The organism is Parasediminibacterium sp. HNIBRBA5674 (genome assembly GCF_056745525.1).
Genome location: NZ_JBQWIE010000019.1, coordinates 1 through 57,671 on the forward strand (window position 1 = coordinate 1; position 57,671 = coordinate 57,671).

A 57,671-nucleotide genomic window follows, 5' to 3' on the forward strand; every position below is an offset into this window, starting at 1 on the left:
ATAAATGTTTTCTATCCAAAACGTTCGCCTTTACTTAATAAGTATGCAAAAAATAAATTTAGATGCGTTTGCCCTGCTTTAGGGCTTAGAGCTACTAAATAATTCCGCTGCACATAAGTAACGCCAATCAAAATTATGAGCGCTATGTGCAGCTTGCGGTTGAGTAGCTTGTTTTAAAACAGATGGCTGTAGTACATTTTTTTCTACCAGTATTTTTTTGCTGTCTCGTATCATTCCTTGTAAGGTTTTGTCTTGCATCCATTGTTGTTGCGGTGGCTCATAGCCTATTTTATTGGTGCGCCATACAATGTTCTCTGGTAATTTATTTACCATGCTTTGCCTTAAAATCCATTTGGTAAAGCCATTTTGTATTTTGTATTGTGATGGCAGCGAAAAAATAAATTCAATCAATTGGTGCGATAAAAATGGTAGGCGCACTTCTCTGCTATGAGCCATTGAGTTTCTATCAGCATAGCGCAGTAATTCTTCTAAGCCTATTGTGAATGTGTTGTAGCGCAACATATCTTCTAATTTATGTACAACAGGCTTTTGCAGTGTATCGTCGTTGTAATATTTGGTATAAAAATCTTGGTTTAAATGCGCATGGTGCAATTGTTGGTTAATGGCTTTTTGTTGTAATTTCTTGGCTGTTTTTTCTGGTAAATAAGCTGCTGCATAGTTTTTAATACCCCAACTTTCTAAAAAATGGTTCTGTTGTAGCAACTGTTTTTCACGCTTAAAATGGCTGTAATCTTTTTTTAGCAAGGCTTGCAAAAACCAATGCGTGTATTTTTTATAGCCACTCAATATTTCATCTGCGCCTTGCCCATCAAGTAGTACGGTTACACCTTTCTCTTTGGCTAATTTATACACCATAAACTGTGTAAACACGCTACTACTTTGCAGTGGCTCTTCTTGGTGGTACATCAATGTTTGCCAATGTTCTATCCAATCGTTTTCTGTAGGTGTAGTGGTGTGTTGTTGTAAACGAAATTGGTCTACAACGGCTTTGCTATAAGCACTTTCATCTTTTTCAAAACCAGGAAAAATGGCAGAAAAAGTTTGAAGTTTTGGATTTGAAGTTTTTAGTTGCATAATAGCTGCTACAATGCTAGAACTGTCAAGGCCGCCGCTAAGGCTAGTCCCTACTGTAACATCGCTGCGTAAGCGTCTATTAACTGAAGTTGCAAATAATTCAGAGAATTGTTCAATCGTTTCTTTTTCGCTTTTTGCTATTTGGGACTTACTGCTTTCTGGTTTGTACCATCGTCTCATTTGTACCTTTCCTAAGTTGGGCTGAATAGTTAAATAATTGCCTGGTGGTAATGATAAAATATGGCTATAAAAGGTTTGTGTTTTTTTGATGGGGTTTTGTAAATAGCCAAGTGTAATATAATTTAACGCCATGGTGCCGTTTAAATCTTTAGGTACACCCAAAGCCCAAAGTGCTTTCATTTCGCTGGCAAAAACAAAACGCTCAAACTTGCCACGTTGCTGATATTGTGCATGGTAATACAAAGGCTTTTCGCCAAATCTATCTCGAGCAATAAAGACTTCTTTTGTGTTGTTGTTGTAAAGTGCAAATACAAACATGCCATCGAAATGATTGCAACAATCTTTACCCCAAAAATCGTAAGCGGCAGGAATAACTTCGGTATCTGAACTGGTAGAAAACGAATAGCCGTGTTGTTGCAACTCGTTTTTAAGCTCTATGTAATTATAAATTTCGCCATTAAAGGTGATGGTATAATGCAGATAGTGTAATGGCTGCGCTGCATTGTTAGATAAATCTATTACCGATAATCGTCTATGGCCAAAAGCAACCGTTGCGTCATCGCTCTGCCATTTGCCTTCGCCATTGGGGCCACGGTGTTGCAATTTGTCTATCATTAATTGCACATGCTGTAATGATACGAATGGTGCGTAGGGAGAAATAATACCTGCAATGCCACACATAATTTAACTGAGATAGATGAGGCTGTTAAGGTACAGATAAAATATACAATCTACGCTACGGTAAAAGTTCAATAGCAAACAAAGCGTAGAAGTGTGCGACGCAACGATGCTGAATAGATAATCTACAGTTGGTAACATAAAAAATACGCACTTTTTTAGTAGACTTCTAAATGAGCGTTGAGACAATTATATTTGCACCCTTATGAGCACACAATCTGATAATATTTTCCAAGCGATTATTTCTCATGCCAAAGAATATGGCTTTGTATTTCCATCTAGCGAAATTTACGATGGCCTTAGTGCTGTGTACGATTATGGCCCTAATGGTAGCGAACTGAAAAAGAATATTCGTGACTATTGGTGGAAAAGCATGACCCAAATGCACGATAATATTGTGGGTATAGATGCTGCTATTTTTATGCATCCTACTACGTGGAAAGCGAGTGGCCACGTTGATAATTTTAGCGACCCAATGATTGACAATAAGGATAGCAAAAAACGCTACCGTGTAGATCATTTGATAGAAGCTTACGCTGATACCTTGCCTGAAGCTGAAAAAAATGCCTTGATAGACGAAATGCAACAGCTAGAAGCGGCAACTGACTATGCTGGCTTAAAGAAATTGATAGACGACCATAAGATTAAATGTAGTGTAAGTGGTACTACTAACTGGACAGAGATTCGCCAGTTTAACTTGATGTTTAAAACAGAGTTTGGTGCGGTAGCATCTGACAATCCTGATGACAATATTGTGTACCTAAGACCAGAAACGGCGCAAGGTATTTTTGTGAACTTTTTAAACGTGCAAAAAACTGCACGTATGAAAGTGCCTTTTGGTATTGCACAAACTGGTAAGGCTTTTAGAAACGAGATTGTGGCTAGGCAATTTATTTTCCGTATGCGTGAATTTGAGCAAATGGAAATGCAGTTTTTTGTGCGTCCTGGCACAGAAGGTGAGTGGTATAAATACTGGAAAGAAGCCCGCTTGCAATGGCATTTAGGCCTTGGTATAGATCCTGCAAAATATCGCTATCACGACCATATAAAACTAGCGCATTACGCTAAAGAAGCTTGCGATATTGAGTTTGAATTTCCAATAGGTTTTAAAGAAGTAGAAGGTATTCATAGCCGTAGCGACTTTGACTTAACGCAACACCAACTGTATAGCAAAAAGAAGCAAAACTATTTTGACAACGATATAGACCCTGCTACTGGCAAGCCTTACGGTAACTATATACCTTATGTAATTGAGACTTCTATTGGTTTAGATAGAATGTTTTTGTTGATACTTTCTAACGCTTACGAAGAAGAATTAATACCAAAAGAAGATGGCACTACCGATAGTCGTGTAGTATTGCGCATACCTGCAAAGCTTGCGCCTAACAAACTGGCCATTTTGCCATTAACCAAAAAAGATGGTTTGCCAGAAATTGCAACCAAGCTTATGGACGAATGCAAGCCTTATTTTAAATGCTTCTACGAAGAAAAAGACCAAATTGGTAAGCGTTACCGCCGTCAAGATGCTATTGGTACACCGTTTTGCGTTACGATAGATAATCAAACACCAATAGACCAAACTGTAACCATTCGCTACAGAGATACGATGTTACAAGAGCGTATACCTATTAGCCAAGTAAAAGGCTTGGTATTGGGTAAAGTGATGTAAGTGAATGATAGGAACGATGATTAACTGGATTCTTTTCTTTTGTTAGTCAGCTTCAGTTTTTCATCCGATAGCTATCGGATTGAGCATCGTTGCAAGTTTATACTGAGTTTACGAAGTACCACTTGTACGTTTAGATACATTATTCAGCATAACAAAAGCGCCACTCAAAATGAGTGGCGCTTTTGTTTGTTATTCTTTTGTTTTTATAGTTCCTTTATCAATTTATCTGCCGCTTGTTTTGCTAATGCTGAAATATTTAAATCGTACTGAGAAAGGTATTCTGACGTAGCAGTTTTCCATGATTTAAAAAGCCCCAATTGCTTCTTATCATCAACATAAGCTAATTGAATAACATCATTCTTAACAGACACACCATTCTCAATCACTTTATAAGATAATACAAGGTCTTTATTTTCTGTTTTAATGTAAACATTATCCCAATTAATGGCATAAAAGCCTAAAAATATTGAGTGACCAATATCATCAATAGCGAACTGATTGGGTATTTTTTCTATAGACAATTCAATACGTTTTCCTGCTAACTTGTCTTTTAATCCTTTGTTTAGCGCAACTGTAAATGTTTTTGAAAAGTTACTAATTGGAATTAAAGGATTTAAAACACATGTATTTTTATAATCCCAACGCCAATACACTATCAAAGGCAAAAAGCTTACAGTTTTATTTTCCGATACAGATGTTTTCTCGTCAGTTGTAATTAAGGGTGAATTAATGACTATTGTTTCGCTTGTCTTTTTCTTTTGCAGAGACTGCATTTCAGGAAATTGTTGCTGTACGTATCTATCTAGCTTTTTTCCATTTAAACAACTAGTTAATGATGTGATACTGATAAGCAGTACTAAGTAAAGCAGTTTTTTCATGAATTGATGTAGTTTTTGGATGCAATATTAAATAAAGTAAAAACATTAGTAAAACAACTTTTAATCATTTTACAAATAATATTACGCTTGCAATTAGTACGATTTTTACTTACCACTAATCTTTAAAATCTCTTGATATACGGCCAATTTCTTTTCTAAATCTACCACTTGTTGTTGCAGTTGCATTTCTTTATCAGACAGGGTTTCTATGGGAAAAGCAGTAGATAAATCTGCCAAGAAATTATGGTTAATTACCAATCCAATTTTCCAAAGTAGTGCAGCATGTAAAGTGTGTTGTTTTACGTAGTGCGTTACGCCAATGGCATGAATATCTAACCGCCTTGCAAGCTCAGCTTTTGAAATGCCTTTGTCTTGCAATACTTTTTGTAACAACTTACCTGCGTGAGGCATCTTCTGCTCACTATTTACATGGCTCATTTTGGTTAAAGTGCCCATAACTTCCTGTTTTATTTGCTAAATTATATAAAACCAAGCTATTCTACTAGGTGTTCGATCTAATTTACTAGGGCATCAATCTAATTTATTAGGTTAGCTACCTATTTTATTAGGTATTCATCCTAATTTTATAGTTTACCTTACTATTTCGATAGGAAATCAATCAAGTTTTGTAGCATTTCACGCTAATAAACTAGCGTGTTTGGCTAATGTGTATTACTTTCAAATAGAAAATAACCCTTCAACAACAAAAAATCCGTGTACATCCATCCACCCGATAGCTATCGGGTCTGTGTCATCAGCATTCCTATCATCTTACTTTACTATCACAATCTTCGTCACTATTTTTTCTAAGCCAGTATCGTCTCTTACTATTACCAGGTATACACCACTCGCAATCTTCTCGCCCTTGTAGTTTTTGCCATTCCATACAGCTTGACCACCCAAAGCCCTTGTTTGATACACCAATCTACCATCTAGTTCAGCAATTTTTACCAAAGCATTATCTACCAAGCCTTTTATAGCAATAGTACCATTATAATTAGGCGGTACAGGGTTAGGAAATACTAGCACATTGCTATTGGTTTCACCGCCTTCTGTAGCAGTACTTCTAAAGCTGCAAATGCCCGTTGCAGTAGCAATATAAACGTCACCTGTTTGTGGGTTAACGGCTATGCGTTTAATATCGTTATTCAGCAAAGGGCTATTATCAGCAGTAAAGCGGTAGATAATTTTTGCTCCATCTGCCGATATTAACCACACACCATTTTTAGTGCCTACCCATTTTCTATTTGCACCATCAACAGCTATGGTACGCACTTCCTCATCTTGAAATAAATACCCTGCAAATCTATCTAGCTGTACCACTGGCAATATGGCTTCGCAGTTTTTTGTAAATACTTCTGTAGGGCATTGTACCACAGCAATGCCTTTGGCTGTGCCAATCCATATAAAGCCATCTTTATCTTTTGCTGTGCAATACACGGTATTACTTGGCAGGTTACCATTGCCTACACCAGTTTTAAAAAACTTCCATTGGTCATCATTAATAGCATCAATGTTGCTACCATAATTATTTACCAGTAAGCCATTACCTAGTGGGCTTACAATCCATAATTGATTAGCATCGTCAATAGTGATTTGCCCCACCGCATTATCAGTATGTATAAAAGGAACTGCAAATGATTTAAAGCTGCCATCAGCTTTGCGTACACTAATATTTTGCGCAGCACCATAATTACTTATCCAAAGATTATTCTTGCTATCGAACGCTAAGCCACTTACACGAACATCTTTACTAGTGCCTATTACAGGCTGTAACGATGAGTTATTTGCCTTATAGATTTTAGTACTTGCACCATCAAAATTTACCAAACCACTGCCATAACTGCCAGCCCAAATAGACTGATTGGTTGGGTCAATAGCAACTGTAACAAAGTCTAACACTGAATCAAAAACAGGCTTGCTGTAATAGCCAATATTATCCCATGCATCACCATTAAAAGTGTATAAGCCATTACGGTTTTGCTGCGCTTGCCAGCTTGCATTTACACTACCTGCTGCTGCGTACAAGGTATTGTTTGCTACTAGCATGTCACCATCGGCTGAACCTAAAGGACCATCAGGTATATAACTGCTAAATGTGGTGTTGAATTTAGATAAACCTTCTTTGCTATCAGCAATCCACAAGCTGTCATTATCTACAATTGCTTGCTTTGGTGATGCGATATAAGTACTGTTAGTAAGGCTATTTTCTATCACACCATTTGCATTTAATTGCAACACTCTGCCTACACCAGTCAGCTTGTTTTGCTGACACAGCAATAGCTTACCATTACTACTATTCAAGTTCGTTATCTGCCAATTGGCATCATTATATAACATACTAAAGTTGCTACCATTTTGCACTAGCAAAGTATCATTTTTAAGCACTACCAGTTTGCCACTTACAAGCACCACATTTTGTATAGCACCATTGCTTAAACCATTGCTGCCGCTAAGGTTTTGCCAATTTGTATAGTTAGCCAAGTTAGCCGCATTTACACTAGCTTTCTTCAAGCCTTCGTTGGTAGCTGCATACCAAAAACTACCATCGGTAACAATGCCATTTACCACCACTTGCGCACCACCATTACCTATATACCAAGTATCTTTTACCTCGTATTTCGTCAGGTTCAATACTATTACACCCAAGCCACTACATAGGTAGGCGAAGCCACCATTACAATAAATACTGTTAATCGTTTTATTACCAACACCAGTGCTGCGTTTAATGTCGCCAATGTTCTTTACAGCATCCGCTTTAAGCGCATCTACACTGCTGTTAGTGTAAGCAATTACCAGTTGCTGCGTCGTTTCGTCCCAGCTAATAGCACTCACACCCATCTCGTTCAAGCCTGTTACTTTACTATAGCGCTGTTCATTATTATTCGCATCTACACTAAACACATTATTGGCAGTAGCGCAGTAAATTTTATCGCCTTTAATCACTGCTTGTACGGTGTTATAATTGAGGTGTTCACGCCAGTAGCCAATAGGTACTTGAGCGTTTTGCGCTTGCAGTGAAAAGTGAAAAGTGAAAAGTGAAATAAGTAGAACTAGTATTTGATAACGAGCAGTTGTAATACTATGAGGCTTTCGTTGCAAGTGTATACTGAGTTTACGAAGTACCTGCTTGTGTGCATTGTACGTTATTGAGCTTTGCCTATATAGTAGATACTGCTGCATGATACTACAATAATACTAAGTTTAGAGGAATGGCAGAATGTGTATAGACGAAGACTAGGGAAACTTCCTAAACACTGTAAGCCTTAATACCAATTCTAGCACTACCAATACTAAGCCTGCTAGTAGTAATAGTAGGTATTCATCAGTATATCGGTCGTAAGTGGTTAGTTCTACTTTACTTTTTTCTAGCTGATTGATGCTTGCATAAATGTTTTTCAGCGCTGCCTTATTAGCCGCTTGAAAGTATTGACCACCAGTTTCTGCACTAATTTGTTTTAGTAAGTTTTCGTCAAACGTCATCTTGCGTTTTTCCATTACAGTACCAAGCGCTGAATTCACTTGTACATCCATTTCCACCTCGCTACCTATACCTATGCAATACACTTTTATACCGTAAGTAATGGCGAGTTTTTTGGCTATATCAGGCGGTATTAAGCCTCCATTATCAGCACCATCTGTTAATAGAATAACCACTTTGCTTTTAGCAGTACTATTACGCAACCTATCTACACTTGTAGCAAGCCCAGAACCAATGGCAGTACCATAATCAGTGAGGTAGCCATTTACAATACTGTTAATTTGGGTAAGCACTGTTTTATGGTCTGGCGTTATGGGGCAAAGTGTAAAACTCTGGCTGCTAAAAATAACCACACCTATTCTATCGCCTGGTCTATTTTGTACAAAATCTGAGGCCACATCTTTGGCAGCTTCTAGCCTGTTGGGTTTAAAATCTTGCTCCGTCATACTACCGCTTATGTCAAAGCATAGTACAATATCTATCCCTTCGCCATTGGTTTTGTTTTCGGTAAAATGTTGCTGTGGCCTTACTAATGCAACTATTAGTAAAGCCAATGCTAGGCAACGCAATACAAAAGGTAAATGCCTAAGCCTTGTTTTCCAGTTGTGCGTATGCTGCAAGAAGAAAGTAGTAGTAATGGTGAGCGAGGCCGTTTGCTTTCGGTGACTTCGTACATACCAAAACACCATGTATGGCACTACCAGTAACAGGGGTAATAACCATGGGTAGGCAAAGCTGATATGTTGGTACCAATTATACAGCATTTGCTTTGGGTTGATAGTTAAATGAATGAATAGTGGTTACAAATGTTTTAGCTGCTTGTATGGCTTGCTCACATTCAGTTATAGTGGGTTGATATTTTGCAAACTTTACCGCATCAGATAAGCGCAACAATTGATAATACTGTACTTGTGTGGGTTCGTTACCTACTTTACCTTTTAGTAATACCATGTATTCATCAGTGGTTTTTGTAAGGCTTGTAATACCTAATTGCTTATCAGAGAAATTGCGTGTAATAGTAATTAAACTAGTAAAGAAAAGTTTGTATTGCTGGCTTGCTATTAATGGCTGCAAAGCATCTATTTGCAGCAATACATCATTTACCGATACGGCTATTTTTTTGATAGGTTTATTAACCCTTTTGCTAAAGAAACGCTTGATAACAAAAGCTATCAACAACAGCAATGCTAGTGCGCCTATACCTATTTTGCCCCACAACCACCAATCTGTTTCAGGCTCTACTTCTATAATTTCTTTGATGTCGTTATAGTCTTGCATGTTGCTTATGTTAACTGGCAACACTTTTATTGGTAAAGGCAATGAATTGAAGGTTTTATTGCCCACCAATTTTACAGGAAATTCAGGCAGCTTAAAGGTGCCAGTATCGTAGCTAGTAATCAATATTTTTTGGGTAAATGATTTTGCACCGCCTACTTCTATCGTATCTATTGGTAAGCGTTGTAGCACTTCAAAATGATTAAAACTATCTGGTAAGTTAAACCAAGTGTCTAGCAATATGGTGCTATTGGCAGCAGGTTCTACAGTTAATTTCAGTTCAAATTGTTCACCTATGCGTATGGTAGATTTGTTAGTAATTGTGGTAACTCTTTGAGCAAAGCTTTGTAAAGACAACAAGCACAAAGCAACAAAGCACAAGCATCCCAAAGACAACTTGCACCCTGTAACTTGAAACTTGAAACTTACTTTCTTCATGCTCGTTTTATAAAAAAATGTTGAAGGGCTTTTACATAGTCTTGCCCTGTTTCTATTTGTATTAAATCTGCACCAGCCTTACGAAATATAGTTGCTGCATCATCCATAATTTTATGGTATTGCCTGTTGTAAGCAACTTGTACAGAAGTATCATTGGTATCTAACCAAAGCGTTGCACCTGTTTCAGGGTCTGTAACTTGTACCAAGCCTATTTTGGGTAAATGCTTATCTGCTTTGTCAAATACTTGCACACCAATGACATCATGCTTTCTTGCCGCTACACGCAACGCTTCGTGGTAACCTGCATCTGCAAAATCACTTAGTATAAATACAATGCTTTTATGCTTGGCTATGTTGTTGAGATATTGCAAAGCCTTTACCAAATCTGTTTTACGAGACACAGGCCTAAAAGATACCAACTCTCTTACCATATACAATGCATGCTCTCTACCTTTAGATGAAGGAATGTATTTTTCTACTTTATCTGTACAAAATAATAGACCTGTTTTATCATTATTATTCAGTGCACTAAAGGCCAATACTGCACATATTTCTGCAATTAGTTCTTGCTTGTTTTGCTGTTGTGTACCAAACAAATTACTAGCACTTGCATCTACCAATAAATACACACTTAATTCTCTTTCTTCTTCAAACACTTTGCTATAAGTGCTGCCCATTCTAGCACTAACGTTCCAATCTATAAATCGTATATCATCACCAGCTGCATATTCTTTTACCTCTTTAAAAGCCATACCTCTACCTTTAAAAGCTGTGTGGTATTCACCAGTAAATAAATGGTTGGTAAGCTTTTTACTTTTTATTTCAAGGTCACGAACTTTACGCAATAAGTCGCCAGCAGCGCCCCCTGCCCCTAAAGTCAGGATGCCCCCAGCCCCTAAAGGGGAGTTAGAAACAGATTCGGTGTCATTTAATTTCTCTTTTTTAAAAAATTGCATTATACTTTTCGTATTGTTTAAAAAACCCCTTTAGGGTTGGGGCAAAATTCCCCCTTTGGGGGCTAGGGGGCTACGGCACCAATATGGTTCTTAAAATATCGTCTACAATCATTTCGCTAGTTACGTTTTCGGCTTCAGCTTCATAGGTAAGGCCTATTCTGTGGCGCAATACATCTTTCGCTATCGCTTTCACATCATCTGGAATAATGTAGGCACGTTTGTTTAAAAATGCTTGCGCTTTTGCAGCTAAAGCCAAATTAATACTAGCCCTTGGCGAGCCACCATAACTTATCATCGCTTTCAATCTGCCTAAGCCATATTGTTCAGGAAAACGTGTTGCAAATACAATGTCTATAATATACTGCTCTATTTTTTCATCCATGTAAATCTGCTTCACTAAATGCCTTGCATGTAGTATCTCATTAATGCTAGCTACTGGCTGAATGCTAGGCAATTCAAGACTTTGCACCTGTTGCCTAATAATCAGTTGCTCTTCTTTTTTATCAGGATAGCCTACCACAACTTTCAGCATAAAACGGTCTACCTGTGCTTCTGGTAAAGGATAAGTACCTTCTTATTCTAATGGATTTTGTGTAGCTAATACTAAAAATGGCTCTTGTAATTTATACGATTGATCACCAATGGTTACCTGCTTTTCTTGCATGGCTTCTAGCAATGCGCTTTGCACTTTGGCTGGTGCACGGTTTATTTCATCGGCTAAAATAAAGTTGCTAAAAATAGGGCCTTTACGCACTACAAACTCACCACGTTGTTGGTTATAAATCATCGTACCAATTACATCTGCTGGCAATAAATCTGGGGTAAATTGTATGCGGCTAAATGGTGCTTGTATGGCTTGTGCTAATGACTTAATAGTTAATGTTTTCGCCAATCCTGGTACGCCTTCTAGCAATACGTGACCATTGCTTAGTAAACCAATTAACAAGCGCTCTACCATGTATTGCTGACCTACAATTACCTTTTTCAATTCGGTTTGTAGCCTTTCTACCACTGTATGTTGTTGCGCTATTTGCAAGCCTAGTTGCTGAATATCTTCTGGTGTTTGCATAAAATCTTTATTACATGAATTATTTGAATGACAAGAAGTATACTAATTTAGTCGATTACACGTCCCGATAGCTATCGGGATAAAGCCAATAACGTGAATAAAACGCATTGGCTTTAAATAATTAACAAGTTTTAAGAAAACAGTTGGTGCAGGTGTAAATTATTCTTCTACAATTGGCGGCTCTTCATCAAAAGTCATCTCATTTATTTCAGGATGAATGGCTATTTCTTCGTCTCTATTATCGTTCCATTCTACAATAAAATTGTTACGTCCTTCGCCTACAAGTAAGGTCATGTAGCGCTGTTGCGATAGTTCTAAAAGCGATAAGAATAAGAATAAGGCATGAATTCTATCTTGACATAGCTCAAACACTTTTTCAAATGGCACATTCTTTTCGGTTTGTACGTATGTAAGCATGTGTTCGCGGCTTCCTTCCATGGTATAGTTGTAGCGAACCACCGTGTGTACAGGCTTATTTTGGCGGTCGTGCACACGTTGCATTACCTTCTCAAAAGCCTTCATCAGCTTAAACATGGTAATGGTTTGTATCTCGGTACCTTCACCACTTTCTTCGCCTATTGATGCCAATTCTTTCTGCAAGTTGCCACGTTTCACCATCATCATACGAATCGCTTCCATATCGGCCATTTGTACCGATGCTTCTTTAAAGCGTTTGTATTCAAGTATCTTATCTATCAGTTCTTGCCTTGGATCAATTTCGTTGCCCGATGCATCTATTTCTTTACGAGGCAATAACAGCTTGGCTTTGATGCGCATTAAGGTAGATACAAACAAGATAAACTCGCTACTTAACTCGATGTTTAGTTTTTCTTGTTGGTGTATAAAATCAAGGAAATCTTGAATGATTTTAGTGATAGGAATATTGTAAATATCAAGCTCATCACGCTCTATAAAAAATAGCAACAAGTCAAAAGGACCTTCAAAATGCTCAAGTTTAATTTGATAGTTGGTGGTATTCACGCTACACAGGTTTAGTTACAAATGTAAATGGTTGGATTTGGAGTTTGTAATTTGAAGTTAATAAGATTGATTTACAAATGTTTAATTGAAAATCTACAGCCGATAATCTAGCCCCGATTGCAGTGGAAAGCCCGCAAGCCGCCACAAGCGGCTGAGGACTTGCAACGAAAAGCGGGACTAATTCCGATAATTGCTTCAACCGATGTGCTACAAAATAAAAACTCGCCTACACCAAAAGGCATAGACGGGAAAAAAGAAAATGAAGGTAAGGAAATTTATTTTTTCAACGAATCTCTTATCTCCATTAATAGTTTATCGGTGCTAGAAGGCGCAGGTGGTGCAGCTGGTGCGGCTTCTTCTTTCTTCTTAGCAGCGTTTATACCTTTTATAATCATAAATAGTACAAAAGCGATGATAATAAAGTTAATAACTGCTGACAAAAAGTTGCCATACTTAACTGTGCCAAAAATGGTTAGCTCTTCCAACTTAGTAAGGTGCGCTGCATCTAATGCTGGTTTTAGCAATAGCGGCGTAATTACATCGTCTATAAATGAACTGACAATTTTACCAAAAGCACCGCCAATAATAACACCCACTGCTAGGTCTACTACATTGCCTTTCATGGCAAAATCTTTGAATTCTTTAATCATTCCCATAATCGTTAGTTTATTATTTTTTTATTAGGTTTATGGGGCAATTTATGAAATGTAGTATTGAAAGAAAAAATTTATTTCCCACGTATCATACCACGAATAAGCACAGGTAGTAAAATTAAGTTGGTTAATGTGCCCACCACTAAGGTTAATGATGTGAGCCAGCCCAGTGCAATAGTACCACCAAAGCTGCTAAAACAGAAGATGATAAAGCCTGCAATTAACACCAGTGAGGTGTAAATAATACTGATACCTGTATGGTGAATAGTAAGTATTAAAGTAGGCGTTACTTGGTTGTTATTATCTGGTAGTTCTTGCTTATAGTTAATTAGAAACCGAATGGTTACATCTATGGCTATACCAAGTGCAATGCTAAATACCAATACTGTTGAAGGTTTTAATGGTACGCCTACCCAACCCATAATGCCAGCAGTAATTAGCAACGGAATAATGTTTGGAATAAGTGAACATACCAAAATCCTAAATGACCTAAACAAGTATAACATGCAAAGCGTGATTAATAAAAACGCCCAGAAAATACTATCTCGTAAGCCTTTAATAATAAAGCTAGAGCCTTCTAAAAAGGTAACGCTACTACCTGTAAAGGTTACTTTATAAGCAGCGGTATCAAATATTTCATTGCTCTTCTTTTCGAAATCTGCTAATAGCAATGGTAGTTTTTGGCTGCCAATATCTTTCATGTTTACAGTAATGCGAGCAACTTGCTTATTGCTATCTAAAAACTTGTTGAGCAACTTAATAGCGCCACCGCTTTGTGTGGTGCCACCAGGTTTTGGTGTTAAGTATGTACCAATAAATGCAAGATCGCCCATGCTAGGTACTGCGTAGCTATTCGTATCGCCATCAAAATAAGCTTGCTTCGCAAACTTCAAACCTTCTACAAAAGATAATGGCCTGCCTGTTTCTGGCTTGGCATTAATGTAAGCTGATAGCTCATCTATTTTTTCTAAAGGCTTCGTACTTCTAAACAAGCCTTTTTTCTTTTTAGTATCTACCATTATTTCTAATGGCATAACACCTTCAAAATTGCTTTCGAACCATTTAAGGTCAGTATAAATTTTATCTTTCTTAGGTAAATCGTCTACAATAAAACCTTCGCTGCGTAGCTTAAACAAACCAACTATTGCAAATACTGTAATAGCAATGGTTACAGCGTACACTAGCTTAGCTTTTTTAAAGGCTAGGTTTTCAATTTTGGTTAATACTGATTCTAAAAAGCGATTATCTAAATACTTGATTTCTTTAGGTTTAGGTGCAGGCAAATAGCTTAACACCGCAGGTATAAAAATGAGTGAGATAAAGAATAGCAACATGATGTTGATACCGCTTACCATACCAAATTCTTTTAGCAAAGCACTACGTGTTAAAGCAAATACTGCAAAGCCAATAGCAGCAGCAATATTGCAAAATAGCGTTACAATACCCATGCGACCAACCATGGTTCGTAGAGCTTCTTCTTTGTTGCCAGTATCTTTATAAGCTGTGTGGTATTTGTTTAAAAAGTAAATACAGTTAGGCACACCAATTACTACAATTAATGGTGGAATAATTGCCGTAAGCAAAGTGATATTGTAATGGAATAACTGCATAGTTGCAAGACTCCAAATGACACCCATACCAACTACTAATAAGCTCATAATAGTAGTGCTAATGCTACGAAAAAATAAGTAGAGCGTTAAGGCTGATAGTAAGAAAGAAGCAACTAAAAAGTAGTTCATCTCATGCTTAATTCTATCACCTATTACAGTGCGTAAATATGGCAGGCCACTAATTTGCACCGTAATACCTGACTCTTTTTCAAATTGCTTTACAGGCTCTAATACAGTAGCAATAAGTCTTGTACGGCTTTTACTGTTTAAGGTATCTTTATTTACACCCACTGCTACTAAGTATGCTTTGGTATCTGCATTGTACAATAAACCACGGTAAAATGGTAAGCTTTCAAAAGCTACTCTATCGCTATCAAGCTGTGCCTGAGAGGTATAATTGATTTGAAATAATCGCTTTGATTTAAAGCTTTTAGTAGCTGTATCGTTAATTAAATTCAGAGCTTCTGGTACGCTTAGTACATCTGTAACATCGGGTACTTTTTTTAAGCTTTGGTGTAGCTTACTTACTGCATTAAAAACTTTGGGTGTAAAGAATTCTTTGCTTTGAATACCTACTACTAATGTGCCTGCATCGTCACCAAACTTGGCTTTAAATGCTTGCATATCTAAGTACTTAGGATTATCGGTAGGGATGGCTCTTGAAAAATCGTAGCCAATTTTTACTTTTAATGCTAATGTAACAGCAACTATGTTAATAGCTAATAATGCTAGTAATAACGGTAATCTGTACTTTAAAATAAACTTGCCTAAACTGTACCACATAGTGAAAAGTGAATGGTGAAAAGTGAAATATAATAAAGTATTTTTTAGGCAACCTACGTGGTAAAAGATTGGCTTTGTAATAAACGGTGCAGTGTGCGACGCAACTACAGCCTAGCTTTGTACTACAGCTGACTCCATAAAAAAACTATACAAACCAATAGCCAAATAGCTGACAACCGATGCCTACTAGCAAGCCGCTATACACTTCTGTAGTAGTGTGGTCGCTTACTAAAAAACGACTGGTACATACCAAGCCTGTTAATAGTGCTGCAACGCTAATAGCAATGCCTAGAGGCGTTTGATAAAAAAATGAGGTAAGAATGACTGCTGCTAGCAAGCCACCCATACCTATGCCATGTAAACTGATTTTGATAAAATTATTGAATACCACACCTACTGCTGTAGCGATGAAAATACCGAAATAAAAGAACTTTAAAGCAGCTGGCTGATCGGTGAAATTGCGGCTTAAATAGTACATCCACCAATAGAAAAACATAGAAATGAAATAGGGTACAATGCGTTCTTTTTGGGTGCGTAAAAAAATGCTTTGACTAAATTTTACTTTCCATAATAAGAACACTGCAAAGGTTGGAAAAAAGGCAGTCATCCAAAATACGCTAAAGGTTCTAAGTTTTAATTGCCAATCTGTAATGCCTGAAAACTCTAGCCTAAACTGATATACCAAGAACAAAAAAAAGTAAGTAGGCACAAACACTGGATGCATTACATACGAGATAATTTTGGCTGGTATTTTTAGCCAATTGCTTGGTTGGTATGGTAAAGGAAGTTCTGCTTGTTCCATTGTTGTATGTTCTAATTTCTGTGTTTTGTTGTTTTTAGGGCAAACTGCTTCTTGCCTCGCAGTGACGAATTTTCACTACAATTCTTTACGCAATCTTGCTACAGGAATATTGAGTTGTTCACGATACTTGGCAACAGTTCTACGTGCAATATTATAGCCTTTTTCGTTGAGCATATCGGTTAAAAACTCATCGCTTAAAGGCTTTTGTTTGTCTTCTGCATCTATTAAATTGCTCAATATTTCTTTTACTTCACGTGTACTTACTTCTTCACCACTATCGGTACTTAAGCTTTCGCTAAAGAAATATTTAAGGCGATAGGTACCAAACTCAGTTTGTACAAATTTGCTATTAGCCACACGGCTTACAGTGCTTATATCTAAGCCTGTTTTTTCAGCAATATCTTTTAAAATCATTGGTCGCATATTGGTAACATCACCTGTTAAAAAGAACTCTTCTTGGTGACGCATAATTGCACCCATAGTAGATATCAACGTTTGCTGGCGCTGCTGTATCATTTCTATAAACCACTTAGCACTGTCTATCTTTTGCTTGATAAATAGTACGGCTTCTTTCTGTCGCTTATCTTTTTTAGTACCCTTGTCGTACTCTTTCATCATGTCTTTATAGCCTTCACTTATTTTAAGATCAGGCGCATTACGTGAGTTAAGGGTTAGTTCTAAAATACCATTGTTGTTGATGATGTAAAAGTCAGGTACGATGTAGCTTTCGGCTTTATTTATTTCGCCAACATTACCACCTGGTTTTGGGTTAAGCTTGATGATTTGATGAATGACTTCTTTTAAATCTTCGTCAGATAAGTTAAGCCCACGTTGAATTTTATCATAGTGTTTTTTGATAAATTCATCGTAGTATTTACTCATTACTTGTATGGCTAATTGTACACCTATACCTTCTGAGCTTTTACGTTTTAATTGCAGCAATAAGCATTCTTGCAAGTCTCTAGCGCCCACACCTGCTGGGTCAAACTGTTGTATTTGCTTAATAATTTCTTCAATCTCTTTATCTTCTGCAATAATATTTTGCCTAAAGGCTAAATCATCTGCAATAGAACTCAATTCTCTACGTAAGTAACCATCATCATCCAAGCTACCTACTATTTGCTCAGCTATTTTAAACCTACGCTCATCAAGGTCAAGCATACCAAGCTGATTAAGTACAAGGTCAAAAAAGCTTTGTTCTAGCTTAATAGGTATGGTTTGTTTATCATCCATTTCTGGATAATTATCATCCTTCATTTTGTAATCAGCAATTTCGCCATCATCATCTACTACATATTCACTGATGTCTACATCATCATAATCTTCTTCGCTACCGTCTTTCTCAAATTCTTCATCAGGCGATGTTTCAAATTCATCTACCATTTCTTCATTAGCGTCAGCACCTTCTTCACCCTCACCAAGTTCTAGTGCCGGATTTTCTTCTAGTTCTTCTTTTATGCGCTCTTCTAAATTAGCAGTAGGCACTTGCAACAATTTCATCAACTGAATTTGCTGAGGCGATAATTTTTGTAATAATTTCTGCTGTAACGATTGTCCTAATGCCATGATTTCTGTTGCCTAATTTGACATTTAAATTTCTAAACCTTATTTATTAGATATATACACACCACACAAAATTACTCCTAAACAGCCTACTTGAAAAATACTGATGCTTTCGCCATAGTAATAACCCCAAGCTACTGCAATAAATGGTATGCCATACGTAACCATTGCTGCAAATAAAGCACCGGCTCTTTTTACCAATCTGTAAAACAAGACAGATGCAAAGGCTGTACCCACCATACCTAGTACACAAGCTGCGGCTGTAGAACCAATGACTTTTGTACTAGTAAATGGTTGTGCAAAATAATCTGTAACAGCCAATATAATAACACAAGGAATTATTAAAAATACAAATGCCATAGCAGCGATATTAATAGAAGCAATGCCTTGCATGTATTTACTTACGATATTAACGTTTACCGCATAAAAAACGGTTGCTAGCAATACTAGCGATACGTAAAAAATATTCCCCAAATCGAGCCTACCATTAGGCGCTACTAGAAAGTATAAACCTACCAAACCAACCATAATGCCTATAATTTTTTGTGGCTTAGGTTTTAACTGAAAGAAAAATACACCTATAAGCACTGCACATAAGGGTGTGAGCGAGTTAAGCATACCAGTTAATGCGCTGCTTAATTGTGTTTCTGCAATGCAAAATAAAAATGCCGGAAAAAAGCTGCCTAACAAACCAGATAAAACTACCACACCTAATTTTTCTTTGGGTATTTGCGTAAATGCTTTGGCTGCAAATGGCACCAACACCACACCTGCACTTAAAATACGTAAGGCTGCTACTTGGTAGGCACTTAAAGCCTGCATACCAATTTTCATTAGTAAAAACGAACTGCCCCAAATAAGCGACAACACGATAAATAACAACCAATTAATAACTTTATCTCTCAAGTAACAATCTATTTTGCTACAAAGGTTATAGATTTATACTACCAAATAGTTTTTTACCAAACATTATTACAATGTCTAAAATTTCGCTTGCTAAAATTGATACCAAAGCGCCTAAAGGCTTTTCTAAAGAACAAACCAGGGCTAAAACAGCCAAGCTTTTAGAAGAATTAGATGAGTTACAAAACCTATTGTATGCAGAAAGTAAACATTCTGTTTTAATAGTAGTACAAGGCATGGATGCAAGTGGTAAAGATGGTGCCACACGCAATGTATTTGGCAAGATGAATCCACAAGGTGTAAGTGTGGCATCATTTAAAGCACCTACGGCTGAAGAATTAAGCCATGATTTTTTGTGGCGCATTCATAAACACGTACCAGCAAAAGGCATGATACAAATATTTAACCGCAGCCATTATGAAGACATTTTAATTACCCGTGTACACAACATGATTGATGACAAAACTGCCAAGTTGCGCATGAAAGCCATCAACGATTTTGAGTCGTTATTAACCCAACATAGCAATACGCATATTCTTAAATTTTACCTACACATTTCACCAGAAGAACAGCAACTAAGGCTTGAAGAACGCTTACAAGACCCACGTAAAATGTGGAAATACAATGAGAACGACTTTAAAGAAGCCAAACTTTGGGATAATTACATGAAAGTGTACCAAGATTGCTTTAACCATTGTGGCGATATTCCTTGGATTATTACACCATCAGACCAAAACTGGTATAAAGAGTACATTATTGCTAGCACTTTACACAAGCTATTGAAGAGTTTAAAAATGCAATATCCTGGCATAAAAAAATAGACCCACAATAAGCTACCATAAGCGTATATTTAAAAGATGAACTACTTAGCCCACGCATATTTGTCTTTCAATATTCCAGAAATATTGGCTGGAAATATGATAAGCGATTTTGTGAAGGGTAAAAAGCAGTACGATTATCCTACAGGTATTCAAGTAGGCATACGGTTACACAGAGCCATAGATACATTTACAGATAGTCATCCATTTACCAAACAAGCTAAAACCTTTTTTCAGCCAGCCGTAGGGCCTTATTCTGGTGCATTTGTAGATGTAGTGTACGATCATTTTTTAGCAAAAGACCATTCAGAATTTATAGATGATGCAGGCTTGCAAACTTTTGCTACCAATACTTATTTATCGCTCAAAAATCTTGCACCAATACTGCCAGAACAATTTGTAAATATGTTGCCATCTATGCAGCAGCATAATTGGTTGTACAATTACCAGTTTATGCAGGGTATAGAAAGTAGTTTTAAAAATGTAGCTCGTAGGGCTAAGTATTTAGATAATTCGGATGCTTACTTTCAACTTTTTCAAGCGCACTATGTTTCTCTTGAATGGTGCTATGCTAATTTTTTTAAAGACGTTAAAAAAATGGCAATAACCTTTTTAAGTACCGAAGGTTTTTTATAAGCGCCTATATATTTGCATACAAACTAGATAAAATGAAACGACTATTTTTAGCCATTTGTATTGGTATTGCCACATTGTGCCAAGCGCAACAAAAGCCTACAGAACTAGACAAAAGCCCACTTGACATGAGTTATTGGCCGGCTAATTATCCATTTTTAAAAATGAGTGGTAAGGCTAAAGATATGCCTGTAGCAAGAGTTCTGTATAGTAGACCATTGAAGAATAATAGACCAATATTTGGAGGCATTATTAAATACAACGAGATATGGAGGTTTGGTGCAAATGAAGCCACTGAAATTGAGTTTTTTGTACCTGTGAAAATTTATGGTAAAAAAATTGCAAAAGGTAGATATACCATGTATTGCTTACCAGCTGAAGGTAAATGGACTATCATCATAAATAAAGACAATTACAGTTGGGGCAATTTTGTATATGATGAAAAGAAAGACATATTAAGAACTATTATTGCATTAAATAAAACAAGCGATGCGGTAGAAGCCATGACTATGTACTTTGAAGATACAAAAGCTGGCGCCAATTTGACAATTATGTGGGATGATGTTAAAGCTACGTTACCCATTGTTTTGTAGAAAAAGTTAATATAACCAAGAGCCCCAAACGTTGCACGCTTGGGGATTTTTTTCATCCAAACCTATAAGGTTTCTAAAACCTTATAGGTTTAAAATTATCCTTTCATTTCAGTATAAAACTGATGGAAATAAGGGATGGTTTCTATGCCTTTGTAAAAGTTAAACACATCAAATTTCTCGTTAGGGCTGTGCAGGTTATCGCTATCTAAACCAAAGCCCATAAACACAATTTTTATACCCAACACCTCTTCAAATAATGCACAGATAGGAATACTGCCACCACCACGTACAGGTATTGGTTCTTTGCCAAACGTTGTTGCAATCGCTTTTTCAGCGGCTTTATATTCAACGCTATCTATCGGTGTCATGTAAGGCTCGCCACCATGGTGTTCCATCGCTTTTATGGTAACGCCTGCCGGTGCCATTTGGGTAAAATAAGCAATTAGTTTTTCAGTAATTTTTACAGATGATTGGTTAGGAACTAAGCGTGTAGAAATCTTTGCAAATGCTTTTGATGGCAATACTGTTTTTGCACCTTCGCCTGTGTAGCCGCCCCAAATACCATTTACTTCTAGTGTTGGCCTAATGCCTGTTCTTTCGTTGGTTTTGTAGCCTGCTTCACCCCATAATTCTGTAATACCTAGGTCAGTTTTATATTCAGCTTCATCAAATGGTGCTTGTGCCATTTTTGCTCTTTCTGCTGGTGTAGCATCTACTACATCATCGTAAAAACCTGGTATGGTGATGTGGTTGTTTTCATCGTGACAAGCAGCTATCATTTTTGCCAACATGGTAATAGGATTTGCCACTGCACCACCATACACACCACTGTGTAAATCACGGTTTGGCCCAGTCACTTCTACTTCTATATAGCTTAAGCCACGCACACCTACATCTATACTTGGTGTATCCATGCTTAGCATTGATGTGTCACTTATTAGCACCACATCTGCTTTTAGCAAGTCTTTTTTCTCTTTTACAAAAGTGGCTAGGTTAGGGCTACCTATTTCTTCTTCACCTTCTATTATAAACTTAACATTATTATTTAGTGTGCCTGTTTTTACCAATGTTTCTAAGGCTTTTACATGCATGTAAAACTGTCCTTTATCATCGCAACTACCACGGGCAAATATTTTACCATCAATAATTACAGGTTCAAATGGGCCGCTGTTCCAAAGTTCAAGAGGGTCAGCAGGTTGTACGTCGTAATGACCATAAACCAATACTGTTGGCTTGCTTGGGTCTACCATTTTTTCACCATACACAATGGGGTGGCCTGCTGTTGGGTAAATGGTTACAGTATCTGCACCTGCCTCTAGCAAGCTTTGTTTTACAGCTTCTGCACAAGTGAGCATATCTGCATTGTGTTCGCTTTTTGCACTTACACTAGGTATGCGTAACAAAGCCAATAATTCTTCTAAAAAGCGGTTTTTATGTTGCTGTTGATAGTCTTGCCAAACACTCATAGTTTGTGATTTATAGTTTGAAATTTATTATTTAACATCGGTAGTCGCAAGTAATCGTTTTTCGCTAGTTAATTAACGTTCCTTGCGATTAACGCCTTCACGACTTTCGTTTTCTTACGTTTCACTTCTTCCAATGCTTCCATGTTTCAAATTACTGCTAATATTTTCTAACGTAAAAGGTATTTTTTGGGTAAATGGATGTTGCCGCACTGTGCAATCCATTTTATCGCAAATGCTACAGCTAAAAGGCATACAACCATCTGTATGTACAAAAAGTTCAAATGCTTTACCAAATTTCTCTTCAATCATCGCACTTAGCTCGTCTATTTCTGCATGTGCCTCATGAATGTTCAAGTACCAAGGCACTGTTAAGTGACAGTCTACATGCAAGGTGCTACCGTATTTTATCACACGTAGGTTGTGCAAGTCTATCCAATTGGGTTTTCTATTGGCATTTAAAATGGTTACAAATTGTTTCAACAAGTCATCATCGGCTTCATCCATAATACCTGCAAGTGACTTGCGAATAATGCGATACCCATTGTATAAAATCAAGCCACTTACACCTAGTGCAATCACCGTATCTAGCCAAATCCATTTGGTGTACAAAATCACTACCAAGCCCACAATTATAGCAATGGTAGAATAGGTATCTAATTGCAAATGCTTACCACTACTTTCTAGTGCAATTGAGTGGTTGCGCCTGCCTATTTGCAGGCAAATATAACCTGCTACATAGTTGATTAAACCTGTAATACCTACTAATATCAAGCCTGTATCAAGCGATTCTATTGGTCTGCTATCAACCAAGTTTTGAATGGTTTGCCCAATAATTAAAATACCTGCACCAATAATTAATGTACCCTCAACAGCCGATGATACAAACTCTGCCTTGCCATGCCCATAAGGGTGGTCGCTGTCTTTAGGTTTTGCCGCTACGTACAAGCTGTACAAGCCTATAAAACCTGCCAACACATTTACAATACTTTCTAAGGCATCGGTAAGTATGGCTAGTGAATGGGTTAAGAAATAAGCGATGATTTTTGTTGCAAATAGCACCACACTAAGCACTGTAATACCAAGCTGCACCCGAAAATTTTGTTGTGATTGTGTTTGCAAAACAGAAGACATTTAGCGATGCAAAGTAGGGAAAGAAAGGCAAAGTTGCAGATTACAAGTTACTGGTGGCTAGGTGATAGTGTTACCAGATTTTGTACTGCTACGTAGCACAAAATCTGGTAACGCAAAAAAGTTCTAACAAAATCTTCATACTTAAAAATTAGTTGCATAAACAACTTTATTGTATTTTCACGTTCTAAAATTGGTTGCCATGCAAGAAGCATACATTATTGCAGGATTTAGAACTGCTGTTGGAAAAAGCAAAAAAGGTGGATTGCGATTTTTTCGCCCCGATGATCTAGCCGTAGAAGTGATTAAAGGCTTGATGGCTAGCGTACCTGAACTAGATTATAAATTGGTAGACGATGTGATTGTAGGCAATGCGGTGCCTGAGGCCGAACAAGGCTTGCAGTTTGGGCGCATTATTGCCGCAAAAGCCATGGGTATAGAAGTGCCCGGTATTACCATTAATAGATACTGCGCTAGTGGCCTTGAAAGTATTGCTATGGCTACCGCCAAAATAAGAACTGGCATGGCCGATTGTATTATTGCTGGTGGTACAGAAAGTATGAGCCTTGTGCCTACGGCTGGCTGGAAAACAGTACCATCTTACGCTATTGCAAAAGATGAACCCGATTATTATTTAAGTATGGGCTTAACTGCAGAGGCTGTGGCCAATGAATTTAAAGTTACTCGTGAGGATCAAGATGTGTTTGCAGCAAACTCTCATGCCAAAGCTAAAGTAGCCATAGACAATGGGTATTTTAAAGAAGGTATTTTACCAATTACGGTAGAGCAAACTTATGTAAACGAGAAAGGTAAACGTGCCGTAAAAAGCTACGTGGTAGATACGGATGAAGGCTTGCGTGCAGATACTACGGCAGAAGGATTAGCGAAACTAAAACCTGCATTTGCCATAGGTGGTAGCGTTACAGCTGGCAATAGTAGCCAAACGAGTGATGGTGCAGCTTTTGTAATAGTAATGGGCGAAAAAATGATGAACAAATTGGGCTTAAAACCGATAGGTAGATTGGTAAACTGTGCAAGTGCTGGTGTTCACCCACGCATAATGGGTATAGGCCCTGTGGCTGCTATACCCAAAGTGCTAAAACAAGCCAATATGAACTTGAGTGATATTGATTTAATAGAACTGAACGAGGCTTTTGCATCGCAAAGTATTGCTGTGATAAGAGAACTGAGTTTAAACCAAGACATTGTAAATATTAATGGTGGTGCTATTGCGTTGGGTCACCCATTAGGTTGCACTGGCGCTAAATTGACTGTGCAAATACTAAACGACATGAAACGCCTAAATAAGAAATACGGTTTGGTAACAGCTTGTGTAGGTGGTGGGCAAGGTATTGCAGGGATTATTGAGAATTTGTAACCTGAGTAACCACTGATGAATGATGAGGGGTTTGATGGGCTATGATTTTATTTATACAACAAGAGAGCCGATGCAATTGCATCGGCTCTCTTGTTTCTACCATAATATGGTTTAAAACTTACCCCTTAGGCACTGTGGTAGCTGCATTGCCACCACTACTTTCTCTTGCAGTTACTTTATTATTGTGCTGCGCTACTAAAGCGTTTAACTCATTTACCAATGGGGTGTATTTACCTGTAGTATCTATATTATTACGGCTATCTATTTGCACCATCAAGGCTTCGTAGGCTTTTATCACTTGTGGTTTTAATTCACTAGCACTTTCTTTAGGTTTTAAAGTGTACTTTTTATTACGCTCTAAAAACTTGGCGTTAAATGTTTGGTTAGCCGATTTTAATTCTGCTATCCAACTTGTAATGCCAAGCGTAGCAAAAGCTGCTATTAAAATAGGATCGGTTTCAAATTCAGTTACCATCTTGTCTAAAATAGTAGTTTCGGTAGTATCGCTTTGTACTTGAATATCTTTACCATATTTGGCTATGCAATCAAGTATGGCTTTAGCTGCCTGTCTTTTCGCTTCATTAAAATGCGATAGAAAACCAGTTGCCACCGTTTTAATACCCATAAAAGCCACATCACGCCTTACATCCTGAGCTTCTATTTCTTTACTTTCAGGGCTATCTTTTTGGTAGGCATAGGCGGCATCTATTTGTACATGTTTTGCTTGCAAGGCATCCATAAAGGTTTTTACTTCTGGTGCTACAATGGCATTGCCCGTAATAATGGCTAGGATGTTTTTAATAAAATTAATCAAGTCGCCAAGTAGGTAGCGAGAAGTGGTTGCTTTTGTAATCATAATTGGTTGTTTTTTGAGATACTAAAATACAAACCAATAGTATATCATCAAAAAAATATTTAAAGAATTTTTTGCTTCGCAAAAGCCCATTTACTAGTTTCTACCTATTTGCGCAGCGAAAAAAGCCCCCTCAACCGATTAATTATACTTCTTTTACTATACAGAAGCCCATTTATTGGTTAAAACCACTTTTGCGAAGTGAAAAAAGCACCCCTAACCGGTTAATTATACTTCTTTCACTATACAGAAGCCCATTTACTGGTTAAACCCACTTTTGCGAAGCGAAAAAAGCCCCCTCAACCGGTTAATTATACTTTTTTAACTATACAGAAGCCCAGTTACTAGTTAAAGGCTCTTTTGCGAAGCGAAAAAAGCCCCCTCAACCGATTAATTATGCTTTTTTTACTATACAGAAGCCCATTTATTGGTTAGATGCGTTTTTGCGAAGCAAAAAAAGTACCTGTAACCAATAAATGATACTTTTTTTACTATACACAAGCCTATTTACTGGTTAAACCCACTTTTGCGAAGCGAAAAAAGCCCCCTCAACCGATTAATTATGCTTTTTTAACTATACAGAAGCCCATTTATTGGTTAGATGCGTTTTTGCGAAGCAAAAAAAGTACCTGTAACCAATTAATGATACTTTTTTTACTATATACAAGCCTATTTACTGGTTAAACCCACTTTTGCGAAGCGAAAAAAGGGTAAAACACTAGTGCGAGCAATAATTGTAATTGACAAAAGCACAGTGCAAGGAGTATTACCGATTTGTAATGAAATTATTTTCTACTATCAATTACAAAATATCTATTATTTTTATGTCAATTTTAGTGCTCACTAAGGGCAAGAATGCAAAACCAAAACTTTACGATAACAATGAAACAACTGTACAAAGTGTTAATGGCTGGACTTATTTGTTTAGTATTTATATTATCGATACAATCATCACAAGCACAAGGCTGCTGGAAAGTACTAGCGAAAGGTTGTTCAGCTAACCATACTATTGCTATAGCACAGGATGGCAGTTTATGGGCTTGGGGACAAAATACTAATGGGCAAATAGGGGACGGCACTAACATACAAAGAAATACGCCTGTACAAATAGGTAGTGCCATTAATTGGAAATCAGTGGCGGTAGGACGCAGCTTTACCACAGCCACAAAAACAGATGGTACATTATGGGCTTGGGGGTATAACTTATATGGACAATTAGGTGATGGAACGAATACACAAAGAAATAGTCCTGTTCAAATAGGCTCAGCTACAAATTGGGAGTCAGTATCAGCTGGGCAATTCAACAATTTTGCAATCAAAAAAGATGGGACATTATGGGCTTGGGGCTCCAATAGTTCAGGCGAATTAGGCGATGGCACTAACACCCAGAAGAACAGCCCTGTGCAAATAGGATTATCTAACAATTGGCAGACGATAGTAGCGGGATTTAGTCATACCATAGCCACTAAAATAGATGGGACATTATGGGCTTGGGGAGATAACCAATATGGGCAATTAGGCGATGGCACTACTACAAATAAAAATATCCCCATACAAATAGGTACTTCCACTAACTGGCTCAAAGTAGCTGCAGGAAGTTATCAAGGGATTGCTATTAAAGCTGATGGTAGCCTCTGGACTTGGGGGAAAAATGATTTTGGACAGTTAGGCGATGCAACAAATACTGACAGAACTAGCCCTGTACAAATAGGTAGCGCCACCAATTGGTTTTCTATATCTGTTGGATTAGCACATACTATAGCTACCAAAACAGATGGGACATTGTGGGCTTGGGGATGGAATATATATGGACAATTAGGAGATGCCACGACCACTAATAGAAACAGTCCTGTACAAATAGGTTCTGCTAGTAACTGGCTAATTTTAGCATCTGGAGGTTTTCACAATATTGCTACAAAAAACGATGGCACTTTATGGGCTTGGGGATATAATTTATACGGACAATTAAGTGATGCTAGTACTACTAATAAAAATATACCAACGGCTATCACTTGCCCTTCTAGTAATGGTTCACCAGCACAAGGCTGCTGGAAACTAGTAGCAAAAGGAAGTTCTGCATATCACTCTGTAGCCATTAAGACAGATGGTACATTATGGGCTTGGGGTATTAACAGTGATGGACAACTAGGAGACGGAACTTTTATTAATAAAACAAACCCTGTGCAAATAGGTATTGACACTAACTGGTCAACAGTAGCAGTTGGTGGACAATATACTATTGCAATCAAAACCGATGGCACATTGTGGGCATGGGGTAATAATCAATATGGCCAATTGGGCGATGGCACGATTTACAATATAAAAAATACACCAATACAAATAGGCAGTTCAACTAACTGGCTTCAAGTGTCAGCAGGATATAGACATACAATAGCTATCAAAAAGGATAGCACTTTGTGGGCTTGGGGGCTTAATGATAATGGGCAATTAGGCGATGGTGCTATCATTAAAAGAATAAGTCCCTGGCAAATAGGTACTGACAAAAACTGGTCTACAATCAGTGCAGGCTTTGGACATACCATTGCTACCAAATTAGATGGCACATTATGGGCATGGGGATATAATTTATACGGCGAATTAGGTGATGGCACTTATACTCAACGAAACACACCTGTGCAGATAGGTGCTGCAACTAACTGGCAAAGAATTGAAGCAGGATATTATTATACCATTGCGATTAAATCTAATGGTAGTATATGGTCTTGGGGATATAATGGTACTGGACAATTAGGCGATGGCACAACTCTAATATTTAGAAACACGCCTATGCAAATAGGCACTGATATCAACTGGGTTACTTTAGCAACAGGTAGTTCTCATATAATTGCTACTAAAACTGATGGTAGCTTATGGTCTTGGGGATATAATAATACAGGACAATTAGGTGATGGCACTTATACTCAACGAAATATTCCTGTGCAGATATATAATACTGCCATTGGACAAATGATATCAGCAGGAAATGCTCATTGCCTTATCATTAAAAATGATGGCAGTTTATGGGTTTGGGGAAATAACGTATTTGGGCAATTAGGGAATGGCACTAATGATAATAAAAATATCCCCAACTCGGTCTTGTGTCCTTCAAATACTACTTTACCTGTAACTTATACGAGCTTTACTGCAACCAAACAAGGCATTACTGCTCTGCTTAACTGGCAAACCACAAATGAAGTGAACAATGCCTATTTTACTGTACAGCATAGTATTAATGGTACATCTTGGGTAAATATTGGTACTGTAAATGCAAGTAATGGTAGTTATAGCTTTGTACATACTACACCTGCTAGTGGCAGTAACTATTACCGCTTACAACAAGTAGATAAAGATGGTAAAAGCAGTGTAAGTGAAGTGCGTAGCGTTAATTTTTCTAGTGCTAATGGTAAACTATCTATTTATCCTAACCCTACCATTGGTAGCAATATGGTTATAGATATAGCGAAAGACATAATCAAACCTATTAGTTACGGTATGTACAATGCGTTAGGTGTTCTAGTGCAGCAAGGTACTATTAGCCAAAGGCAACAAACAATTACTATTGGTACGATTTCTAATGGTTTATATCTACTAAGACTATCAGATGGACAAACTGCTAGCTTTATAAAACAATAGGCTAATTTCACACAAAGCAACAAAGGAGGCAAAGGGCACAACGTAATTTTATTGTTAGGGATTTGAAAGGGGTTGCCAAGAATGAAGCCTAAATGCAACAATCAGATTGCTTCGTACCTCGCAAAGACGGTGTCAATTCTAGTAGCGTTGCCAACTTTTACAATAACAAAAGAGCCGATGCAATTGCATCGGCTCTTTTGTTATTATCTTTCAATCATTCACATCATTTCAATCAGTGGTCAATCAGCGGTTAATACCCAAGAATCCACGCAAAAATCAACGGCGCTACAATAGTCGCATCACTTTCTACAATAAACTTAGGTGTATGAATGTCTAGTTTGCCCCAAGTAATTTTCTCGTTTGGCACCGCACCAGAGTAACTACCGTAAGAGGTGGTAGAATCAGAAATTTGGCAGAAATAACTCCAGAAAGGTACATCGTGCCACTCTAAATCTTGGTACATCATAGGCACTACGCAAATAGGAAAATCGCCAGCAATACCACCACCAATTTGGAAGAAACCAACACCTTTACCTGCGCTGTTAGCTCTGTACCACTCAGTTAGCCATACCATGTATTCAATACCGCTTTTAACTAAGTCAGCTTTAAGCTCACCTTTAATGACATAGCTTGCAAAGATGTTACCAGTGGTACTGTCTTCCCAACCTGGACAAACAATTGGGATATTTCTTTCAGCAGCAGCAACAATCCAGCTATCTTTTTTATCTATTTCATAGTACTGTTCTAGCTCGCCACTTAATACAGTTTTGTATAAAAACTCATGTGGAAAATAACGTTCACCAGCAGCAGCAGCATCTTTCCATTGTTTTACCAAATGCTTTTGTAAGCGACGAAACGCTTCTTCTTCTGGTATGCAAGTATCGGTTACACGGTTGTAGTGGTTTTCTAACAAATCCCACTCATCTTGTGGCGTTAAATCACGGTAGTTAGGTACACGTTTGTAGTGACTATGTGCTACCAAGTTCATCACATCCTCTTCTAAATTAGCACCTGTGCAGCTAATAATATCTACTTTACCTTGGCGAATCATTTCGGCAAAAGAAATACCCAATTCTGCCGTACTCATAGCACCAGCAAGGGTTACCATCATTTTTCCACCTTCTAGCAAATGCGTTTCGTAGCCTTTTGCAGCATCTATTAAAGCAGCCGCATTAAAGTGACGGTAGTGATGTTCTATAAATTGAGAAACAGGTCCTTTACTCATATTGTTTGTTTTATTAAGGCGGCAAAAGTAGTTTTTTAGCGGCTTATTGTAGGTATTTTGTGTTATGTTTTTATTGTTACCAATGCTTGTAGCCTAGCCGTTTGATAAAATCTACAAGAATTACTGATAAAGTAAACAGAACGCAATAAAACAAAGCGTTTCGCTAGCATCTTTGTAGTGCATCGTAATTTATGTTACACACCAAGCAGTCATATTACCAAAGTCACCAAAAATTACCATTTATTGGTATTGATGGTCAGGCCAAACTTAACGCAGCCAAAGTATTGGTGATAGGTGCAGGTGGCTTGGGCTGCCCTTGCTTGCAATATTTGGCTGGTGCAGGCATTGGCACTATTGGTCTTGCAGATTTTGATACGATTTCATTATCTAACCTACACAGGCAATTGTTATTTACAGTAGATGATATTGGGCAATTAAAAACAGAAGTGGCTGCAAAGCGATTGGCGCAGCATAATCCCAATATTCAACTTAATACACATCCATTATTAGTAGATAAAGACAATGTGTTGGCGCTATTGAATGACTACGATGTAATAGTAGATACAACAGATAATTTCGAGGTACGCTATTTAATTAATGATGCTTGTGTGGTTTTGCAAAAGCCTTTGGTATATGGCGCTATTCATCAAATAGAAGGCCATGTAACGGTTTTTAACTACCGAGGTTCTGCAACGCTGCGTTGCTTATTTCCTGAAAATACGAATACCAATGCAATACCAAGCTGTGCAGATATTGGTGCGTTTAATATTACCACAGGTATAATTGGTGTGATGATGGCTAATGAAGTAGTGAAAGTATTGTTGGGCAATGAAAATGTATTAGCTAACCAATTGTACTGTATAGATGTTGTAACCACAAAGTCACGCACCATTAAATACAAGCTTGTAGCAGAGAGCTTGGTAAAAAGTAAGCAACGATTTACTGCGAAATCAATAAACATAACTGTTACAGCTGAAGAGTTGTACCAACTTATTACAAGTAATAAAGTCATACAACTTGTAGATATTAGAGAAAGTTATGAGCGAGATGAAATAATTGAAACCAGCATACATATACCAATTAGTGATTTAAGCGAACAATTAACGCTTTTGCCCAAACAACAAACAATCGTTTTATATTGTGCCACAGGCAATAGAAGCTTGCAAGCAGCTACCTTATTTCGCAAACAAGGCTTTGAAAATTTGTATAGTTTGCAAGGTGGTATTGGTTATTTTACACAACAATATGCTGAACTAATAAAAAGGTAACAGCACATTTAATAGAACAGAATGGTAGACATTTCACATAAAAAAATAAGCCTAAGAACAGCCAAAGCGGTTGGCATCATCTTTTGCACAGAAGCTAGCATTTTGCAAATACAAAACAACAATTTGCCCAAAGGCGAATTGTTTAGTGTAGCAAGGGCTGCGGGCTTTTTAGGTGCTAAAGCCACACCACAATTATTACCACATTGTCACCCTGTTACTATAGATGGTTTGAACATAGGATTTGAATATTTAGATGCTACAAAACATAGTGAATTATTTGGCGAAGTCATTGTTTCAAGAACAGGCATTGTAATAATAGGCGAGGCAAAATCTATAGGTAGAACAGGCATAGAAATGGAATTACTAACAGCAGTATCGGTAGCTGCGTTAGAAATTTACGATATGCTAAAACCAATAGACAAGCAGCTAGAAATAGGCCACATAAAACTACTAGAAAAAACAGGCGGCAAAAGTGATAGGGCAAAATTTTTACAGCGTTCAAATACCTGTGCAGTGCTTGTTTGCTCTGATTCTACAGCTAATAATGAACGCATAGATACAAGTGGTACGCTAATACAAGAGATGCTAGAAAAAGCCAACGCTACTGTGGTTGATTATAAAATAGTAGCTGATGATATTGCAGCCATTCAGCAGCAAATTTTAGAATGGGTAAAAGCAGATATTCATTTCATATTTACCACAGGTGGCACAGGCTTAAGCGCAAGAGACAATACGGTAGAAGCAGTAAAAGCAATGATAGATATAGAAGCGATTGGTATTGCAGAAGTGATGCGACAATATGGACAAATTCGTACACCATTAGCTATGATGAGTCGTGGTGTGGCAGGTGCTATAGCACAAACCATGGTAGTGACACTACCAGGTAGTGCTAAGGGCGCAAAAGAATCACTTGAAGCTATTTTACCAGCTATTTTTCATGCGAGAGAAATGCTTGAAAACAAAGGTCATTAACCATTTCATTGCTCATGATTCATTACGAAAAAGCACAACAAATAATACTAGCACAAGCTAAACCTTTTGCCACTGAAAGCATTGCACTAAGTAATGCGTTAGGTAGAACATTGGCAGAAACTATTGTTGCTGACAGAGATTATCCACCATTTAACAGAGCCACAATGGATGGCTTTGCTTTCAATTACGCAGACTTTGAAAAAGGGATAAAACAATACCAGATTATTGATACCATTTTTGCTGGAAGCACTACCAATAAGGCATTACAGCAAGGTGAATGTTATAAAATAATGACAGGTGCAGCAGTACCACAAAGTGCCAACGTGGTAATACGAAAAGAAGATACGAGTGTCGTTAACAATCTTGTAACCCTAGATATAGAGAGCTGTAAACTGTTTCAAAATATTGCTAAGCAAGGTGAAGATATTACAGCCGAAACAAGTATTATTACAAGCAATAAAATTTGTACACCAGCAGTCATCAGTGTGCTAGCTGCTTTAGGTAAAAGTACCGTAACTGTTAAGCGTTTACCAAGTGTAAGCATATTTACTACTGGCAATGAAATTGTACCTGTAGAAACGAATCCTATTGATACGGTACAAATACGTAATAGTAATCAGTATTTACTAAAAGCATTACTACAACAATGGCAAATACAACCAAGTATTTGCAAGCATTTACAAGATGATAGAGCCGCATTAACAACAGCATTTAAAGAAGCGTTACCAGGCGATATCATTATTATTAACGGTGGTGTTTCTGCTGGTGATGCAGATTATGTACCTGAAGTACTGACTAGTTTAGGTGTACAATCATTGTTTCATAAAATAGCTATAAGACCAGGCAAACCGCTTTGGTGTGGCAAGCTACCAAATGGTGGTTTAGTATTTGCATTACCAGGTAATCCATTTTCATGCATGGTTACGTTTCAGCTATTTATTAAGCCTTATTTATTGGCTTGTTTTGGCTTGTCACAACAAGCATTTTTACAACTACCTTTAGCTACAAACAAGATAAAAAACGTGGGCCTAGATGAATTTTTTCCAGCACAAATACAAGCTGTACCAATGAGCATAACACCTTTACAATTTAAAACATCAGGCGATGTAAAGGCCACGCTCTTTGCTGATGGCATTGCCTTACATCCATCAACAGCACAAGCTTTAGAAGCAAATACTATTGTGAACTATTTACCTTTTAACTACTAGCATTCAACAATGAACACAGCAATTATTCTAATACCGCTACTACTATTAATAGTTGGCTTTTTATACGCCTCGGTAGGGCATGGTGGCGCTAGTGGTTATATAGCTGTATTGAGTTTATTTAGCATTGCAGCAAATACTTACAAGCCAGTAGTTTTAATCATCAATATTATAGTTGCAGGTATTGGTTTTATTAGCTTTTACAAAGCAGGCTACTTTAAATGGAAATCATGTTGGCCATTTTTAATTACCTCTTTACCTTTTGCTTATTTGGGTTCAAAACTAGTTTTACAAGATCATTTACATAATCTATTACTTGGCTTAGCGTTTATATTTCCAATACTACGTTTATCGGGTATTTTACCAAGCAAAAGCAAAGAAAAGATTCAAAGTATTCCTTTACTAGCAGCATTATTTATTGGTGCTATTTTAGGATTTGCCGCCGGCATGTTAAACATTGGTGGTGGTATTTTTTTAAGTCCTGTGTTAATATTGTTTAGTTGGGCCACTGCAAAAGAATCTGCTGCTGTATCCAGCTTATTTATTGTACTAAACTCAATAATGGGGCTACTTGCAGCAGGCTTACCTAACCTTGCCGTTTTCAATACAACCATGTATTTGTGGATATTTGTAGCCGTTATTGGTGGTGCTACAGGTGCTTATTTTGGTAGTAATAAATTTCAGCAAAATACAGTACGTTACATGCTGGCAGCAGTATTAACTATTGCTAGTGTTAAATTGATTTTCTTTGCATGATGAATAGTGTGGTAGATGCATATGGTAGAAGTTTTAAAACACTTAGAGTAAGCTTACTCAATAAGTGTAACTTTAACTGTACCTATTGTACAGAAGGTGAAGGCCAAGTAAAAGAAGCTACCGCTGGTCTTTCAGTAGAAGATTTGTTACAACGCATTGCGCATTTACACCAACACTTGCAACTAGAAACAGTAAGGCTTACAGGTGGTGAGCCAACATTGTATCATCAACTGGTAGAAGTAATAGCAGGTATAAAAGCTATTGGCATTAAAAACATCAGCATTACTACCAATGGTTTTTTACTTGAAAAATTGGCTGCGCCAATGAAAGCTGCTGGCTTACAAAATATCAACATATCGCTTGATGCGATGGATGAAGCGGTATTCTTTACCATAAATAAACGCAACAATGTTCAACGCATAATAGATGGCATTTTAGCTGCGCAAAAAGTAGGTTTACAAGTAAAGCTAAATGCGGTAATTATGAAAGGCATTAACGAATCGCAAATACTACCGTTAGTTGATTTTGCTTTTGCTAATAACATTACTATTCGCTTTTTAGAAGTAATGGCTATGGGGCATTTGCACCATCAACCACAGCAATATTTTTACTCACAAGAAGATTTGCTTCAAACAATTGCTAGCAAGTATCGCTTTACAAAAATTGATAGAAAAAGTGGTGCTACAGCTAATTATTGGCAAACATCTGAAGGCCATACTTTTGGTATTATTGCTAATGAATCTGCACCATTTTGTAGCGACTGTAATAGATTAAGGCTAGATAATAATGGACATATTTTTGGTTGTTTAAGTAGCAATCAGCCAATTAAAATTAACGATTGGAATAACCATCAAGAAGTAACTGAAAAATTACAAGAAGCCTTGTTACAAAAGCAGTCTGTAAAGTTTACAGGTAGTAGCTTGAGTATGTTACAAATTGGTGGTTAATAAAAAACAATACCATGAAGATTGAAGTTTTTGCAGCATTGAAAGATTATTTTGATAGTGAGTTTGAAATCACGAGCAATGCAAGTTCTATTGATGCTTTAAAGGGGTTATTGGTTAACTTGCAACCGTCAGCAATTGACATATTAGATACTTGTCGATTTGCAGTGAACGACGAGTTTATTGATAACGATTTTCAACTACAAGAAAGTGATACCATCAGCATTATACCACCAAGCAGCGGTGGCTAATTATATTTCAGTAGAACCATTAGATGTGATGGGTTTATTTGCGCAAGCACATCATGAAAGCGCTGGCGCCATTGTATTGTTTAGTGGCGAAGTAAGAAATAGTCACAATGATAAGGAGGTTCCATTTCTAGAGTACGAAGCCAAAACCTCGATGGCTAACAAGATGATTGAAGCCATACTGCTTGAAGCCACAGAACGCTATGGCTTATTGGTAGCAAAAGCGGTTCATAGAATAGGCAAAGTAGCAGTGAGCGAACCAGCAGTGGTAGTAATTACAGCAGCTGGCCACAGAAAAGAATCTTATGAGGCCAATCAATTTATTATTGATAAAATAAAACACGAAGTACCTATTTGGAAATGCGAAATATTTGCTGATGGTACAAAGCTTTGGGGCGGCAATTGTAATTGTCATTAAACGGTGTGCATCAACCACTTAATTGCAATAATTAAGCAAGTATTAAAAAAACTTGTTTCTGTTATAAATTCTTTCAATAAAAATAAATGAGGTATAGCGCTAGTTTTAGGTATAAAATTAAACCTAAACCATGCTTAGCTGGAGAAACTTCTGGATTAGCAATCCCAAATCTTTTGGTATTGTTATGCAAAAAAGCACAGAATATTTTGTAGAAAAATGCTTGCTTAATAACATCATTAAAAAAGGTTCATCTATTCTTGATTATGGCTGTGGGCCTGGCTATCTTGCCAATATTGTTGCAGATTACCCAAGTAAATACTTAGGCTTAGATATTTCTTCAACATATATCAATGTTTGTAAAGAAAATTTTAGCAAACACGAACAATTTCAATTTCAGCTGTTAAATACAACTGAAGATAATACAGCTTCATCCATCAAGCAACTATCCAATCATTTTTTTGATACAGTCATCATTTTGAGTGTGATTCAGTATTTAGGTAGTAAAGAAAAAGTGGCAAACCTCATTGAGTCAATTTTGCCAAGTTTAAAACCTACTGGCGAAATTATTTTGGCAGATGTTATTGACTCTGACAAACATTTTTTGAAGGACTTATTTTTCGTTGGTATTTACAGCGTCCAGAAGGGATACTTTTTTCAATTTTTAGAATTTGCTGCCCGATTAAGATTTTCTAGTTATAACAAACTAAGACTTAACCATAAATTACTAATGCTTAGTCAAAAAGAGATTGGCGACATTTGCAAGCAACTAAACCTTCAATACACCGTTTTAGAAGCGAGTACTTTACAACAAAGCCGAAAAACTTATCTTATACGTTTCTAACTTTAAATATTTAGCGCCTTATGAATTTGTCTTCTGTCATATCGTTTTTCAATAAGCCTTTATTCAGTTCAAAAAAAACGCTCTATATCGTGTATGCTATTGCTTGCATTTTGATAAGTTGTAAGGTAGCTTTTTTAGAAAAATGCGATAACTATGATTGTTTTGCAGCCTCGCATTTTCATTTACTCAATAACCAAAATTTATATATAAGCTATCCACTTGAATATCATACAGAATATAACTATAGCCCTTTGTTTGCTTTACTAATGGGTGCATTTGCGTATTTACCCAATTGGCTTGGCATTATCTTTTGGAATATTGTAAATACCATACCGTTTGTTATAGCAATTAACTTGTTGCCAATTGCTGACAACAAAAAAATATTCGTTTACTGGTTTTGCTTGATAGAATATATCACAGCAGCTGAAAATGTACAAACAAACGCAGCAGTTGCAGCTTTCATAGTACTCGTATTTATTTATCAAAATAAAAAATCAACAACATTTGCTAGCCTATTTTATGTGTTTGGTATTTTTTTTAAAATATATGTGCTTACTGCGGGTGTATTCTGGCTGATATTTAATAAACGATTAAGTTTTGTGGCAAAAGTAATTGGCTGGGCCATTTTATTTTTTTGCTTGCCTTTATGTGTGGTTTCGTTTAAACAAATACTGTTTTTATATGAAAGTTGGATCCACAGATTACAGGCACAATCTAACAGAGTAGCTTTGGGTGTACTAGGGTTAGCACATGTTTTACAAATCAATATTGATAAAATTTGGATAATGCTTACAGGTACTTTAATTACCCTTTTTGCACTCCTAAAAAAACAACTGTATAGCAGCCTGCAACTACAACTTTTGTACTTAGCAGCTATTTTAATGTTTACCGTATTATTTAATCCTGGTGTAGAATCACCCACTTATATCATTTGTGTGGTAGGTGTGGCTATATGGTACATTAATAAACCAAGAACAACTTGGGAAAAATGGATAGCAATATTGGTATTTATCTTTACATGCTTATCGCCTACCGAGCTTTTTCCTCGATTTATAAAACAACAGTTTTTTGTACCATATCACATAAAAGCAGTGCCTTGTTTTATTACTTGGCTAGTGTGTATGTATGAGATTTTTACTTTTACTAAAAAAGAACAAACTCGTAATCTATCGGCTTGAGCATTTCTAATTTCTATTCTTAGCATTTTCTTGTTCTATGCTTTACCTGTAATTGATTATTTTGCAAGCATTCGCAAATATTGACCCTTTTAAACCTTTGCTTGCAATTTTATGCCAAAGAAAATATCGATAGTAATTCCTGTTTGCAACGAAAAAGGCAATATACCTACCATGGTAAAATCATTACAAGAAGTAATGTTATCCTTGCCATATACTTATAACATCACTTATATAGATGATGGTAGCGACGATGATACACTAGACCGGATTAAGATTTTTGCAAAACAATTTGACAATATTTTTTTTATATCATTCTCTAGAAATTTTGGTCACCAAAATGCACTAAAAGCAGGCTTTGATTTTAGCGATGGTGATGCTGTAATTACGATGGATGGTGATTTACAACATCCACCAGAATTAATTCCTGTATTGATAGAGCAGTGGGAACAAGGAAATGATATTGTGTACACTATTCGCAACGATCATCAAGAAATGCCATTGATGAAACGTAAAACATCAACACTATTTTATAATATTCTTAATCGTTTGTCTGATATAGAACTTGAAAGTGGTACAGCTGATTTTAGGTTAATGGATAAACGTGTGGTAGAAATTTTTAGAAATTTTAAAGAAGCCGATTTGTTTTGGCGCGGTCTTGTAAAATGGCTTGGCTTTAAGCAAATAGGTATTGAATACGAGCCTGCTGAACGTAAAGAAGGAAAAAGCAAATACACCTACAAAAAGATGATGCAACTTGCCATTAGAGGTATTACATCATTTAGCCTGAAACCATTGGCCATCGCTACTTATCTTGGTTTTACGTTCTCGTTATTAGCATTGCTATACATACCTTATGTTATTTTTAGTTTAGTATATGGTCATCCTGTAACCGGCTGGGCCTCAATGATTGCTACTATTGCTTTTTTTGGGGGTTTACAATTAATGATCCTTGGTATTATTGGTATGTATTTGGGTAAATTATTTATGCAAAGCAAAGAACGCCCTCACTACATTATTAAAGAAAGCAACCTGTAAATGAGCCGTTCTATTCTACTAAGTTTTGATGTTGAAGAGTTTGATATGCCATTAGAATATCAACAAGAAATTACGCTAGCTGAACAACTCAAAATTGGCAAGCTTGGGCTTGAAGCAATCATGCCAATTTTAAATGATAAAAGCATTGCAACAACTCTATTTACCACTGCTACTTACGCTATCAATTTTCCTCAAGACATCAAAGCTTTAGCGCAGCAGCATGAAATAGCATCACACACTTACTACCATTCTAATTTTGAAGATGCACATTTATTGTCTTCAAGATTAGCACTTGAAGCCATTACACAAACACCTGTTACAGGCTTGCGTATGCCACGTATGCGAAAGGTTGAAATGAGCGAGGTATTGAAAGCTGGCTATGTCTACGATTCGTCAATTAATCCTACTTTTTTACCAGGTCGATATAATAATTTACACCTACCAAGAACGGTGTATCAAGATGAAGACATGACAAGAATACCTGCATCGGTAACGCCAAATTTTAGAGTGCCGCTATTTTGGTTGGCATTTAAAAACATGCCTTACTTTTTGTTTAAAAGCTTAGTATCACAAACGCTTAAAAAAGATGGTTATGTGTGCTTGTATTGTCATCCTTGGGAATTTTCTGATTCGATAGCAAATACAGCATTACCAAACTATACCAAACGTTGGTGTGGTAAAGTTTTAACTGATAGATTGCAGCGCCTTGTTACTGACCTTAAAAAAGAAGGCGACTTTATCTCTATTCAACAGTTTTTAAATACTAACAACTAAGTGCTACATTAGCTATAAATACTCTTGTAGCATGTACATTAATATATCAGAAACGCCTGTAGCACAGTACCAACAATGGTTACAATTTGCCATTGCACCAAGACCTATTTGCTTTGCCAGCACCATAGATGCTAGTGGTAATGTGAACTTGAGCCCATTCAGCTTCTTCAATTTGGTATCGTACAAACCAGCAATTGTTGTGTTTTCTGTAGTAAGAAAAATGCGTGACGGCAGCACTAAGCACACCTTGCAAAATATACTTGAAGTGCCAGAAGTAGTCATCAATATTTGCGATTATGATATGGTGCAACAAATGAGTTTAAGTAGTTGCGAATTTGCAAAAGGCACTGATGAATTTATAAAAGCTGATTTTACAAAAACAGCAGCTACACTTGTAAAACCACCAATGGTACAAGAAGCAAAAGTACAGCTAGAATGTAAAGTACTTGAGGTAAAAAGCCTGGGTGACAATGGTGGTGCAGGGCAATTGGTAATTGCAGAAGTGCTAAACATGCACGTAGATGATAGCATTTTAAACGATGCGGCTAATATGATTGACCCAAAGAAACTAGCACTCGTAGCAAGGCTCGGTGGTGACTGGTATTGCAAAGTAGATGCTACCAACTTATTTGAAATTGATAAGCCAACTACACAAATAGCCATTGGTATAGATGCGCTGCCGAGTAGTATTCGTAGTAGCAGTATCTTAACTGGTAACAATTTAGGCCAACTAGCCAATGTAGTAGAAATACCTTTTGTAGATGCAACTTTTACAGATGATAAGTTGAAAAATATTTTTCAATACTATGCTTTAAACCCTACCGATATGGAACAAGAACTGCACAGCTATGCCAAAGAATTATTGGCACAAAACAAAGTGCAAGCAGCTTGGCAGGTGCTGTTGGCTGGTGAAAACATGTAGAACACCTTCAATCATTCGTGTAATTCGTCCAATCCTTTAAAATTCGTGTAATCAATTACCCCATTACCAAAAAGTCTTCCTCACTCAATAACGATTCTTGCAATGGTTTAGCAGGTTGTAAACTTCTTGCCGTTTCTATTACTTGTTGTACTATCTCATAAGTTGAGTTGGTTAATTGTAACTGCGTTTGCGGTGCTTGTTGTAACCAATCTGCTACTTGCAGGTGAAAGTTTGGTGTCAGTTTATCTACTATTGGTACATTAAAATCTTTCAATGCGGCTGCATTACAAAGCTGTTCATATTGCCCACGAATAGGCAAGCACATCACACGTTTACCCATATATAATGCTTCTGCTGGTGTTTCAAAACCCGCACCTGTAATTACACCATGTGCAGTCATTATGCTATGGTTAAAAGCACTGTTACTAATGGACTTAAACGTAACATTAGCAATAGTTTCAGCCTGCTGTTTGGTTTTAGAAAACACTTCAAAGCGAACATCTTTGCAAGCTTGTAGGCTTTTCAAAACCACATCATCGCTGTAGTGAGATAAGTACACCGTTACGTGACCATTATCTACCACATCAGCGTTTAAGATATCATCCTTTATAATTGGGCTATAAATAAAATCGTCGTATTGTTTAAAGTGCAAGCCTATATAGCTATCAGCAGTGGCGTACTGTTGCAACACTAGTTCACCCATCCAATCTTTTTTGGCTGGTCTTGGTGTGTGTTTACTTTTAAAACTTGCTTGGTGGCCAAAGTTTACAGACGCAATACCTTTCAATTTGCAGGCCAAAGAAGTAATACTGTCAAAATCATTAATCACAACATCGTATTGCTCTATTGGCAAGGCTTTTGCTTCTTTGTAGATGTTTGTAATTGACAATTCTTGCCACATTTTCCAATAGTCTAAACCACCTCTATTACCATAAAACAAGCTGATGCCTTTACTACGATATTTAATAGGCAAAGCAGGATTTAAGTTGCTATTACTACCACTTAAAAACACATCTACAGTACCGTATTGTTGTAGGTAAGGCAGTAATTCCATTGCTCTTGCAATGTGCCCGTTACCAGTTGCCTGAACGGCATAGAATATGCGTAGCCCCTTACTCATAGCGATAAGTTTATAGCGTTACCAATATCTATTTTCGAGGCAAACAATAGTACTTCTTCAGGTATCACATTTAGCTTTGGTAATCGCTTTTCCATTGTTACTACAGGTGCAGCAGTATTGCTAAATGCTTTTTCATCGTAGTGGTAAATGGTCCAGTCATTACCGTGATACTCTAAAGCGGTGAGGTTTTCAACCCAATCACCACTGTTAAGATACGTAACTTTTCCTTTCTCTGTAACAATTTCTCTTTTTTGTGGCTGATGAATATGCCCACAAATTACATAATCGTATTTTTTCTCTATCGCAAGCTCAGCAGCGGTTTGCTCAAAATCACCAATCCAGCTCACGGCTTTCTTAACACCATTTTTTACCTTTTTACTAAAGCTCATTTTCTCTTTCCCAACAGCCTTTAGTATTGCGTTAATAAATCTGTTCAGCACTATCAATAAGTCGTAGCCATGACCACCCAATTTTGCCAATACTTTCGCCCACCCTTTTGTAGTTGCATCAAACACATCACCATGAAATACCCAAGTCATTTTCCCGTTTATTTCCATCACCAACTTATCCGTTAGTTCAAAGTTGCCCATATGTATACCACTGTATCTTCGCATTATTTCGTCATGATTACCAGTAATGTAAATCACCCTCGTGCCTTTACTTAGCAGGTTCATAATTTCTTTTATCACCTGCATGTGAGCCACAGGAAAATAGCGTTTATTAAACTGCCACACATCTACTATATCGCCGTTTAATATCAAAACCTCAGGTGAAATGCTTTTTAAGTAGTTCACAATTTCAGTAGCGTGACAGCCATACGTGCCTAAGTGCAGGTCGCTCATTATCACTACTTCTACGTTACGTCTATTCATTGTATTTATTGGGTTTATCAAAACTCATTACACACTATTACCTAAATATGAATTATTAATGAACAAATTGTTATCTACTGCATTAAGTATGATATTTTTTTGTTAACTAGCTGTAGATTATCTATTGAGCATCGTTGCACACTGCATCGGTTATAATTTTATTGGGCTTTTAGCGAAGCGAGGCTATCCCTGCAATGACTTACTTACAAATTATTATATCCAACGTTTAAAATAACAATTAATATAAATATTTTAAGCGATACGTTTTCGTCAGCTGATTTTTTATCAAAAGTTAGTGACCCTTTAATCGTATTTGATTCAAATGAAGCAACCGACTTAAAGTGTGATGATCAGCCATATTTGTATGAATTTGGTTCTGCAAGTATGGTAAATTTTTCTAGGATACAATCTTTCTTCCCCACATTCGTCTACCTTACAAACGAAAATTATTGTTATGCAAAAAGTGGCTTTGGTTACAGGCGCTTCATCTGGTATAGGTAAAGAAACAGCCAAACTATTATTACAAGCTGGCTATACGGTGTATGGTGCTGCAAGAAGGGTAGATAAAATGCAAGATTTACAAGCCATTGGTGTAAAACTCTTGGCCATGGATGTAACAGATGATGCCTCTATGGTAAGTGGTGTAAACACCTTGTTGGCTGCTGAAAATAGAATAGATGTCTTGGTAAATAATGCTGGCTACGGCTTGTTTGGGTCGCTAGAAGATGTGCCTTTAAGCGAAGCAAGGTATCAGTTTGAGGTAAACATATTTGGCCTTGCAAGGCTTGCACAATTGCTACTACCTACTATGCGCTTGCAACGTAGCGGTACTATTGTAAATATCTCTTCTATAGGCGGTAAGCTAGGTGAGCCACATGGTGCTTGGTATCATGCTACTAAACACGCAGTTGAGGGTTTAAGCGATAGCCTAAGAATGGAACTAAAGCAGTTTAACATTAACGTAGTGATTATAGAACCTGGCGCCATTATTACCGAATGGGATGGCATTGCGAGTGAGAATTTGCTAAAAGTTTCTGGTAATACCGCTTATGGTGCTTTGGCAAAGAAACATGTTGGCATGTTTGCAAAAACTTACAAGTTTGGTTCGCAACCAATTGTGGTGGCTAAAACAATTGTAAAAGCTGCTACTTCTAACAATCCTAAAACACGCTATGCAACAGGTGGTGGTGCTAAATTTATTTTGTTCTTTAGGTATCTTTTGCCCGATAAATGGTTTGATGCCATTATGCTGGCCAATATGCGGTAATTGCTTAAAAAGTACTAGTGAAAAACATCCCAAGCAAAGCGAATGAGCGTACCTATCACCACCAATAAAAAGAAAATGCGGATAAATTGATTGCCTTTGCTGATGGCAAATTTGGCACCAATAATACCGCCTACTGCATTGCTAGCAGCCATTGGTAACGCAATAGCCCAAATGATTTTACCCTTTAATAAAAACAATATAATAGAACCTGCATTGGTGGCAAGGTTTACCATTTTAGCATTGGTACTTGCTAGTAAAAAATCGTAACCCATAATACTTACAAAAGCTAGTACTAAAAAGCTGCCTGCGCCAGGGCCAATAAAGCCATCATAAAAGCCTATTACTAAGCTGATAGCTAGCCCATACCATATTTGTTGTTTGGCAGAATGTTGTTTTACTATTTGGTTACCAAAATTCTTTTTACTGTAAGTATAAATGGCTACAAATACGAGCACCACTAGTAGTAGCGGTTTCATAAAACTATTGCTTACTACGGTTAACAATTGCGAGCCACCAAATGATGCTGCCATTGCTACAATCATCATAATACCAAGTAATTGCCAGTTAACTTTTTGTCGCTTTAAGTATTGCCTAGCGGCAAATGCAGTACCGCTGAAAGATGGAATTTTTAATGAACCTATAACTGTAGCCACAGGAAATTGTGGTAGCATTAAAATGGCAGTAGGCGTTTGTATTAAGCCGCCGCCACCTACAATAGCATCTACAAAGCCAGCTAGAAAAGCGACTAAACAAAGAATAATAATGGTAGTAGTTGTAAGCATTAGCCAATAGTTTTTTGTGATGGTGTGATGTTGGCAATGACTAAACCAATAAGTACTATTATGCCACTGATAATATGGATGCTGGTAAATTGTTCACCCAATAAAACCACTGCTTCTATGGTACTTAAAACAGGTATTAGGTTGCCAAACAATACCGTTCGGCTTGGACCAATAAGATGAATTGAGCGATTCCAAAAAAGATAAGATAGTACCGAACAGCCAATGCTTAAATAGGCCACATTACTTACAACGGTCACATTAAAAGGTATGGTAGTTGGCGTAATTAAATGTTCAGCAATTACAAATGGTACAAGCATGGTAGTACCAAAACTAAAGCCAGTAAATAAAAACCCTAAATCTGATACGCCTTTAGGTTTATACTTAGTAAGATTGTTGTACACAGCAAATGTAAGTGCACCCAACAGACTCCATAAATCGCCAATGGCAAAACGAAACGTAATAAGGCGTTGCAAACTACCTTGTGCTATTAACGTAACAATACCAATAACACATAAAGCCAAGCCAATGATACGCTGCAAAGGAATATGTTCTTTGAAAATTATTTTGGCAATAACAACCGCAAAAATTGGTGCAGAAACAGAGCCGATTAATGCGAGATTAATAGCAGTTGTATAGTGACCTGCTATGTATAAAAACACATTGTAGCAAGTAAAGCCCATAAATGAAGTGAGTATAAAATAGCCTTTATGTTGCCAAATGATTTGTTTCTCTTGTTGAAACTTGCGCCAGGCAATTGGTGCAATAATTAAGGTGGCAAAAAACCAGCGTAAAAAAGCAAGCATTACAGGTGGCACAATAGGAGAGATGCTGCGAGCAATAATAAAATTACCCGACCAAATGACGGCTGCTAAAACTGCCAAACCTATGCCTGTAGCGGTATTGCTCTTTTTGTTAAATGTCATTTTGGGGTTACTAAGCAAATGTTAGGATTGCCTAAAGTGGCTGCAATTTGGGGTTATTTTTTGTTATCTCTCGCAGAAGTCGCAGATAGCGCAGAATTTTCTGTGTGTTTTCTGTTTCGGGGGTAAATATTGTTGAGACAATATGTAATAAATACTAGCTTGAAAAATACAATTAACAGGCTGTAAATTTTTCCGCGTAATCTGCGGTTTCTGCGAGACAAATATTATCTAGGAAAGCTGATTTTACCCATGCTTACACTTGGTGTGTTATTGCCATAAAAAGTATTGCCGCCACATAAGTTTTCGTTTGCCAATAAAGCAAACAGAACCGCTTCTTTAGCATCTGGATGAATACCAATTACTTGTGTAGTACTGATAGTAATGTGTGGTAATTGCGATTGAATATTTTGTAACAATAAAGGATTATGCATACCACCACCACTTACAAATATTGTGATAGGTTCTTGCGGTGTTGCAAGTTGTTGAATAGCTACTACAATAGCATTTGCAGTAAAATAATTAAGCGTAGCTATTACATCTGCATGGGTCAGATTGGCAACATTGGCTTGCTGCATGGCTGTATTTAAGTAATCAAGATTAAATAATTCTGGCCCTGTGGTTTTAGGAAAACTACTGATAAAAAAAGAATGATTTTCTAATGCTTGTAATAATGCGCTATTCACATTGCCTTGCTTAGCAATGGCTGCATCTGCATCAAAATATTTACCCTCAAAGTGTGCTTGTACATAAGCATCCATCATGGTGTTGCCTGGCCCAATATCGGTGCTAATTATTTTATTGGCATCTAAACTACCTGGTAAAAAAGTAGCATTACTAATGCCACCAATGTTCGGCAATATTCTGTCTTCACCGGCTTTACTAAACAATAAATAATCACCGTATAAAGCAAGCGGTGCACCTTCGCCACCGGCAGCAATATGCTTTTGTCTAAAATCGCTAAGGGTAATAATACCAGTGGTTACAGCCAAATGATCACCATCACCAATTTGTAAAGTGCCATTGCTATAATTGGCTAACCCATGTAGACTTTTTGGTGCATGATAAATAGTTTGCCCGTGGCTTGCAATAGCATCAATTTGATGGTTTTGATACCCCCATTTAGCCAAGCAAGTATTTACCATTTGCCCATGCAATACACCAATATATTCGTTAAGTAAGCAAAGCTTTTCTAGGTCAACCGTCTTTTTAGAGAAAATGGTTTTTACCTCAGCTTTAAAGTCATTTGTATAAGGCACTGTTTCAAAGGCAACAATAGATAGCTGCGTATTATGACCACTACCTACACATTTGCACAAAGCCACATCGAGGCCATCGAGTGATGTACCGCTCATTAAGCCAATAATTAAACGCTCAGGTTTATTGGCTATTTGATAGAGTGAGGCAATGTTAGGGTTCATTGTGTTGGGATGATGAACTAACCTAAAGTTCTAATCTTGGCAATAATACCTGTGGTAGAAAAGCCGTCCACAATTTTATTAATAACCACCCTGCCGCCATTGGCTATTACTTCTTTAGCACCTACAATTTGGTCTATGGTATAGTCACCACCTTTTACAATCACATCTGGTAAAAGCGCCGAAATCAATTCTAATGGGGTGTCTTCTTCAAAAATTACCACAGCATCTACAATAGCCAAACTTGCCAATAATAAAGCACGGCTATGCTCATTATTAATCGGTCTTTCTTCACCTTTTAGGCGTTTGGTACTGGCATCGCTATTTACACCAATTATTAACCTATCGCCTTCTCTAGCCGCTTCAGATAGTGAAGAGATATGGCCTGCGTGTAAAATATCGAAGCAGCCATTAGAAAAAGCAATGGTTTTGCCTGTTGTTTTCCAGCCTTTTACTACCGCTACTAGTTCTGGTAGTGTGTATATTTTTTTGCCAATGGCTTCAGTTTGTTTCATGTATCGCTGATTGAATGATTGTAATGATGAGGAATGATTTGCGATTACTATTTTAATTCCCCTTCAGGGGCTAGGGGCTTCTTCTTATTATACCAAGGCAATAAACCAAGGCATACAAACCCTACTAGCACTACAATTAAAAACTGTGCAAACCACTGTAGCGTGCCATTTGCGTAGCCAATAGGATAAGGAACATCATTTTTTTCTAGCACTTTGGCTAAAAATAAAGCGTATGCACCAATACCACCAGGCGTTGCAATCATGCCTAAACTTGCAAACGCTAAACCTGAAATTGCAACCGCAATGCCTAAGTGTTCAGTACCTTGTGTGGCTTGTAAACCTACCCAAGTACCCACTACATACAATATCCAAATGCCTGCGGTGCACCATAAAAACTTGCCTTTTTGCTGTAGGTTTTTTATGCTTGCAAGGCCTTCTACCACGCCTTTTAAAATCTTTTTTAAAGCAATTACTATTTTAAGATGCGCAAATTGATTGAACCAAACTTTGATAGCAATAATAATGGCGACAAGAATAATAACAACTATTGCTACTTTGGTAATAGAAATGCTACCAGTTTTGTTGGTGAAAATAACCATCAGTAATTCTCTGCCATATTCACCCACTACTTCGTATTGTGTAGCAAAAGCTATTACAAAAAATAGCATGAGGCAGATAACATCAAATGCACGTTCAACTACTATGGTGCCTACTAATTTTTCTGTGGGAATTTTTTCGTAACGGGTTAATAAAGTGCATCTAATCACTTCGCCCAAACGTGGTATTGCAAGGTTAGTAAGGTAGCCAATCATTACTGCAAAGAATACATTTACCGTAGATGGTTTGTAGCCCATTGGCTGCATTAAAATTTTCCAGCGAATGCTACGCAAAACATGGCTGCTGCTTAGTATAATAAATACAGGAATAAGCAGTGCAAACTTGGCGGTACGTAGCGATAGTTTAAACTCATCCCATTTATCATGCGGTATTTGCTGCAAGCTCCACCACACAAGAAAAACCCCAATACCTAGAAATACGCTATACTTTAGTGCATTAGTTATTTTCTTTTTCATTCAGTGCCACCAGTTTAAGATGGTTTGCAATTTACTAAACCCATTTGTAACTATAACTTATTTCCTTCTTTAGGAAAAATAACCCAAGGCTTAAAGGTTTTAGCAGCTTCAAAATCCATTAGTGCGTATGAAATAATAACAATTACATCACCTACAGCACCTTTACGTGCAGCAGGGCCATTTAGGCAAATAACACCACTACCACGCTTGCCTTTTATGATGTAAGTTTCTATGCGCTCACCATTGTTTACATTCACTACCTGAATCTTTTCATTTTCAATAAGGTTAGCTGCTTCCATTAAATTTTCATCTATGGTTAGGCTACCTACGTAGTTAAGGTTAGCTTCAGTAATGGTGGCTCTATGAATCTTTGATTTTAATACTTGTATCTGCATAATGGGTGCAAAAATAGGATAGTACTAACTTGCTTTTTTTCGAATTACGCGAATGTTTTTTATAACTCTATTCAGGTTCATTTAACAGTAAATTATCTATCAATCTCACACCATTTAAAAAAGCAGCAATCAAGGCCACTTTTGGGGTATCGTTGCTTATTTCTTTAATTTGTTCAAGGTTGTCGGCATTGCAAATGGTCACGTAATCTACCGAGTCAAACCCACTTTGTAGCAATTTTTCAGTTACTGTTGCCGTTAGCTCACTTGATAATCGATGGTTAAAATTTTGCTTAATATATTGTAGCGATTGGTAAATGGTTGTGGCTTTGTGTTTGTCTTCATCACTCAATCGCATATTGCGGCTGCTCATGGCTAAGCCAGAACTTTCTCGTAAAGTAGCACCAATAATTAGCTGCGTTTTTATACCCGTTAATGCAATCATTTGCTGTATTACCATGCACTGCTGATAGTCTTTTTGCCCTAAAAACAACACGTGTGGTGCCACAATATCTAATAATTTATGCACTACTTGACAAACGCCTTGAAAATGATTGGGTCTGAATTTACCTTCTAAAATGGTTTCGAGAAAGCCAAGTTGATAGTGTGTACTTAGTGCCGTGCCATTTGGGTATATTTCATTTGCCGAAGGCAGAAATAATATATCGCATTGTGCTTGTTCTAGCAAGCGAATATCATTTTCTATAGTGATGGGATATTTCTCAAAATCCTTACTGTCGTTGAATTGTGTCGGATTGACAAATATACTGCAAACAGTAATATCGCATTTTGCCTTGCTTATGCCAATGAGCGATAAATGCCCTTGGTGTAAAGCGCCCATTGTGGGTACAAAACCGACAGAAAGCTGACTGTTTTTTTGCTGCTTGAGATATTTTTGTAACGCATTTATAGATTTAAAAAGTATCATTTTTTTTGTCGTATTTGGGTGAAGTTTGCGTTACCACCAATTTTCGCAGTATTTCCTTTACTTTTGCAAACTTGTTTTTCGGCTAATATTAAAAAAGGTCTTATCAATGTCAAAGAAAAGAATTTTATTCATAGCCACAGAGATGTCACCATATTTAGAGTTGACAGAATTTGCTGGGATGGTCAATCGACTGGCTATAAAGAGTAACGATACTGGCCTAGAGGTGCGTTGCATTATGCCTAGATTTGGTGTTATTAACGAACGCAGGCATAGGTTGCACGAGGTTGTGAGACTTTCTGGTATCAATGTTTCTGTTGACAATGATGATTATCCATTACAAATTAAAGTTGCTTCTTTGCCTAATGCAAGATTGCAGGTTTATTTTTTAGAAAACGAAGATTTCTTCAAGCGCAAGCAAATTTTTCATGATGAAAATGAAGAATGGTTTGATGATAATGGCTTGAGAACTATTTTCTTTTGTAAAGGTGCTTTAGAAACGGTAAAGAAATTTGGCTGGGCACCAGATGTGGTACATTGTAGCGGTTGGATGAGTAGCTTGGTACCTGCATACATAAAAACAGCTTACAAACGTGAGCCCGTATTTGGTAATAGCAAAATAGTATTTACCATAGCTGAAAATACATTTGAAGAAAAACTAAGTCCAGATTTTATAAAGAAAGCATTAATTAATGCGAATATTAAAGAGAAAGATTTAGATACTGCAAAAGAACTTGATAATACTGCACTTTATAGAGTTGGCGCTACACATGCTGATGCCATTACATTTGGTTCAGAAGATGTAAACCCTAAATTAATCACCGAATTTGGTAAAGCCAAGGGTAAAAAAATAGTATCGTTTAAAGGTTTAGATACAGATTTATCTGAGTACATGGATTTGTACGAAAGTCTATCATTATAACATAGTTCAAGCATTATATTTGCCATCATAATTTTTAAAAATTACATTTTCATGCCTTATTTATTTACTTCCGAAAGTGTATCTGAGGGACATCCAGACAAGGTTGCAGATCAGATATCTGATGCGTTGATTGATAATTTTTTAGCGTTCGATCCACAATCAAAAGTGGCTTGCGAAACATTGGTAACTACTGGTCAGGTAATATTGGCTGGTGAGGTTAAAAGTAAAAGCTACCTTGATGTGCAAGAAATTGCACGTGGCGTTATTCGTAAAATTGGTTACACCAAAAGCGAATACATGTTTGAAGCTAATAGCTGCGGTATTTTAAGCGCTATTCACGAACAAAGTGCTGATATTAACCAAGGTGTAGATAAAAAGAAGAAAGAAGAACAAGGTGCTGGTGACCAAGGTATGATGTTTGGTTATGCTACCAACGAAACAGCTAACTATATGCCTTTGGCGCTAGATTTAGCACATACATTGTTGATAGAATTAGCAGCTTTACGTAGAGAAAACAAGGCTATTAAATATTTGCGCCCTGATGCTAAAAGCCAAGTAACCCTTGAGTACGATGATAACAATAAGCCTATTAGAATAGATGCGATTGTTATTTCTACGCAGCACGATGACTTTGATAGCGAAGCAAAAATGTTGGCTAAGATTACTAAGGATATGAAAGAAATTTTGATTCCTAGAGTAATGAAAAAATACCCTCAGTACAAGCATTTATTTAGCGATAAAATTAAGTACCACATTAACCCAACTGGTAAGTTTGTTATTGGTGGTCCTCATGGCGATACAGGCTTAACAGGTCGTAAAATTATTGTAGATACTTACGGTGGTAAAGGTGCACACGGTGGTGGTGCATTTAGCGGTAAAGACCCTAGTAAAGTAGATAGAAGTGCTGCTTATGCAACACGTCACATTGCTAAAAACCTAGTTGCTGCTGGCCTTTGCGATGAAGTATTGGTACAGGTTTCTTACGCTATTGGTGTGGCTCAACCTACATCTATCAACGTAAATACTTATGGCACTGCTAAAGTAAAATTAACAGATGGTGAAATTGCTAAAAAAGTAGAAGCTATCTTCGATATGCGTCCTTACTTTATTGAGCAACGCCTAAAATTACGTAACCCGATTTACAGCGAAACTGCTGCTTATGGCCACATGGGTCGTAAAAATGAAGTGGTTACTAAAGAGTTTAAAGAACCTTCTGGTAAAACCTTAAAAGTAAAAGTTGAATTGTTTACTTGGGAAAAACTAGACCACGTAGAAAAAGTAAAAAAAGCATTTAAAATAAAATAATGCTTTACAAATGATACTAAAAGGGTGTAACTCATAAGAAGTTGCACCCTTTTTTGCGAATTACTTATCATGGTACTTTAAAACTAAATGGGCTATCTCAGAATTTGAGATAGCCTATTTAGTTATTTTATAATCTGATTTAATTTATTCTTCACCAAGATTTAAAGGGTAAGCATAAGTACCTTGAAACCCCGGATAAATACCTAACAATCTTACAGTACCAGAACCAGCTTTAGATAATGCTGCTTTTAACTCGTCTATGTTTTTTACTTCTACACCATTTACCGAAGTAATTACAAAGCCATCTTGCATTTTAGTTTTCTTCAACAAACCTTCTTCTTTCAATTTCTTTACCAAAACACCACCAGCAATATCATTTGCAGCAGCAATTTTCTTATCTAAGTTTTCTAAGTCTGCGCCTAATTTATCGGTAACACTTTCAATTTTTACAATGTCAGTATTACCAGCTTTGTTTTTAAGTGTAAGGCTTACTGTGTTTTCTTTACCATCACGTTTGTAAGTCAATGTAATTTTATCAGATGGTTTGTAGCGAGCCACTTGTTCTACCATTTCAGGGCCGGTTGTTACAGCTACACCGTTTACTTTAGTAATGTAGTCGCCTTTTTTTATGCCAGCTGCTTTTGCAGCACCACCTTCTGGTACATCTGATACGTACACACCATCACCATCTTTAATACCTAGTTTAGCTTTTTCTTCTTCGCTAAGACTTTCTTGAGGATAAGAAATACCCAAAAATGCACGTTGTACGGTACCAAATTTCACAATGTCATTCACTATTTTCTTTACAATATTTACAGGTATTGCATAAGAGTAACCGATGTACGAACCGCTTTGCGATGCAATAGCAGAGTTAATACCAATCAATTCACCATTAGTGTTTATTAATGCACCACCACTGTTACCTGGGTTTACAGCCGCATCGGTTTGTATAAAGCTCTCAATTGGTGTTTTGCTTTGACGGCTATTAATATCAATACTTCTAGCTTTAGCACTAATAATACCTGCAGTTACAGTTACGTCAAGACTTAATGGATAGCCTATTGCAAGCACCCACTGACCAAGTTTTGCATCATCGCTATTACCGTACACAATGTATGGTAAGCCTTTGCCATCAATTTTTAATACAGCTAAGTCACTACTTGGGTCAGTACCAACTAATGTTGCTTTGTAAGATTTCTTATTGGTTAGGGTGATGTTAATTTCATCTGCACCATCAACCACGTGGTTATTGGTTACTATGTAGCCATCTTCACTAATAATCACACCACTACCACTAGCTCTTTGTTCAGGTATGGTTTGCGTTCTTGGGCCACCAAAGAAATCGTCAAACATATCACCACCAAACATGTCACCAAAAGGGTTACGTTGACGTTGGTTGTTACTTACTTGTTTGGCTTTTGTTTTAGTTTTAATGTGCACTACAGCTGGTGTAGCAGATGTAGCCGCTGCGGTAAAATCTACAGCACCTGCAGGGTTATTGTTGTTGCCAAAAAAACCTGCATAATTAACAGGTACTTTACCCGGCTCTTGTACACCTGCGTATTGGCTTTGCACAAATTTACCATAGCCCCAAACGCTTGCAACAGCGGTTGTTGTACTAATAGCAACAATTGCTAAGATGTTTTTAAAGTTCATTTTGCTCTGTTTTTTTAAGTTGAAAATCAAATTTGATGCCTTTTCGATTGCAAATAAACAAACCTGTTTAATAGTCAGTTTGTTAATAATCCCATTTAACAAATGTTTTGCTGATAAATGATTTTATGACATTGCAATGTAGCAAGTCTTTGCAAAATTGTCACCAATATTACAGGTAAATAATTTGTACCCAAGCATCTATCGTTCCATCATCATTCGTCCCGCTTTGCATTGCAAGCTTGTGCTGACGAAAGGAAGCATCTTGCGCTGCGGGCTTTCCATTGCAATCGGGGGTAAAGTCTTCAGCGTCTATACTTTCTTCGGCTTTAGCCTTAATTAAATGTAGCTGCATAAAGTGTAGCAATAGCGAGCCTTGATTAGCTTTTTTAAAATAATTCCAATCAAAAGCTAGTATCTTTAAAAAACTTCTAGCGTTTCTAAAAAATATTTGGTAGATAAATAATTACTGCTACTTTTGGCATCGCAATGAAAGCACTAATAGCAAATACTCAATACTACTTTTTCTTTTATTTCTACTTTACCAAAAGTAGCCGGGTAGTATTTGTAAAAGCGTAACAAAAACGAACATTAACAAATTAAAAATACAATCCCGGCCTAATAGGTTGGGATTTTTTTATGCTATGGCATTATCAGTTTCAATACAGGGGTACGAAGGCAGTTTTCACCAAGTGGCTGCACAGCAATATTTTGGCAAAGATGTCAACGTTATTCCTTGTGCTACTTTTAGAGAAGTGGTAAAAATAGCGTCTAACAAAAAACTAGGCGATGCAGGCGTTATGGCAATTGAAAATTCTATCGCCGGCAGCATTTTGCCAAACTATACTTTGCTGCAAAACAATAGTAAGCTTAAAATTGTAGGTGAAGTGTATTTGCCTATTAAGCAACATTTATTAGTAAATCCTGGTGTTAAGCTCGAGGATATTCATGAGGTACATTCACACCATATGGCCATACAGCAATGCATGGAATATTTAGATAAGTTTAATTGGAAATTAGTAGAAACCGATGACACCGCTTTAAGTGCTAAACATGTGCATCAGCGCAAAAGCAAGCATATTGCCGCAGTGGCTAGCAAGCTTGCCGCAGATTTATTTCAGCTTGAAATTGCAGCGCCAAATATTCACACACAAAAGAGTAACTACACACGTTTTTTAATACTAAATCGTGTAGAGGAAGTAGGTGAAATTGCAGGTGCTAATAAAGCATCTATCAATTTCGAAACCAATCATACTAAAGGTAGTCTGGCAAAGGTACTAAGCATTATTGCAGATGAAGACATTAACCTGAGTAAACTACAAAGTATGCCTATTGCTGGCACCAATTTTAAATACAGTTTTCATGCTGATTTAGAATTTACTAATGCACAGCAATTTGAAAATGCTATTGATAAAATGCAAACCCTAACTGAAAAAATTACTGTTTTTGGGGTGTATAAAAATGGTAATCAGTAGCCGCCCCAAACCCCTCCAAAGGTGGGGCTTAAAACATAAAACTTAATGTTATGAATCAAGGAAATGAATTGAAGAAAACGACTTTAGAAATCCCCCCTTTGGGGGGTGGGGGGGCTATTGTGGCTCGCAGGCTAGAAGGTATTGGTGAATATTATTTCTCTCAAAAATTAAGAGAAATAGACGAACTAAATAAGCAAGGTAAAAATATTATCAATTTAGGTATTGGTAGCCCTGATTTGCCACCGCATCCTGATGTGGTGAAGGTATTACAAGAAGAAGCTGCCAAGCCAAATACACATGCTTATCAAAACTATAAAGGCTCGCCTATTTTGCGTAAAGCTATTGTAGATTGGTACGCGACTTGGTACGGTGTTTCGGTAAATGCTGACACAGAAGTGCTGCCACTAATTGGTAGTAAAGAAGGCATCATGCACATCTGCATGACATATCTTAACGAAGGCGATATTGCTTTGGTGCCTAATCCTGGTTACCCAACCTATCGCAGTGCTGTAAAGTTGGCTGGAGGTGTTTCTATTGATTATGATTTGACCGAGGCAAATAATTGGCAACCCGATTTTGCACAACTTGAAAGTCAAGATTTGAGTAAAGTGAAGTTATTGTTTGTCAATTATCCGCACATGCCTACAGGACAGCTACAAGACGTGACTGTGCTTAACAAGCTGATTGCTTTTGCTAAACAACACAATATTTTAATCATTCATGATAACCCTTACAGTTTTATTTTGAATGATACACCTATGAGTTTGCTAAGCCTTGAAGGCGCAAAAGATGTTGTTATTGAATTGAATTCATTAAGTAAAAGTCAAAATATGGCTGGCTGGCGTGTTGGTATGCTAGTAGCTGCAAAAGATAGAATTGATGAGGTGTTGCGTTTTAAAAGTAATATGGATAGCGGTATGTTTTTGCCGGTACAATTAGCAGCAGCGAAAGCGTTAAGTCTTGGTAAAGATTGGTACGATGGTGCAAATGCTATTTACCAAGAGCGAAGGATTAAAGTGTTTGAGTTGTTAGATTTATTAGGTTGCATCTATTCAAAAAATCAAGTAGGCATGTTTGTTTGGGCAAAAATTCCTGCTGCTTACAAAGATGGCTATGCATTAAGCGATGAAGTGTTGTATAACTCAAATGTATTTATAACGCCAGGTGGCATTTTCGGCTCAGCAGGTAATAGTTACATTAGAGTGAGTTTGTGTGGTAGTGTTGAAAAATTTGACGAAGCGATTAAAAGAATAGCCGCCCCAACCCCTCCAAAGGTGGGGCTTTAGAAATCCAAATTTTATTATTATGAGTGAGAATATAATTCTAGAAAGTATTTCTTCTTCCATCCCCCCTTTGGGGGGCGGGGGGGCCACTGTCACCATCGTTGGTGTGGGTTTAATCAGCGGCTCATTTGCATTAGCATTGCGAGATAAAGGATTTGCTAAACATATTATTGGTGTTAGTCGTACCGAAAAAAGTGCCAAACGTGCTATTGAATTAGGCATTATTGACGAGGCACTACCATTGCTACAAGCTATTAAAAAAAGTGATTTTATTTATGTAGCCATACCTGTAGATACTACTATTTCTGTAATGCAAACCATTATGGATAATATCACTGAAAAGCAGTTTGTAGCAGATGCAGGTTCTACAAAATTAGCCTTGTGTGAAGCGTTGCAAAATCATCCGATGCGTCATCGTTTTGTAGCTACGCACCCAATGTGGGGTAC

General features: G+C 37.1%; 54 protein-coding genes (1 of these 54 running past the window's edge). 24 read left to right on the forward strand and 30 right to left on the reverse strand.

Going from position 1 to position 57,671, the window contains the following annotated elements:
- Positions 1 to 78 precede the first annotated feature (78 nt).
- Positions 79 to 1,956: an asparagine synthase (glutamine-hydrolyzing) gene (gene asnB, locus ACT9TX_RS10550; RefSeq protein WP_481338251.1), complete on the reverse strand. Its 1,878-nt coding sequence runs from the start codon at positions 1,954 to 1,956 to the stop codon at positions 79 to 81.
- A 202-nt stretch (positions 1,957 to 2,158) separates the two neighbouring features.
- Here asnB and ACT9TX_RS10555 point away from each other — a divergent pair, with 202 nt between their 5' ends.
- Positions 2,159 to 3,622: a glycine--tRNA ligase gene (locus ACT9TX_RS10555; RefSeq protein ID WP_481338252.1), complete on the forward strand. Its 1,464-nt coding sequence runs from the start codon at positions 2,159 to 2,161 to the stop codon at positions 3,620 to 3,622.
- A gap of 203 nt (positions 3,623 to 3,825) precedes the next feature.
- On the opposite strand, the gene ACT9TX_RS10560 is transcribed toward ACT9TX_RS10555, so the two are convergent.
- The 14 genes from ACT9TX_RS10560 to ACT9TX_RS10625 all read right to left on the reverse strand — a co-directional run bounded on the left by ACT9TX_RS10560 (position 3,826) and on the right by ACT9TX_RS10625 (position 19,017).
- Positions 3,826 to 4,500: a hypothetical protein gene (locus ACT9TX_RS10560; protein ID WP_481338253.1), complete on the reverse strand. Its 675-nt coding sequence runs from the start codon at positions 4,498 to 4,500 to the stop codon at positions 3,826 to 3,828.
- 105 nt (positions 4,501 to 4,605) lie between these two features.
- A complete protein-coding gene (locus ACT9TX_RS10565; protein WP_481338254.1) occupies positions 4,606 to 4,956 on the reverse strand; it encodes a hypothetical protein in 351 nt (116 codons plus the stop codon).
- Between the two features lie 315 nt (positions 4,957 to 5,271).
- Positions 5,272 to 7,602: a type IX secretion system anionic LPS delivery protein PorZ gene (gene porZ / locus ACT9TX_RS10570; protein WP_481338255.1), complete on the reverse strand. Its 2,331-nt coding sequence runs from the start codon at positions 7,600 to 7,602 to the stop codon at positions 5,272 to 5,274.
- Positions 7,603 to 7,737: 135 nt separating this feature from the next.
- On the reverse strand, positions 7,738 to 8,745 hold the full coding sequence (locus ACT9TX_RS10575; protein ID WP_481338256.1) for a vWA domain-containing protein: 1,008 nt from the start codon (positions 8,743 to 8,745) through the stop codon (positions 7,738 to 7,740).
- Positions 8,735 to 9,694 (reverse strand): BatD family protein, encoded by a 960-nt coding sequence (locus ACT9TX_RS10580; RefSeq protein ID WP_481338257.1) that lies wholly within the window; start codon positions 9,692 to 9,694, stop codon positions 8,735 to 8,737. Before ACT9TX_RS10580 ends, ACT9TX_RS10575 begins: the two co-directional genes overlap by 11 nt.
- The gene (locus tag ACT9TX_RS10585) at positions 9,691 to 10,650 is read right to left on the reverse strand and encodes a DUF58 domain-containing protein (protein ID WP_481338258.1); all 960 of its coding nucleotides are present in this window, start codon (positions 10,648 to 10,650) and stop codon (positions 9,691 to 9,693) included. The genes ACT9TX_RS10580 and ACT9TX_RS10585 overlap by 4 nt, the downstream gene beginning before the upstream one ends.
- Before the next feature lie 70 nt (positions 10,651 to 10,720).
- Positions 10,721 to 11,182 carry an AAA family ATPase gene (locus ACT9TX_RS10590; protein WP_481338259.1) on the reverse strand — a complete coding sequence of 154 codons (462 nt, stop codon included), beginning with the start codon at positions 11,180 to 11,182 and terminating at the stop codon, positions 10,721 to 10,723.
- Between the two features lie 42 nt (positions 11,183 to 11,224).
- Positions 11,225 to 11,719: an AAA family ATPase gene (locus ACT9TX_RS10595; RefSeq protein WP_481338260.1), complete on the reverse strand. Its 495-nt coding sequence runs from the start codon at positions 11,717 to 11,719 to the stop codon at positions 11,225 to 11,227.
- A 159-nt stretch (positions 11,720 to 11,878) separates the two neighbouring features.
- Positions 11,879 to 12,700 carry a segregation and condensation protein A gene (locus ACT9TX_RS10600; protein ID WP_481338261.1) on the reverse strand — a complete coding sequence of 274 codons (822 nt, stop codon included), beginning with the start codon at positions 12,698 to 12,700 and terminating at the stop codon, positions 11,879 to 11,881.
- Positions 12,701 to 12,975: 275 nt separating this feature from the next.
- Positions 12,976 to 13,356 carry a large-conductance mechanosensitive channel protein MscL gene (mscL, locus tag ACT9TX_RS10605; protein ID WP_481338262.1) on the reverse strand — a complete coding sequence of 127 codons (381 nt, stop codon included), beginning with the start codon at positions 13,354 to 13,356 and terminating at the stop codon, positions 12,976 to 12,978.
- A 71-nt stretch (positions 13,357 to 13,427) separates the two neighbouring features.
- Positions 13,428 to 15,746 (reverse strand): efflux RND transporter permease subunit, encoded by a 2,319-nt coding sequence (locus ACT9TX_RS10610; RefSeq protein ID WP_481338263.1) that lies wholly within the window; start codon positions 15,744 to 15,746, stop codon positions 13,428 to 13,430.
- A 145-nt stretch (positions 15,747 to 15,891) separates the two neighbouring features.
- The gene (locus tag ACT9TX_RS10615) at positions 15,892 to 16,548 is read right to left on the reverse strand and encodes a hypothetical protein (protein WP_481338264.1); all 657 of its coding nucleotides are present in this window, start codon (positions 16,546 to 16,548) and stop codon (positions 15,892 to 15,894) included.
- Positions 16,549 to 16,623: 75 nt separating this feature from the next.
- The gene (gene rpoN, locus ACT9TX_RS10620) at positions 16,624 to 18,114 is read right to left on the reverse strand and encodes an RNA polymerase factor sigma-54 (RefSeq protein WP_481338265.1); all 1,491 of its coding nucleotides are present in this window, start codon (positions 18,112 to 18,114) and stop codon (positions 16,624 to 16,626) included.
- A 39-nt stretch (positions 18,115 to 18,153) separates the two neighbouring features.
- Positions 18,154 to 19,017 carry a DMT family transporter gene (locus tag ACT9TX_RS10625; protein ID WP_481338266.1) on the reverse strand — a complete coding sequence of 288 codons (864 nt, stop codon included), beginning with the start codon at positions 19,015 to 19,017 and terminating at the stop codon, positions 18,154 to 18,156.
- A 71-nt stretch (positions 19,018 to 19,088) separates the two neighbouring features.
- Between ACT9TX_RS10625 and ACT9TX_RS10630 the strand changes: the two genes are divergently transcribed.
- The 3 genes from ACT9TX_RS10630 to ACT9TX_RS10640 are packed head-to-tail and all read left to right on the forward strand — an operon-like array spanning position 19,089 to position 21,058.
- Positions 19,089 to 19,835, forward strand: a complete 747-nt coding sequence (locus tag ACT9TX_RS10630; protein ID WP_481338267.1) for a PPK2 family polyphosphate kinase — start codon at positions 19,089 to 19,091, stop codon at positions 19,833 to 19,835.
- A 36-nt stretch (positions 19,836 to 19,871) separates the two neighbouring features.
- Positions 19,872 to 20,468 (forward strand): acyl carrier protein phosphodiesterase, encoded by a 597-nt coding sequence (locus ACT9TX_RS10635; RefSeq protein WP_481338268.1) that lies wholly within the window; start codon positions 19,872 to 19,874, stop codon positions 20,466 to 20,468.
- 32 nt (positions 20,469 to 20,500) lie between these two features.
- Positions 20,501 to 21,058: a DUF2911 domain-containing protein gene (locus ACT9TX_RS10640; protein ID WP_481338269.1), complete on the forward strand. Its 558-nt coding sequence runs from the start codon at positions 20,501 to 20,503 to the stop codon at positions 21,056 to 21,058.
- Between the two features lie 95 nt (positions 21,059 to 21,153).
- On the opposite strand, the gene ACT9TX_RS10645 is transcribed toward ACT9TX_RS10640, so the two are convergent.
- Together ACT9TX_RS10645 and ACT9TX_RS10650 are read right to left on the reverse strand one after the other, a co-directional pair.
- Entirely contained in the window at positions 21,154 to 22,524 is a 1,371-nt protein-coding gene (locus tag ACT9TX_RS10645) for a dipeptidase (protein WP_481338270.1), read from the reverse strand.
- Between the two features lie 114 nt (positions 22,525 to 22,638).
- Positions 22,639 to 23,613, reverse strand: coding sequence for a cation diffusion facilitator family transporter (locus tag ACT9TX_RS10650; RefSeq protein ID WP_481338271.1), 975 nt, complete (start codon positions 23,611 to 23,613; stop codon positions 22,639 to 22,641).
- A gap of 241 nt (positions 23,614 to 23,854) precedes the next feature.
- Here ACT9TX_RS10650 and ACT9TX_RS10655 point away from each other — a divergent pair, with 241 nt between their 5' ends.
- On the forward strand, positions 23,855 to 25,030 hold the full coding sequence (locus ACT9TX_RS10655) for a thiolase family protein (protein ID WP_481338272.1): 1,176 nt from the start codon (positions 23,855 to 23,857) through the stop codon (positions 25,028 to 25,030).
- A 118-nt stretch (positions 25,031 to 25,148) separates the two neighbouring features.
- Here the strand turns inward: ACT9TX_RS10655 and ACT9TX_RS10660 are convergent, their stop codons facing one another.
- A complete protein-coding gene (locus ACT9TX_RS10660; RefSeq protein ID WP_481338273.1) occupies positions 25,149 to 25,886 on the reverse strand; it encodes a DUF6261 family protein in 738 nt (245 codons plus the stop codon).
- Between the two features lie 879 nt (positions 25,887 to 26,765).
- Between ACT9TX_RS10660 and ACT9TX_RS10665 the strand changes: the two genes are divergently transcribed.
- Positions 26,766 to 29,516, forward strand: a complete 2,751-nt coding sequence (locus ACT9TX_RS10665) for an RCC1 domain-containing protein (RefSeq protein ID WP_481338274.1) — start codon at positions 26,766 to 26,768, stop codon at positions 29,514 to 29,516.
- Between the two features lie 250 nt (positions 29,517 to 29,766).
- On the opposite strand, the gene ACT9TX_RS10670 is transcribed toward ACT9TX_RS10665, so the two are convergent.
- Positions 29,767 to 30,741 (reverse strand): deoxyhypusine synthase family protein, encoded by a 975-nt coding sequence (locus tag ACT9TX_RS10670; protein ID WP_481338275.1) that lies wholly within the window; start codon positions 30,739 to 30,741, stop codon positions 29,767 to 29,769.
- A gap of 191 nt (positions 30,742 to 30,932) precedes the next feature.
- Here ACT9TX_RS10670 and ACT9TX_RS10675 point away from each other — a divergent pair, with 191 nt between their 5' ends.
- The 12 genes from ACT9TX_RS10675 to ACT9TX_RS10730 all read left to right on the forward strand — a co-directional run bounded on the left by ACT9TX_RS10675 (position 30,933) and on the right by ACT9TX_RS10730 (position 41,302).
- A complete protein-coding gene (locus tag ACT9TX_RS10675) occupies positions 30,933 to 32,009 on the forward strand; it encodes a ThiF family adenylyltransferase (RefSeq protein WP_481338276.1) in 1,077 nt (358 codons plus the stop codon).
- 21 nt (positions 32,010 to 32,030) lie between these two features.
- Positions 32,031 to 32,981, forward strand: coding sequence for a bifunctional molybdenum cofactor biosynthesis protein MoaC/MoaB (gene moaCB / locus ACT9TX_RS10680; protein ID WP_481338277.1), 951 nt, complete (start codon positions 32,031 to 32,033; stop codon positions 32,979 to 32,981).
- A 14-nt stretch (positions 32,982 to 32,995) separates the two neighbouring features.
- Positions 32,996 to 34,189, forward strand: coding sequence for a molybdopterin molybdotransferase MoeA (locus ACT9TX_RS10685; protein WP_481338278.1), 1,194 nt, complete (start codon positions 32,996 to 32,998; stop codon positions 34,187 to 34,189).
- A 9-nt stretch (positions 34,190 to 34,198) separates the two neighbouring features.
- The gene (locus tag ACT9TX_RS10690; protein ID WP_481338279.1) at positions 34,199 to 34,942 is read left to right on the forward strand and encodes a sulfite exporter TauE/SafE family protein; all 744 of its coding nucleotides are present in this window, start codon (positions 34,199 to 34,201) and stop codon (positions 34,940 to 34,942) included.
- A complete protein-coding gene (locus ACT9TX_RS10695) occupies positions 34,939 to 35,889 on the forward strand; it encodes a GTP 3',8-cyclase MoaA (protein WP_481338280.1) in 951 nt (316 codons plus the stop codon). Before ACT9TX_RS10690 ends, ACT9TX_RS10695 begins: the two co-directional genes overlap by 4 nt.
- A 14-nt stretch (positions 35,890 to 35,903) precedes the next feature.
- Positions 35,904 to 36,137, forward strand: a complete 234-nt coding sequence (locus tag ACT9TX_RS10700) for a MoaD/ThiS family protein (RefSeq protein WP_481338281.1) — start codon at positions 35,904 to 35,906, stop codon at positions 36,135 to 36,137.
- A complete protein-coding gene (locus ACT9TX_RS10705) occupies positions 36,097 to 36,552 on the forward strand; it encodes a molybdenum cofactor biosynthesis protein MoaE (RefSeq protein WP_481338282.1) in 456 nt (151 codons plus the stop codon). Before ACT9TX_RS10700 ends, ACT9TX_RS10705 begins: the two co-directional genes overlap by 41 nt.
- 130 nt (positions 36,553 to 36,682) lie before the next feature.
- Complete coding sequence (locus ACT9TX_RS10710; protein WP_481338283.1) at positions 36,683 to 37,393, forward strand: class I SAM-dependent methyltransferase; 711 nt, start codon at positions 36,683 to 36,685, stop codon at positions 37,391 to 37,393.
- Positions 37,394 to 37,413: 20 nt separating this feature from the next.
- On the forward strand, positions 37,414 to 38,571 hold the full coding sequence (locus tag ACT9TX_RS10715; RefSeq protein ID WP_481338284.1) for a glycosyltransferase 87 family protein: 1,158 nt from the start codon (positions 37,414 to 37,416) through the stop codon (positions 38,569 to 38,571).
- Between the two features lie 111 nt (positions 38,572 to 38,682).
- Positions 38,683 to 39,606 carry a glycosyltransferase family 2 protein gene (locus ACT9TX_RS10720; protein WP_481338285.1) on the forward strand — a complete coding sequence of 308 codons (924 nt, stop codon included), beginning with the start codon at positions 38,683 to 38,685 and terminating at the stop codon, positions 39,604 to 39,606.
- Positions 39,607 to 40,380, forward strand: a complete 774-nt coding sequence (locus ACT9TX_RS10725; RefSeq protein ID WP_481338286.1) for a polysaccharide deacetylase family protein — start codon at positions 39,607 to 39,609, stop codon at positions 40,378 to 40,380.
- Positions 40,381 to 40,411: 31 nt separating this feature from the next.
- Positions 40,412 to 41,302: a flavin reductase family protein gene (locus ACT9TX_RS10730; protein ID WP_481338287.1), complete on the forward strand. Its 891-nt coding sequence runs from the start codon at positions 40,412 to 40,414 to the stop codon at positions 41,300 to 41,302.
- 55 nt (positions 41,303 to 41,357) lie between these two features.
- On the opposite strand, the gene ACT9TX_RS10735 is transcribed toward ACT9TX_RS10730, so the two are convergent.
- Both ACT9TX_RS10735 and ACT9TX_RS10740 read right to left on the reverse strand, forming a co-directional pair.
- The gene (locus ACT9TX_RS10735; protein ID WP_481338288.1) at positions 41,358 to 42,422 is read right to left on the reverse strand and encodes a glycosyltransferase family protein; all 1,065 of its coding nucleotides are present in this window, start codon (positions 42,420 to 42,422) and stop codon (positions 41,358 to 41,360) included.
- Positions 42,419 to 43,294 (reverse strand): UDP-2,3-diacylglucosamine diphosphatase, encoded by an 876-nt coding sequence (locus ACT9TX_RS10740; protein WP_481338289.1) that lies wholly within the window; start codon positions 43,292 to 43,294, stop codon positions 42,419 to 42,421. Before ACT9TX_RS10740 ends, ACT9TX_RS10735 begins: the two co-directional genes overlap by 4 nt.
- Positions 43,295 to 43,748: 454 nt before the next feature.
- Between ACT9TX_RS10740 and ACT9TX_RS10745 the strand changes: the two genes are divergently transcribed.
- Positions 43,749 to 44,561, forward strand: coding sequence for an oxidoreductase (locus tag ACT9TX_RS10745; protein WP_481338290.1), 813 nt, complete (start codon positions 43,749 to 43,751; stop codon positions 44,559 to 44,561).
- A gap of 14 nt (positions 44,562 to 44,575) precedes the next feature.
- Here the strand turns inward: ACT9TX_RS10745 and ACT9TX_RS10750 are convergent, their stop codons facing one another.
- The 7 genes from ACT9TX_RS10750 to panC all read right to left on the reverse strand — a co-directional run bounded on the left by ACT9TX_RS10750 (position 44,576) and on the right by panC (position 50,589).
- Positions 44,576 to 45,343 carry a sulfite exporter TauE/SafE family protein gene (locus ACT9TX_RS10750; protein WP_481338291.1) on the reverse strand — a complete coding sequence of 256 codons (768 nt, stop codon included), beginning with the start codon at positions 45,341 to 45,343 and terminating at the stop codon, positions 44,576 to 44,578.
- Positions 45,343 to 46,266, reverse strand: coding sequence for a DMT family transporter (locus ACT9TX_RS10755; RefSeq protein ID WP_481338292.1), 924 nt, complete (start codon positions 46,264 to 46,266; stop codon positions 45,343 to 45,345). The genes ACT9TX_RS10750 and ACT9TX_RS10755 overlap by 1 nt, the downstream gene beginning before the upstream one ends.
- A gap of 224 nt (positions 46,267 to 46,490) precedes the next feature.
- Positions 46,491 to 47,684: an anhydro-N-acetylmuramic acid kinase gene (locus ACT9TX_RS10760; RefSeq protein WP_481338293.1), complete on the reverse strand. Its 1,194-nt coding sequence runs from the start codon at positions 47,682 to 47,684 to the stop codon at positions 46,491 to 46,493.
- 17 nt (positions 47,685 to 47,701) lie between these two features.
- The gene (gene rfaE2 / locus ACT9TX_RS10765) at positions 47,702 to 48,196 is read right to left on the reverse strand and encodes a D-glycero-beta-D-manno-heptose 1-phosphate adenylyltransferase (protein ID WP_481338294.1); all 495 of its coding nucleotides are present in this window, start codon (positions 48,194 to 48,196) and stop codon (positions 47,702 to 47,704) included.
- A 47-nt stretch (positions 48,197 to 48,243) separates the two neighbouring features.
- Complete coding sequence (locus tag ACT9TX_RS10770) at positions 48,244 to 49,269, reverse strand: lysylphosphatidylglycerol synthase transmembrane domain-containing protein (RefSeq protein ID WP_481338295.1); 1,026 nt, start codon at positions 49,267 to 49,269, stop codon at positions 48,244 to 48,246.
- Between the two features lie 50 nt (positions 49,270 to 49,319).
- A complete protein-coding gene (gene panD, locus ACT9TX_RS10775) occupies positions 49,320 to 49,664 on the reverse strand; it encodes an aspartate 1-decarboxylase (protein WP_379013229.1) in 345 nt (114 codons plus the stop codon).
- Positions 49,665 to 49,731: 67 nt separating this feature from the next.
- Positions 49,732 to 50,589 (reverse strand): pantoate--beta-alanine ligase, encoded by an 858-nt coding sequence (gene panC / locus ACT9TX_RS10780; protein ID WP_481338296.1) that lies wholly within the window; start codon positions 50,587 to 50,589, stop codon positions 49,732 to 49,734.
- Between the two features lie 106 nt (positions 50,590 to 50,695).
- On the opposite strand from panC, the gene ACT9TX_RS10785 reads away from it, so the two are divergent.
- Positions 50,696 to 51,508: a glycogen/starch synthase gene (locus ACT9TX_RS10785; protein WP_481338297.1), complete on the forward strand. Its 813-nt coding sequence runs from the start codon at positions 50,696 to 50,698 to the stop codon at positions 51,506 to 51,508.
- Positions 51,509 to 51,559: 51 nt separating this feature from the next.
- Positions 51,560 to 52,813, forward strand: a complete 1,254-nt coding sequence (metK, locus tag ACT9TX_RS10790; RefSeq protein WP_481338298.1) for a methionine adenosyltransferase — start codon at positions 51,560 to 51,562, stop codon at positions 52,811 to 52,813.
- A gap of 144 nt (positions 52,814 to 52,957) precedes the next feature.
- On the opposite strand, the gene ACT9TX_RS10795 is transcribed toward metK, so the two are convergent.
- Together ACT9TX_RS10795 and ACT9TX_RS10800 are read right to left on the reverse strand one after the other, a co-directional pair.
- The gene (locus ACT9TX_RS10795; RefSeq protein WP_481338299.1) at positions 52,958 to 54,469 is read right to left on the reverse strand and encodes a Do family serine endopeptidase; all 1,512 of its coding nucleotides are present in this window, start codon (positions 54,467 to 54,469) and stop codon (positions 52,958 to 52,960) included.
- A gap of 169 nt (positions 54,470 to 54,638) precedes the next feature.
- The gene (locus tag ACT9TX_RS10800; protein ID WP_481338300.1) at positions 54,639 to 54,821 is read right to left on the reverse strand and encodes a hypothetical protein; all 183 of its coding nucleotides are present in this window, start codon (positions 54,819 to 54,821) and stop codon (positions 54,639 to 54,641) included.
- A gap of 289 nt (positions 54,822 to 55,110) precedes the next feature.
- On the opposite strand from ACT9TX_RS10800, the gene ACT9TX_RS10805 reads away from it, so the two are divergent.
- The 3 genes in view from ACT9TX_RS10805 to ACT9TX_RS10815 are tightly spaced (at most 50 nt apart) and all read left to right on the forward strand, a layout consistent with a single transcriptional unit that may run on beyond the window.
- Positions 55,111 to 55,941 carry a prephenate dehydratase gene (locus ACT9TX_RS10805; RefSeq protein ID WP_481338301.1) on the forward strand — a complete coding sequence of 277 codons (831 nt, stop codon included), beginning with the start codon at positions 55,111 to 55,113 and terminating at the stop codon, positions 55,939 to 55,941.
- A 50-nt stretch (positions 55,942 to 55,991) separates the two neighbouring features.
- Positions 55,992 to 57,227 (forward strand): pyridoxal phosphate-dependent aminotransferase, encoded by a 1,236-nt coding sequence (locus ACT9TX_RS10810; RefSeq protein WP_481338302.1) that lies wholly within the window; start codon positions 55,992 to 55,994, stop codon positions 57,225 to 57,227.
- Positions 57,228 to 57,246: 19 nt separating this feature from the next.
- On the forward strand, positions 57,247 to 57,671 hold the start of the coding sequence (locus ACT9TX_RS10815; protein WP_481338303.1) for a prephenate dehydrogenase. The gene runs 481 nt beyond the window's last position; only the first 425 of its 906 coding nucleotides appear in the window; it begins with the start codon at positions 57,247 to 57,249; its stop codon lies beyond the right edge, outside the window.

Coding starts and splice junctions, on each gene's coding strand:
- ACT9TX_RS10755 (WP_481338292.1), bottom strand. CDS start 46,266: ATGACATTTAACAAAAAGAGCAATACCGCTACAGGCATAGGTTTGGCA.
- ACT9TX_RS10695 (WP_481338280.1), top strand. CDS start 34,939: ATGATGAATAGTGTGGTAGATGCATATGGTAGAAGTTTTAAAACACTT.
- ACT9TX_RS10560 (WP_481338253.1), bottom strand. CDS start 4,500: ATGAAAAAACTGCTTTACTTAGTACTGCTTATCAGTATCACATCATTA.
- ACT9TX_RS10685 (WP_481338278.1), top strand. CDS start 32,996: ATGATTCATTACGAAAAAGCACAACAAATAATACTAGCACAAGCTAAA.
- ACT9TX_RS10785 (WP_481338297.1), top strand. CDS start 50,696: ATGTCAAAGAAAAGAATTTTATTCATAGCCACAGAGATGTCACCATAT.
- ACT9TX_RS10555 (WP_481338252.1), top strand. CDS start 2,159: ATGAGCACACAATCTGATAATATTTTCCAAGCGATTATTTCTCATGCC.
- rpoN (WP_481338265.1), bottom strand. CDS start 18,114: ATGGCATTAGGACAATCGTTACAGCAGAAATTATTACAAAAATTATCG.
- ACT9TX_RS10645 (WP_481338270.1), bottom strand. CDS start 22,524: ATGAGTGTTTGGCAAGACTATCAACAGCAACATAAAAACCGCTTTTTA.
- ACT9TX_RS10800 (WP_481338300.1), bottom strand. CDS start 54,821: ATGCAGCTACATTTAATTAAGGCTAAAGCCGAAGAAAGTATAGACGCT.
- ACT9TX_RS10795 (WP_481338299.1), bottom strand. CDS start 54,469: ATGAACTTTAAAAACATCTTAGCAATTGTTGCTATTAGTACAACAACC.
- panC (WP_481338296.1), bottom strand. CDS start 50,589: ATGATACTTTTTAAATCTATAAATGCGTTACAAAAATATCTCAAGCAG.
- ACT9TX_RS10725 (WP_481338286.1), top strand. CDS start 39,607: ATGAGCCGTTCTATTCTACTAAGTTTTGATGTTGAAGAGTTTGATATG.
- ACT9TX_RS10590 (WP_481338259.1), bottom strand. CDS start 11,182: ATGCTGAAAGTTGTGGTAGGCTATCCTGATAAAAAAGAAGAGCAACTG.
- ACT9TX_RS10635 (WP_481338268.1), top strand. CDS start 19,872: ATGAACTACTTAGCCCACGCATATTTGTCTTTCAATATTCCAGAAATA.
- ACT9TX_RS10690 (WP_481338279.1), top strand. CDS start 34,199: ATGAACACAGCAATTATTCTAATACCGCTACTACTATTAATAGTTGGC.
- ACT9TX_RS10655 (WP_481338272.1), top strand. CDS start 23,855: ATGCAAGAAGCATACATTATTGCAGGATTTAGAACTGCTGTTGGAAAA.
- ACT9TX_RS10675 (WP_481338276.1), top strand. CDS start 30,933: ATGTTACACACCAAGCAGTCATATTACCAAAGTCACCAAAAATTACCA.
- ACT9TX_RS10745 (WP_481338290.1), top strand. CDS start 43,749: ATGCAAAAAGTGGCTTTGGTTACAGGCGCTTCATCTGGTATAGGTAAA.
- ACT9TX_RS10740 (WP_481338289.1), bottom strand. CDS start 43,294: ATGAATAGACGTAACGTAGAAGTAGTGATAATGAGCGACCTGCACTTA.
- rfaE2 (WP_481338294.1), bottom strand. CDS start 48,196: ATGAAACAAACTGAAGCCATTGGCAAAAAAATATACACACTACCAGAA.
- ACT9TX_RS10760 (WP_481338293.1), bottom strand. CDS start 47,684: ATGAACCCTAACATTGCCTCACTCTATCAAATAGCCAATAAACCTGAG.
- ACT9TX_RS10710 (WP_481338283.1), top strand. CDS start 36,683: ATGCTTAGCTGGAGAAACTTCTGGATTAGCAATCCCAAATCTTTTGGT.
- ACT9TX_RS10565 (WP_481338254.1), bottom strand. CDS start 4,956: ATGGGCACTTTAACCAAAATGAGCCATGTAAATAGTGAGCAGAAGATG.
- ACT9TX_RS10720 (WP_481338285.1), top strand. CDS start 38,683: ATGCCAAAGAAAATATCGATAGTAATTCCTGTTTGCAACGAAAAAGGC.
- ACT9TX_RS10595 (WP_481338260.1), bottom strand. CDS start 11,719: ATGCAAACACCAGAAGATATTCAGCAACTAGGCTTGCAAATAGCGCAA.
- ACT9TX_RS10575 (WP_481338256.1), bottom strand. CDS start 8,745: ATGCTGTATAATTGGTACCAACATATCAGCTTTGCCTACCCATGGTTA.
- metK (WP_481338298.1), top strand. CDS start 51,560: ATGCCTTATTTATTTACTTCCGAAAGTGTATCTGAGGGACATCCAGAC.
- mscL (WP_481338262.1), bottom strand. CDS start 13,356: ATGGGAATGATTAAAGAATTCAAAGATTTTGCCATGAAAGGCAATGTA.
- ACT9TX_RS10660 (WP_481338273.1), bottom strand. CDS start 25,886: ATGATTACAAAAGCAACCACTTCTCGCTACCTACTTGGCGACTTGATT.
- ACT9TX_RS10670 (WP_481338275.1), bottom strand. CDS start 30,741: ATGAGTAAAGGACCTGTTTCTCAATTTATAGAACATCACTACCGTCAC.
- ACT9TX_RS10730 (WP_481338287.1), top strand. CDS start 40,412: ATGTACATTAATATATCAGAAACGCCTGTAGCACAGTACCAACAATGG.
- ACT9TX_RS10700 (WP_481338281.1), top strand. CDS start 35,904: ATGAAGATTGAAGTTTTTGCAGCATTGAAAGATTATTTTGATAGTGAG.
- moaCB (WP_481338277.1), top strand. CDS start 32,031: ATGGTAGACATTTCACATAAAAAAATAAGCCTAAGAACAGCCAAAGCG.
- asnB (WP_481338251.1), bottom strand. CDS start 1,956: ATGTGTGGCATTGCAGGTATTATTTCTCCCTACGCACCATTCGTATCA.
- ACT9TX_RS10665 (WP_481338274.1), top strand. CDS start 26,766: ATGAAACAACTGTACAAAGTGTTAATGGCTGGACTTATTTGTTTAGTA.
- ACT9TX_RS10715 (WP_481338284.1), top strand. CDS start 37,414: ATGAATTTGTCTTCTGTCATATCGTTTTTCAATAAGCCTTTATTCAGT.
- ACT9TX_RS10615 (WP_481338264.1), bottom strand. CDS start 16,548: ATGGAACAAGCAGAACTTCCTTTACCATACCAACCAAGCAATTGGCTA.
- ACT9TX_RS10735 (WP_481338288.1), bottom strand. CDS start 42,422: ATGAGTAAGGGGCTACGCATATTCTATGCCGTTCAGGCAACTGGTAAC.
- panD (WP_379013229.1), bottom strand. CDS start 49,664: ATGCAGATACAAGTATTAAAATCAAAGATTCATAGAGCCACCATTACT.
- ACT9TX_RS10750 (WP_481338291.1), bottom strand. CDS start 45,343: ATGCTTACAACTACTACCATTATTATTCTTTGTTTAGTCGCTTTTCTA.
- ACT9TX_RS10580 (WP_481338257.1), bottom strand. CDS start 9,694: ATGAAGAAAGTAAGTTTCAAGTTTCAAGTTACAGGGTGCAAGTTGTCT.
- ACT9TX_RS10585 (WP_481338258.1), bottom strand. CDS start 10,650: ATGCAATTTTTTAAAAAAGAGAAATTAAATGACACCGAATCTGTTTCT.
- ACT9TX_RS10805 (WP_481338301.1), top strand. CDS start 55,111: ATGGCATTATCAGTTTCAATACAGGGGTACGAAGGCAGTTTTCACCAA.
- ACT9TX_RS10610 (WP_481338263.1), bottom strand. CDS start 15,746: ATGTGGTACAGTTTAGGCAAGTTTATTTTAAAGTACAGATTACCGTTA.
- ACT9TX_RS10810 (WP_481338302.1), top strand. CDS start 55,992: ATGAATCAAGGAAATGAATTGAAGAAAACGACTTTAGAAATCCCCCCT.
- ACT9TX_RS10630 (WP_481338267.1), top strand. CDS start 19,089: ATGTCTAAAATTTCGCTTGCTAAAATTGATACCAAAGCGCCTAAAGGC.
- ACT9TX_RS10640 (WP_481338269.1), top strand. CDS start 20,501: ATGAAACGACTATTTTTAGCCATTTGTATTGGTATTGCCACATTGTGC.
- ACT9TX_RS10770 (WP_481338295.1), bottom strand. CDS start 49,269: ATGAAAAAGAAAATAACTAATGCACTAAAGTATAGCGTATTTCTAGGT.